The 57,671-nt window shown below is 59.5% G+C and carries 46 protein-coding genes and 1 tRNA gene (2 of these 47 running past the window's edge); 23 read left to right on the forward strand and 24 right to left on the reverse strand.

The window, feature by feature from the left end; translation table 11 throughout:
- The 3 genes from M9Q49_RS30970 to M9Q49_RS30980 form a co-directional block, all read right to left on the reverse strand.
- Nucleotides 1-1,051 carry the start of a BatA domain-containing protein gene (locus M9Q49_RS30970; protein WP_254513177.1) on the reverse strand. 1,358 nt of this gene lie to the left of the window's left edge, so 1,051 of the gene's 2,409 nt are visible here — the first part of the coding sequence; its start codon is at nt 1,049-1,051; its stop codon lies beyond the left edge, outside the window.
- 8 nt (nt 1,052-1,059) lie between these two features.
- Complete coding sequence (locus M9Q49_RS30975) at nt 1,060-1,965, reverse strand: DUF58 domain-containing protein (RefSeq protein WP_254513178.1); 906 nt, start codon at nt 1,963-1,965, stop codon at nt 1,060-1,062.
- A gap of 119 nt (nt 1,966-2,084) precedes the next feature.
- Entirely contained in the window at nt 2,085-3,143 is a 1,059-nt protein-coding gene (locus tag M9Q49_RS30980) for an AAA family ATPase (protein WP_254513179.1), read from the reverse strand.
- Between the two features lie 801 nt (nt 3,144-3,944).
- On the opposite strand from M9Q49_RS30980, the gene M9Q49_RS30985 reads away from it, so the two are divergent.
- From M9Q49_RS30985 to M9Q49_RS31000, 4 genes are all read left to right on the forward strand, one after another.
- Nucleotides 3,945-5,543, forward strand: a complete 1,599-nt coding sequence (locus M9Q49_RS30985; protein WP_254513180.1) for a DnaA/Hda family protein — start codon at nt 3,945-3,947, stop codon at nt 5,541-5,543.
- A gap of 44 nt (nt 5,544-5,587) precedes the next feature.
- Nucleotides 5,588-5,788 carry a hypothetical protein gene (locus M9Q49_RS30990; protein WP_254513181.1) on the forward strand — a complete coding sequence of 67 codons (201 nt, stop codon included), beginning with the start codon at nt 5,588-5,590 and terminating at the stop codon, nt 5,786-5,788.
- A gap of 314 nt (nt 5,789-6,102) precedes the next feature.
- Nucleotides 6,103-7,008, forward strand: a complete 906-nt coding sequence (locus M9Q49_RS30995; RefSeq protein WP_254513182.1) for a DUF1559 domain-containing protein — start codon at nt 6,103-6,105, stop codon at nt 7,006-7,008.
- 30 nt (nt 7,009-7,038) lie between these two features.
- Complete coding sequence (locus tag M9Q49_RS31000) at nt 7,039-7,218, forward strand: hypothetical protein (RefSeq protein WP_254513183.1); 180 nt, start codon at nt 7,039-7,041, stop codon at nt 7,216-7,218.
- Between the two features lie 9 nt (nt 7,219-7,227).
- Here M9Q49_RS31000 and M9Q49_RS31005 read toward each other — a convergent pair whose 3' ends face one another.
- Together M9Q49_RS31005 and M9Q49_RS31010 are read right to left on the reverse strand one after the other, a co-directional pair.
- Complete coding sequence (locus M9Q49_RS31005; protein WP_254513184.1) at nt 7,228-7,887, reverse strand: DNA-3-methyladenine glycosylase family protein; 660 nt, start codon at nt 7,885-7,887, stop codon at nt 7,228-7,230.
- Nucleotides 7,888-7,925: 38 nt separating this feature from the next.
- Nucleotides 7,926-10,106 carry a hypothetical protein gene (locus tag M9Q49_RS31010; protein ID WP_254513185.1) on the reverse strand — a complete coding sequence of 727 codons (2,181 nt, stop codon included), beginning with the start codon at nt 10,104-10,106 and terminating at the stop codon, nt 7,926-7,928.
- A 554-nt stretch (nt 10,107-10,660) separates the two neighbouring features.
- Here M9Q49_RS31010 and M9Q49_RS31015 point away from each other — a divergent pair.
- The 3 genes from M9Q49_RS31015 to M9Q49_RS35855 all read left to right on the forward strand — a co-directional run bounded on the left by M9Q49_RS31015 (nt 10,661) and on the right by M9Q49_RS35855 (nt 14,683).
- Nucleotides 10,661-11,245 carry a helix-turn-helix domain-containing protein gene (locus M9Q49_RS31015; RefSeq protein WP_254507121.1) on the forward strand — a complete coding sequence of 195 codons (585 nt, stop codon included), beginning with the start codon at nt 10,661-10,663 and terminating at the stop codon, nt 11,243-11,245.
- Nucleotides 11,246-11,264: 19 nt separating this feature from the next.
- Nucleotides 11,265-11,873, forward strand: a complete 609-nt coding sequence (locus M9Q49_RS31020) for a hypothetical protein (RefSeq protein ID WP_254507120.1) — start codon at nt 11,265-11,267, stop codon at nt 11,871-11,873.
- Between the two features lie 962 nt (nt 11,874-12,835).
- On the forward strand, nt 12,836-14,683 hold the full coding sequence (locus M9Q49_RS35855; protein WP_315861213.1) for a DEAD/DEAH box helicase: 1,848 nt from the start codon (nt 12,836-12,838) through the stop codon (nt 14,681-14,683).
- Nucleotides 14,684-14,901: 218 nt separating this feature from the next.
- Here the strand turns inward: M9Q49_RS35855 and M9Q49_RS31035 are convergent, their stop codons facing one another.
- The 3 genes from M9Q49_RS31035 to uvrA form a co-directional block, all read right to left on the reverse strand.
- Nucleotides 14,902-15,417 (reverse strand): REP-associated tyrosine transposase, encoded by a 516-nt coding sequence (locus M9Q49_RS31035; protein WP_254513186.1) that lies wholly within the window; start codon nt 15,415-15,417, stop codon nt 14,902-14,904.
- Between the two features lie 261 nt (nt 15,418-15,678).
- Nucleotides 15,679-16,332 (reverse strand): hypothetical protein, encoded by a 654-nt coding sequence (locus M9Q49_RS31040; RefSeq protein WP_254513188.1) that lies wholly within the window; start codon nt 16,330-16,332, stop codon nt 15,679-15,681.
- Nucleotides 16,329-23,549 carry an excinuclease ABC subunit UvrA gene (gene uvrA, locus M9Q49_RS31045; protein WP_254513189.1) on the reverse strand — a complete coding sequence of 2,407 codons (7,221 nt, stop codon included), beginning with the start codon at nt 23,547-23,549 and terminating at the stop codon, nt 16,329-16,331. Before uvrA ends, M9Q49_RS31040 begins: the two co-directional genes overlap by 4 nt.
- Before the next feature lie 329 nt (nt 23,550-23,878).
- On the opposite strand from uvrA, the gene M9Q49_RS31050 reads away from it, so the two are divergent.
- Together M9Q49_RS31050 and M9Q49_RS31055 are read left to right on the forward strand one after the other, a co-directional pair.
- Entirely contained in the window at nt 23,879-24,490 is a 612-nt protein-coding gene (locus M9Q49_RS31050; RefSeq protein WP_254513190.1) for an HNH endonuclease, read from the forward strand.
- Between the two features lie 334 nt (nt 24,491-24,824).
- A complete protein-coding gene (locus tag M9Q49_RS31055; protein WP_254513191.1) occupies nt 24,825-25,049 on the forward strand; it encodes a hypothetical protein in 225 nt (74 codons plus the stop codon).
- Here M9Q49_RS31055 and M9Q49_RS31060 read toward each other — a convergent pair.
- Complete coding sequence (locus M9Q49_RS31060) at nt 25,046-25,429, reverse strand: hypothetical protein (RefSeq protein WP_254513192.1); 384 nt, start codon at nt 25,427-25,429, stop codon at nt 25,046-25,048. The genes M9Q49_RS31055 and M9Q49_RS31060 overlap by 4 nt on opposite strands.
- Nucleotides 25,430-25,675: 246 nt before the next feature.
- On the opposite strand from M9Q49_RS31060, the gene M9Q49_RS31065 reads away from it, so the two are divergent.
- Nucleotides 25,676-26,770 carry a hypothetical protein gene (locus M9Q49_RS31065; RefSeq protein WP_254513194.1) on the forward strand — a complete coding sequence of 365 codons (1,095 nt, stop codon included), beginning with the start codon at nt 25,676-25,678 and terminating at the stop codon, nt 26,768-26,770.
- 7 nt (nt 26,771-26,777) lie between these two features.
- Here M9Q49_RS31065 and M9Q49_RS31070 read toward each other — a convergent pair whose 3' ends face one another.
- Entirely contained in the window at nt 26,778-27,395 is a 618-nt protein-coding gene (locus M9Q49_RS31070; RefSeq protein ID WP_254513196.1) for a metal-dependent hydrolase, read from the reverse strand.
- Nucleotides 27,396-27,630: 235 nt separating this feature from the next.
- On the opposite strand from M9Q49_RS31070, the gene M9Q49_RS31075 reads away from it, so the two are divergent.
- Entirely contained in the window at nt 27,631-28,323 is a 693-nt protein-coding gene (locus M9Q49_RS31075; protein ID WP_254513197.1) for a hypothetical protein, read from the forward strand.
- A gap of 250 nt (nt 28,324-28,573) precedes the next feature.
- On the forward strand, nt 28,574-30,466 hold the full coding sequence (gene nagB, locus M9Q49_RS31080) for a glucosamine-6-phosphate deaminase (protein ID WP_254513199.1): 1,893 nt from the start codon (nt 28,574-28,576) through the stop codon (nt 30,464-30,466).
- 231 nt (nt 30,467-30,697) lie between these two features.
- Here nagB and M9Q49_RS31085 read toward each other — a convergent pair whose 3' ends face one another.
- The gene (locus M9Q49_RS31085; RefSeq protein WP_254513200.1) at nt 30,698-33,079 is read right to left on the reverse strand and encodes a fused MFS/spermidine synthase; all 2,382 of its coding nucleotides are present in this window, start codon (nt 33,077-33,079) and stop codon (nt 30,698-30,700) included.
- Between the two features lie 256 nt (nt 33,080-33,335).
- On the opposite strand from M9Q49_RS31085, the gene M9Q49_RS31090 reads away from it, so the two are divergent.
- Nucleotides 33,336-34,520, forward strand: coding sequence for a hypothetical protein (locus M9Q49_RS31090; protein WP_254513201.1), 1,185 nt, complete (start codon nt 33,336-33,338; stop codon nt 34,518-34,520).
- A gap of 271 nt (nt 34,521-34,791) precedes the next feature.
- Nucleotides 34,792-35,124, forward strand: a complete 333-nt coding sequence (locus tag M9Q49_RS31095; RefSeq protein WP_254513202.1) for a hypothetical protein — start codon at nt 34,792-34,794, stop codon at nt 35,122-35,124.
- A 23-nt stretch (nt 35,125-35,147) separates the two neighbouring features.
- On the opposite strand, the gene M9Q49_RS31100 is transcribed toward M9Q49_RS31095, so the two are convergent.
- Nucleotides 35,148-35,390 carry a hypothetical protein gene (locus M9Q49_RS31100; RefSeq protein WP_254513203.1) on the reverse strand — a complete coding sequence of 81 codons (243 nt, stop codon included), beginning with the start codon at nt 35,388-35,390 and terminating at the stop codon, nt 35,148-35,150.
- A 578-nt stretch (nt 35,391-35,968) separates the two neighbouring features.
- Here M9Q49_RS31100 and tkt point away from each other — a divergent pair.
- Entirely contained in the window at nt 35,969-38,035 is a 2,067-nt protein-coding gene (gene tkt, locus M9Q49_RS31105; RefSeq protein ID WP_254513204.1) for a transketolase, read from the forward strand.
- A 133-nt stretch (nt 38,036-38,168) separates the two neighbouring features.
- Here the strand turns inward: tkt and M9Q49_RS31110 are convergent, their stop codons facing one another.
- Together M9Q49_RS31110 and M9Q49_RS31115 are read right to left on the reverse strand one after the other, a co-directional pair.
- A complete protein-coding gene (locus tag M9Q49_RS31110; protein ID WP_254513205.1) occupies nt 38,169-38,504 on the reverse strand; it encodes a hypothetical protein in 336 nt (111 codons plus the stop codon).
- Between the two features lie 10 nt (nt 38,505-38,514).
- The gene (locus M9Q49_RS31115; RefSeq protein ID WP_254513206.1) at nt 38,515-41,493 is read right to left on the reverse strand and encodes a DUF1553 domain-containing protein; all 2,979 of its coding nucleotides are present in this window, start codon (nt 41,491-41,493) and stop codon (nt 38,515-38,517) included.
- Nucleotides 41,494-41,556: 63 nt separating this feature from the next.
- Between M9Q49_RS31115 and M9Q49_RS31120 the strand changes: the two genes are divergently transcribed.
- Nucleotides 41,557-41,961, forward strand: coding sequence for a hypothetical protein (locus M9Q49_RS31120; protein WP_254513207.1), 405 nt, complete (start codon nt 41,557-41,559; stop codon nt 41,959-41,961).
- Nucleotides 41,962-42,180: 219 nt separating this feature from the next.
- Nucleotides 42,181-42,438: a hypothetical protein gene (locus M9Q49_RS31125; RefSeq protein ID WP_254513208.1), complete on the forward strand. Its 258-nt coding sequence runs from the start codon at nt 42,181-42,183 to the stop codon at nt 42,436-42,438.
- Nucleotides 42,439-42,913: 475 nt separating this feature from the next.
- Here M9Q49_RS31125 and M9Q49_RS31130 read toward each other — a convergent pair whose 3' ends face one another.
- From M9Q49_RS31130 to M9Q49_RS31145, 4 genes are all read right to left on the reverse strand, one after another.
- Nucleotides 42,914-44,230: a hypothetical protein gene (locus M9Q49_RS31130; protein ID WP_254513209.1), complete on the reverse strand. Its 1,317-nt coding sequence runs from the start codon at nt 44,228-44,230 to the stop codon at nt 42,914-42,916.
- Nucleotides 44,231-44,262: 32 nt separating this feature from the next.
- A complete protein-coding gene (locus M9Q49_RS31135) occupies nt 44,263-44,763 on the reverse strand; it encodes a DUF1877 family protein (RefSeq protein WP_254513210.1) in 501 nt (166 codons plus the stop codon).
- Nucleotides 44,764-44,846: 83 nt separating this feature from the next.
- Entirely contained in the window at nt 44,847-45,647 is an 801-nt protein-coding gene (gene ispD / locus M9Q49_RS31140; protein ID WP_254513211.1) for a 2-C-methyl-D-erythritol 4-phosphate cytidylyltransferase, read from the reverse strand.
- Nucleotides 45,648-45,715: 68 nt separating this feature from the next.
- Nucleotides 45,716-46,030: a hypothetical protein gene (locus M9Q49_RS31145; RefSeq protein ID WP_254513212.1), complete on the reverse strand. Its 315-nt coding sequence runs from the start codon at nt 46,028-46,030 to the stop codon at nt 45,716-45,718.
- Nucleotides 46,031-46,202: 172 nt separating this feature from the next.
- On the opposite strand from M9Q49_RS31145, the gene nrdR reads away from it, so the two are divergent.
- From nrdR to M9Q49_RS31160, 3 genes are read left to right on the forward strand one after another with little or no spacing between them, the layout of a single operon-like run.
- The gene (gene nrdR, locus M9Q49_RS31150; protein ID WP_254513213.1) at nt 46,203-46,697 is read left to right on the forward strand and encodes a transcriptional regulator NrdR; all 495 of its coding nucleotides are present in this window, start codon (nt 46,203-46,205) and stop codon (nt 46,695-46,697) included.
- 49 nt (nt 46,698-46,746) lie between these two features.
- A complete protein-coding gene (locus M9Q49_RS31155; protein ID WP_254513214.1) occupies nt 46,747-47,184 on the forward strand; it encodes a hypothetical protein in 438 nt (145 codons plus the stop codon).
- Entirely contained in the window at nt 47,181-47,606 is a 426-nt protein-coding gene (locus tag M9Q49_RS31160) for a HEPN domain-containing protein (RefSeq protein WP_254513215.1), read from the forward strand. The genes M9Q49_RS31155 and M9Q49_RS31160 overlap by 4 nt, the downstream gene beginning before the upstream one ends.
- A gap of 14 nt (nt 47,607-47,620) precedes the next feature.
- Here M9Q49_RS31160 and M9Q49_RS31165 read toward each other — a convergent pair whose 3' ends face one another.
- Entirely contained in the window at nt 47,621-48,706 is a 1,086-nt protein-coding gene (locus M9Q49_RS31165) for a CAP domain-containing protein (protein WP_254513216.1), read from the reverse strand.
- An 89-nt stretch (nt 48,707-48,795) separates the two neighbouring features.
- Nucleotides 48,796-49,788, reverse strand: coding sequence for a GTPase (locus M9Q49_RS31170; RefSeq protein ID WP_254513217.1), 993 nt, complete (start codon nt 49,786-49,788; stop codon nt 48,796-48,798).
- Nucleotides 49,789-50,103: 315 nt separating this feature from the next.
- Here M9Q49_RS31170 and M9Q49_RS31175 point away from each other — a divergent pair, with 315 nt between their 5' ends.
- Nucleotides 50,104-50,898: an alpha/beta fold hydrolase gene (locus M9Q49_RS31175; protein ID WP_254513219.1), complete on the forward strand. Its 795-nt coding sequence runs from the start codon at nt 50,104-50,106 to the stop codon at nt 50,896-50,898.
- On the forward strand, nt 50,891-53,167 hold the full coding sequence (locus tag M9Q49_RS31180) for an efflux RND transporter permease subunit (protein ID WP_254513220.1): 2,277 nt from the start codon (nt 50,891-50,893) through the stop codon (nt 53,165-53,167). The genes M9Q49_RS31175 and M9Q49_RS31180 overlap by 8 nt, the downstream gene beginning before the upstream one ends.
- Before the next feature lie 17 nt (nt 53,168-53,184).
- Here M9Q49_RS31180 and M9Q49_RS31185 read toward each other — a convergent pair whose 3' ends face one another.
- The 4 genes from M9Q49_RS31185 to M9Q49_RS31200 form a co-directional block, all read right to left on the reverse strand.
- A complete protein-coding gene (locus M9Q49_RS31185) occupies nt 53,185-53,619 on the reverse strand; it encodes a transposase (RefSeq protein ID WP_254513221.1) in 435 nt (144 codons plus the stop codon).
- 268 nt (nt 53,620-53,887) lie between these two features.
- A tRNA-Arg gene (locus M9Q49_RS31190) sits at nt 53,888-53,961 on the reverse strand.
- 121 nt (nt 53,962-54,082) lie between these two features.
- Nucleotides 54,083-55,411, reverse strand: a complete 1,329-nt coding sequence (locus tag M9Q49_RS31195; RefSeq protein ID WP_254513222.1) for a DUF1501 domain-containing protein — start codon at nt 55,409-55,411, stop codon at nt 54,083-54,085.
- Between the two features lie 178 nt (nt 55,412-55,589).
- Nucleotides 55,590-57,293, reverse strand: coding sequence for a DUF1553 domain-containing protein (locus tag M9Q49_RS31200; protein WP_254513223.1), 1,704 nt, complete (start codon nt 57,291-57,293; stop codon nt 55,590-55,592).
- 183 nt (nt 57,294-57,476) lie between these two features.
- On the opposite strand from M9Q49_RS31200, the gene M9Q49_RS31205 reads away from it, so the two are divergent.
- Nucleotides 57,477-57,671: the start of a DUF4013 domain-containing protein gene (locus M9Q49_RS31205; protein WP_254513224.1), read on the forward strand. It continues 1,212 nt past the right edge of the window; only the first 195 of its 1,407 coding nucleotides appear in the window; it begins with the start codon at nt 57,477-57,479; the stop codon falls past the right edge of the window.

Consider the following 57,671-nt stretch of genomic DNA (forward strand, 5'->3'; position numbering starts at 1 on the left):
GTTGTCCTGGACCAGCAGCGCCATCGGTCTCCTCATCGCCGGTAAAGGCAAACGCAAAGCTGGTGTTCACTGTTTCGCCGGGGCCGATCTTGTCGATTTCGTTTTGCAGCGGCAAAGCTTCGCCAGCGACGAACTTCACGCGCACGTCTTTGGCTTCGGTGCTGCCGAAGTTGGAAACGGAAACATCGAACCGCGACGACACGCCTTCGACGAGCGTTCCTTCCGGCTTGACGGCGGTGATCGCCAGATTGCGATCTTCGGTGTCGCCCACGTCGACGATGTAGCTGGCCGAGGCCAACTTGCTGATGCGCGTCATCATCTTGGCCGGCGACTCAGGCGTTTCATCATTGGCCCGCCAATCGTGCTGCCGCAAGTCCGAAACGATGTAGACCACGCGATTGATGTTCGCCGGTTGCGACGACAGGTATTGTTCGAGTTCCTTGAGTGCCGCAGGGAGGCCGGCCGGTTGATCGCTGGCTTCGAGCTTGCCGAGCAGATCGTTGATCTCGGTAACGCTTTCGCGCGACAAGTGCGCGCCGTTGTAAACCGGCTTGTCGGGGCGCGACGTGAGGAGAAGCGTCAGCGAGTTGTCTTGCGAACCATCGGAGAGGGAGTTCGTCAGATCGACGACCCGCTTCCGCGTCAGGTCCCAGATCGAATCGTTTCCTTGCCGCGTTTGCATGCTCAGCGAGTCATCGAGCAGGATGATCCGTTCAAACTGCTGGGCATCGATCAATCCCGCCGTCATCGCCGTCGGAAAGAACGGCCGGGCGAGCAGCAAGCCGAGCAAAAAGATCGCCAGGCAGCGGAGGAGCAGCAGGATCAGATTTTCGAGCCGTACGCGTCGGCGGTTCTTCTTTTCTGCATCGAGCAGAAATTCCATCGCCGCCCAATCGACGATTTTGAATTGTCGCTTGTTCAGCAAATGGATGATGATCGGCACCGAAATGGCTGCCAGACCGATGCCGGCTAGCAGCGGGTTCGTCAAGAACGTGCCGGCCCAGCTGCTCAAGCCGCCGAGCGCTTCGAATTGACCGATGAGGAAGGGCATGGTGGGCATCAGTGGCGCAGCGCCTGACGGCGGACTTTTTGACGGAAGGTAAGGTAAGTGCCGAGGACCGCGTCGAGCGGATCCTTGGTATTCATCAGCACGTAATCGATGCCGGCCGAGGCGCAGGTCTTGCGAACTTCCTCGAGAAACTTCTGGACGTTCTCGAGATAGCTCTTACGCAGCGACCGCGGTTCGGTGTGCAACTGCACGTTCATTTCCAGGCCGCGAAAGAGCGTGTTGTCCTGGAAAGGAAACGTCAACTCGTCGTCGTGCATGACCTGAAAGACGATCACTTCATGCCGCCGCAGCCGGAACTGCCGCAAGGCTTCCGACAGCGTGGGAATGTCCGTGAAGAGATCCGAAAAGAGCACCACCATGCCACGGCGGCGAATCTGCTGGGCGAGTTCCGGAAACACGCGCGAGACATCGGTCTGCTCATCGACCTGCAACTGCTCGAGCTCGTGCATCAACAGCTTCAGGTGATTGGGGTGCGAGCTCGCCGGCAAATACTTTTGAACCTTGGTATTGAAGGCAACCAGGCCGACGGCGTCTTGCTGTTGTTGCAGCAGATAGGCGAGGCTGGCGGCGCCGGTCGCGGCATAGTCGAACTTCGACCAAGGCGCCGTGTACCGCATGCTCTTGCTGCAATCGACGAGGATGGTGCAGCGCAGATTGGTTTCTTCTTCGTATTCCTTGATGTAATGCCGGTCCGTCTTCGACCAGACTTTCCAGTCGATGTGCCGGATGTCATCACCGGGGGCGTATTCGCGGTGCGTGGCAAATTCCACCGCATAGCCGTGATACGGACTGCGGTGCTGGCCCGAAATAAAACCCTCGACGACCAGGCGGGCCCGCACATCGAGCCGCTTGATGCGATCCAGGGTTTTCGGATCGAGATAAGTGGGTAAGGACATGAGCAGTTTCTTTGTAGGCCGGAACAAGCTGTACTCAACGCAGTTCCGGCAGATGTGCACTTCATGCCGGAACTGCGCGTTGCTTGTTCCGGCCTACGCCATCGAACTTCAAACTTGCTTTAGCCGAACGCCCGCTTCAGCTCCGGCGCCACATCGTCGCCCTGTCGGCGAGCCGGGATTTCGGCCAGCAGCTTGTCGATCACCTTATCAGGCGTGATCCCAGCCGATTCGGCGTTGAAATTGGTGATGACGCGATGGCGGAGCACCGGATAGGCGACGGCCTTGATGTCGTCGGTGTTCACAAAGAACCGGCCGTTGAGCATCGCACGGGCCTTGCCGCCGAGCAGGAGGAATTGCATACCGCGCGGGCCCGAACCCCAGCTGACCCAATCCTTGATAAAGCCTGGCGCATCGGCTTCCATCACGCGAGTGGCGCGAACCAATCGCAAGGCATAGTGCAGCACGTGCGGAGCGGCCGGCACGCGGCGAACGAGCTGTTGCAGGCGGATGATCTCTTCGCCGGAGAGGACTTCCTTGACCGTGGCCACGATGTTCGAAGTCGTGCTCTCGGCAATCCGATATTCTTCGTCGTAGCTGGGATACTTCACGAAGACCTTGAACATGAAGCGGTCCTGCTGCGCTTCGGGCAGCGGGTAGGTACCTTCTTGTTCGATCGGGTTCTGCGTGGCGAGCACAAAGAACGGCCCTGGCAGAGTGTGCCGCTTGCCGCCGATGGTCACCTGGCGTTCTTGCATCGCTTCGAGCAGCGCGGCCTGGGTCTTCGGCGGCGTACGGTTGATTTCGTCCGCCAGAATGATGTTGGCAAAAATCGGCCCGCTGATGAAGCGGAAGCCACGTTCGCCGGTTTCCTTGTTTTCCTGAATCACTTCCGTGCCGGTAATGTCCGACGGCATCAAGTCGGGAGTGAACTGAATGCGGTTAAAGGCCAGGTGCAGCGAGCGGGCCAGCGTGCTGACCATCAAGGTTTTGGCGAGGCCCGGCACACCTTCGAGCAGGACGTGACCTTGGGCAAAGATCGCGATCAGAATCTGTTCGACCACTTCCTCTTGGCCGACGATCACTTTCGCCAGTTCGCTGCGGACGGCCTGATAGACGGATTTCAGGTTCTCCAAGGCCTTCAGGTCTTCGGGACTGGCGGCATCGGCGGGATTACCCATGGAAGCAATTCCTTCAGGAAGAAAAATACTGCGAGGAAAACAGAGGGGAAAAACAAGGAAGAGTACGAAACGCGACCGCGGAGATCCGGCGGGTTCTGAGCCGCGTTGCTCGCCACGCGCCCTCGCGGTCATTCTCTGAAACCGCAAGTGCGCACCGAGCGCCATTCCCTAAGTGCCATTTGCCAGCACAAAAGTTCAACTTCTCGAAACCGGCAATGAATACCCAGACAGAACCGCCCGCGCGACCAGCACGCCCCATTCTAAATGCCCCACGGGTCAATACCAGCGCTGGCCGCTCGGGCGCTGCGGATTTCCGTTCTGCGTTTCACTTCCAAGCGACGACTCCACAACGCGCCGAGCTCACCTCACGGCAAATCCATTTTCTGAAAAGCACGGCCTGCCAACGACTTCCGCCTCGCTCTGGCAAACTTGCGCCGACTCGGCGACAAGATTTCCACGATCATCTGGAGCCCGATCGCGCGCTCTCGAATCAGCTCGCTCACGGTTTTTTGCCAGTTTCACTGCAGGATGAAGAGCCCATGAAGTTTTTCCGCTAGCGACCTCCCTCTGTCGGTTTGACACCCTAGCTAGCACGGCTACAATCGCCGACGTCGTAACGGGCAATCAACGAGAGTTGGCAATTGAATGCTGACTCTCTTTCCTTTCAGGACTCGTGCTGCAATCGCCGGCAGCCACCGTACGGTTTCACCTTGGGAATGAATCCCCTCGGCCGAAAACCGCCGGTGCAGTTCCCCCCTCGGAATTTCGGCGCTAGCGGTGCGCGCGTAGGATGCGATCAGCGTGACCAGGGACGATATGGAGATCGTGTCAGCCGTGCAAACCGCATTGGCTGGCAAGGTCGGAACTCAACTAGTCGCGATGTGGGCCAGCGCCTCCTTTTCGTGGAAACGGGAAGGAGAACGCCTGATCCTCACCGCTCCCGATTCCTTCCGGCTCGATCGGCTGCGACGGTTCAAGGGCGAGCTGCAGGCTGCCGCAGTCGATGTCATCGGTCCACAAGCGATCGTTGATCTGAGAGTCGCCGAGCAGTCGAAAACGGCTGTGGTTGGCGGCCGCGTCACGCCGATAAAAGGCGGACCGGTACAACGGGAATTTCCCGGCTTGGTTGCTGTTGATCCGGCCCCAGTCGAATCTGCCGCCGCCGTACCGTCCTCTCCCCCCGCTGCCCCCAGCACGATTCACCCGCCCTTGCTCCCATCTGATACTATTGAGCAGTCGCCTCCTCCGGCCGCGGCAACGATTTTTCGTTTGCCCAGCGTGCCAGCTGCAAGCCACAATGCTTCCTCCCCGGACGATTCGTCTGATCAAACTCCTGCTCAACAACCTCACCGCATGGCGCGTCGTAACTTTGCATCGCTCGACGCCTTTGTAGTAGGAGAGGGGAATCGTCTCGCGCACGCTGCAGTCAAAAACCTGCTGAGCCAGCTCGGCCGTTACTCGCCGCTGTTCCTTTCGGGACCACCCGGCAGCGGCAAGACGCACCTGCTCGAAGGTTGCTGGCGCTATGCCCGCCAAGTCGCGCCGCAGCGCCGCACTATTTATCTGTCTGCCGAACAGTTCACCACACAGTTCGTCGAAGCCCTGCGCGGCTCCGGGTTGCCCAGCTTTCGTCGCAAGTATCGCGATGTCGAATTGCTGCTGATCGACGACTTGCAATTCTTCGCCGGTAAACCGTCGACCCTCACCGAATTGCAGCACACCGTCGATACGCTCCTCCGCGCCGGCCGCCAGGTTGTCTTCGCCGCTGATCGCAGCTTGCCCGAGCTGAAGAACCTCGGCAGCGAGCTCGTCGGCCGTATCGGCGGCGGCTTGGTTTGTGCAATCGATGCCGCCGATCTGCAAACTCGGCTCGGCATTCTCGAACAACTCGCTGGTTCGCATCAAACGCCCACGCCGAAGACCGTGCTTGAGTGGCTCGCCACGCAACTCGACGGCGATGCCCGCCAACTCGCCGGCGCGCTCAATCGTTTGCATGCCACCAGCGAAGCCCTGCACTGCCGCATCGACCTGCCGTTCGCGCAGCGGGCGCTCGCCGATCTGGTTCGCGTCAACCGCAAGGCAGTCCGCCTCGCCGACATCTCAAACACGATCTGCGAAATGTTCGGCATCGACGAGCAGTCGCTCCAATCCGAAAGCAAGTCGCCGGTCGTCAGTCATCCTCGCATGCTCGCCATGTGGCTGGCCCGCAAATACACCCGCGCCGCCCTCTCCGAAATCGGCAAGCACTTCGGCCGCAAGAGCCACACCACCGTCATCTCGGCCGAAGACAAAGTCAGCGAATGGCTCGTCAGCGGCAAGAAGAGCCTCCTCCTCCCCGAAGGGGACTGCCGTCTCGAAGACGTCGTCAAACGGGTTGAATCTCAATTGCGCCTGGCATAGCACTTGCGGGTGCTTTGGCAATTTACTCACCCGGAGAAATTGCCATGGCGAAGAAAAAAGCCGCCGCCAAAAAGAACTCGCTTGTGAATAACATCAACAAGCGAAAGCAGGCCGGTAAGAGTCGCAGCAAAAAGAAGAGCACCATCAGCCAAGAAGCCTACAGCGACATGCAAAAAGGCTGGCCGAAGAAAAAGACTGCGAAGAAGAAAACGGCCAAGAAGAAGACTGCCAAAAAGAAAATGTAGGCCGACGCGTAAATGGCAGGTGTCGGCAAGAAAATCAGGCTCTGCCGCTTCTGATCTTTAGTGGTGTAGTCGCAAATTCTCAGATTGAAGCGGCAGACCGAGATGAGCGCCGCTTTGTCACTGCGGACCACCGCCAATTGCGCGAAGGTTTCATCAAATTATCGGGCTGTATTTGCAGTTCTTGTGAATAGTTTGTGAAGTGTAGCCCTTCTGAGCGGAGACCCCGTTCTGTCCTCGCACGACTGATTTCTATAGTCGAAGCAGGCCTGCCAGAGACAGGTTTGCTAATCAGTTTTGCGGAACGGAGGAACAGGATGAATCGGAAATGGACCATGGCGCGAGTGTCGCGCCGGCGCGGATCTTGGGGATTTACGCTTGTCGAATTGCTGGTCGTGATTGCCATCATTGGAGTGCTCGTAGCGCTCCTCTTGCCAGCCGTGCAAGCGGCCCGCGAAGCAGCGCGGCGGATGCAATGTCAGAACAATTTGAAGCAGATGGCGCTCGCCGCGCACAATCATCACGACACCTATCTGTACTTTCCCAACGCCGGCTCCGATGGTCCCACGCGGACTTGCTGCAATGCAGATGATCGCCGCGGCTGGAGTTGGGCGTTTCAATTGTTGCCGTTTATCGAACAGCAGAATGTCTTCGATCAAACGTCCGACGCGGTCGTCAATCTCGCTGCGATCAAGAGTCACTATTGCCCCACGCGCCGTCCGCCGGCGAAATACGGCAGCTCGGCGAAAAACGATTATGCAGCCAACGGCGGCAACGTCATCGGCGAATACGGCAAGGAAGGTTGCTTCATTCGCCAGTGGGCGACGGTGAGCACCACCACACCGCTCAGCACGCCTGTCGATCAGCAGCGCCGCATGGCCGACCTGCTCGATGGCACGAGTCAGACGTTGATGATCGGCGAGAAGCAAGTCCATCCCACCACGTGGGGCACGGCAGGAGGCGACAACGAACCGTGGAACAATGCGGGTTGGGACGAGTGCATCGTTCGCTTCGGTTCCGAGACGCCGCAGCCCGATCATCTTCATCCGGATAGCACGCAACCCACGTTTTGGTCGCGCCGCTTCGGCAGCACGCATCCGGGCGGCGTGAACGTTGCCCGCGCCGATGGATCGGTCATCAACGTCACTTTCAGCGTCGACGCAACGGTGTGGAAAAACTTCTGCACGATCCGCGACGGCAACATTCTCAACGGCCCATTTTAATTGAATCTCGGAATTCACGAAGGAACACACATGACTCGTTACACGTGCGCTTGGCTGGCCATCGGCCTGTGCGTTTTATCCGCCGTGGGCTGTTCGCAAAGCAAAAGTCAGTTGCCGACATCGGCCACCGATGCCGAAGTGCAGCAGATGAAAGCCGACGAACAGCGCGTCGCAGCCGAAGAATCAGCCCGCGAGAAACAAGGGCTGTAGTTGGTTGAATTAGGGCGTCGTCTTCGCCAGATCGCACGCCCGCCACAAGTACCACGCCGCTGCCGATCGAAAGGGTTGCCAGCGGCGGCCTTGTTTGGTGATCGCATCCATCTCGGCAAGATCTTCGGTCGCGCCCTTCTTCGCATACGTCAGCGCAAAGCCTTTGCGAATTCCGAGGTCAGCAACCGGCAGCACGTCGAGCCGGCCGAGCGTGAACATCAAAATCATCTCCGCCGTCCAGCGGCCCACGCCACGAACTTCGGTCAGACTTTCGATGATGGCTTCGTCGTCCATCTTCACGAGTTGCTTGCGCTCGGGGACGAGTCCTTCGGAACTACGCGCCGCCAGGTCGCGAATCGACAGCAACTTGTTGCGCGACAGCCCCGCGCCACGAAGCGTTTCATCCGACAACGTCGCAATCGCGGCAGCGTGCTCGGTCGGCTTCTTCGGCAACAACGCAATCACCCGGCCGTGAATCGTTCCGGCCGCTTTGCCTGAGAGCTGCTGATAAACAATCGCTTTCAGCAGCCCGGAAAAAATCGTCCCGTTCGCCGGCAACAACCGAAACGGCCCCGCCTGCTCAATCAGCCCCGCGAGCTTCTTATCCGCAGCAGACAGATGCGCGATGATCTCCTCAGACCTCGGATGATGGCCGTTGCTATCGCTCATTCTGCCTTCTGCCTTCTGCCTTCTTCGTTCTGCGTTCGTTAATCCATTCCTGGCAACCACAACTTGCTCTTGGGTTCGGCTGAGGCGGCGGGAGCGCTGGGGGTCCACACACCGGCTGCGGCGGGCGCGGGGGCGGCTCCCATGCCGGGCATTCCTGCCATGGCGCCGGGCATTCCTGGCATGCCACCAGGGCCTGGCATACCGCCGGGGCCGCCTTGCGGGCGGATCAAACCGAGCTGCGCGAGCATCATGTATAAGCCTTGGGCGATGCCTGGTTCGTTCATGTGCTTCGAGCGAAGCGTGTCCATGATGCGCGTGAACTCGGCTTGTTCGCCGCGGAGCAAACGGAGCGGAATCTCTTGCAACATGAACCGCGCCGGCGAACGGCCGCGAGCAGCCGCCCATTCCTGCGCCTTCAAGAGCAGGTCGAGCGTCTCGCCCGGGTCGCCCGATTGGCGCGACAGTATCTCGAAGACGTCTTCTTTATTTGCGACCTTGTCGAGTGACGGTCGAGCGACAATTTCGCGCCCCACCTTCAGCACGATCCGCTTGCACGAGACAAGCGTGCCGCGCGTGAAGGCTTGCATCAGCTCATCGTCATTCAGCTTTGTCGCGTCGACGCGGCAGAGTTGCGCGAGCGAAGCCCGTTGAATGTTCTTGCCCGAAACTTCGAACTCACCGAGCTCCGGCAAGCCGAGCGCCTTGCGCAGTTCGTTGAAGATCGGTTCTTCTTGCGGCTGCGCGAGGTCCATCAGCAGGATGGTCGCGAGGGCTTTGTTTTGCAGCGCGGGATCGGCGGCGCCTTCGCGGAGCGACTTCCCTTCGAGGCTGGCTTGCGGCGAATCGGGCAACGTATTCAGCAGCAAATGCCGCCGTTGCGCGAGAATGAGATCTTTCCGCAGATCGGCCGGCGTATCGTCGGGGAACCGCCAGTTCACGGCGAGGATGGCCGCGTTGCGATTGTTAAAACCAACGGCTTCTTCGGTCGGTTCACCTTGGGCATGCGAACCGATGAGCGACTTCACCACGGCCACGCGGTCGGCGAAATCGTCGAGCTTGGGCGCCGTGAATTCAACGCGAGCATCGCGATCGGTTTGCTTGCCGTAGAACAGGACTTCGCCCAGGACCCGCGGAATCGCTTCGCGGGTAATGTCGATACCCGTTGCGGGAACGGCGCGATCGAGCACAAAGAACGCAGCCAGCGGCGGCGGTTCGCCTTCGGCCAGATCGAGTTCGTTGGGGTTGAGATTGATCGACTGCAGTTGCTTGTTCGAGATCCAGGCTTCCTTCAGCGTCGGCGCATCGTTGACGATGAACGTAGCCGTCACTTCTTGCACTTGATATTCCTCACCATTCATGGCGAGGAACTGCGCGAGGCCTTCGGCTTCGATGGCTTCGTCGCGGGGCACGGCGGCGAACGAAGCGTACTTCTGGAAGATGGCTGCGGCGATGTCGTCTTCGGCGAGCGTGACGAGCAGCGCACCGAGGTTGCGCCAGATCGACGGTTCGTTCGGTTCGCTGGCCGCGATGGCTTCGAACTTCTTCGCTGCTGCTTGAAAACAACCGAACTGCGCATCTTTCAAAGCGCTGCCGAACTCCGCGAGACCGGCCGCCGTCAGCGAGCCTTCCATCGGCGGCGGCACGAGATCGGCAAAGGTGTGGGCGACGAGCGGCACCTGGCCGCTGGCGTCGAGGTCCATCATCGCGCCGAAGGCTTGCTCGTCCTTGCCTTGCGTGACGCGAACTTGATAGGTGAGATGGCCGCGGGCCGCGAGAACTTCGCCCGTGGCAAACAGTGCGCGACCGACCGTACCAATGGCTTGATACACCAAGTGGTGGATCTTGCCCGGGTTCTTTTCGAGAGCTTCTTGCACCTCGCCGATGGCTTCCAGCACCTTGCCGTCCTGGCAGTCGAGCACCGCGGCCAGGCCGAGGCCGGCGGGGTTAGCCGGGGCTGCTTCACGCAGTTTGTCGGTCGATTGGCGGGCCTGATCGAGTTCGCCAAGGCTGAGCTCGACGATGGCTTTGTACATGAGGGCCGATGGCAACTTGGGATGCGTGGCCAGCAGCTTGTTGATGTGATCGAGGGCAGCCATCCGCTGTTCGCCTTCGATGGCGAGCTGGATTTTTTCGAGCTCATTGCTGACGTCGGCGCCGCAGCAGAACTTGAGCTTCTTTTCGCTGCCGCAGGGGCACGGTTGATAGGGATCGAGGGCCATTGCGTTACTTTCGCGCTTGTTGGGCTGCCGGAAACTGCCACGTGCGTGCAGGCAGTGGCGTCTCGACGGCGGGCCTGTGAATTTTCCGTAAATTGTTACGCCGCAAGCCCTGCAATGTAGCAAAGCCCGGCACGGGGCGGGAGAAGGGCCTTTGGCCCGAACACATCGCGACCGTGGGTGATAGCACTGGAGCAATTACCCTCGCTCTAGATTTCGAACGAGCGAAAACTCAAGCGAACTCCTTGCCAGACCGCATTCCGATTTTCCAACCTCGCAGCATTCGCCTGATCTTTTGGTAACCGTTCACGCTGGCGCTGATTTCGGGAGGGCGAGGCTCCCGCCGAGCCGCGCCGGTCGAAAACAGTCGCCGATGGCCTTCGCAATTCCACCCCGGCGGCTCGGCGGGAGCCTGTCACGCGACATAAAGTTATGCCGTTAATCGCGACACATAGTTTTGCCGTTAATCGCGACATAAAGTTTTGCCGGGTTGTGGGATTCGGTAGCATGAGTTCGTCTCGGGCGTCTGGTGAATTCGTTGCTGCGGAGATTCGATCATGCCTCGTGCTTTGGCTTTGGCGGTTCGGCGGGCGATTTGGCGACGATCTAAGAATGGGCAGTCGGTGGCGCTCATCGCCCAGGAGTTGGAGTTGTGCGAGCGGACGGTGAGGAGCTTTTTGCAGCGGTTGCGGGCGCGGGGCGAGGCTGCGTTGGCGGCCAATTATCAGGCGTGCGGCAGAGAGCGTTCGCAGGATGCGGAAGTGGTGCGGCGGCGAACATTGCGATTGCGTGAGCAGCATCGGCGCTGGGGCGCTGAGCGTTTGCGAATTGAATTAACGCGGTGGTTTGTTGCGGCTCAACTTCCCAGCACGCGCACATTGCAGCGCTGGTTGCGGACCACGCGGCCTGCGCCGAGTGGTCGTCGCCAGGGCACGCGCGTGACGCGAGCAGAGCAGCCGCACCACGTTTGGCAGATTGATGCTGCGGAGCAGAAGCGACTGGCCAGCGGCGCGCCGGTGTCGTGGTTGCGCGTGGCCGATGAGTGCAGCGGCGCGGTGCTAATGTCGTTTGTTTTTTCCCCTCGGTCACTTCACGCAGGTTCCCGTGGTTCGCGTGCAGGCCTGTTTGCGGCAGGTTTTTAGCGAATATGGAAGGCCGCACGTGATGCGTGTCGACAACGGCGCACCGTGGGGTTCGTGGAGCGATCTCCCCACCGCGCTCGCGCTATGGCTCATCGGCTTGGGTATTGAGATGCACTGGAACACGCCGCGCCGACCGCAGGAGAACGGCGTGATCGAACGAAGTCAGAGCCTGGTGAATACTTGGGCGGAACCGCGGCAGTGCCGAACTGTGCGTCAGTTTCAATCGCGACTGCGGCATGAAGATCGCTTGCAACGCGAAGTTTATCCCGCAATTCACAAGCAGCCGCGAGTCGTGGCGTTCCCCGAGCTGAAGCATTCGGGGCGCACCTACACGGCAGGTTGGGAACGACGTCACTGGAACTGGGACCGCGTGCTTGAGCATCTCAGCACCTATTGCGTGCCCCGTCGTGTCGATCAGTCGGGCAAGATCGGGCCGTATCACCGCAAGCTGTTTATCGGCGCCCGACACGCCGGCCGCGACGTGTACCTGAGCTTCGACCCCGATCGCTTGGAATGGCTGGTGACCGATGAACCAGGCAACCAACTGCGAGCGATATACGCCTCCGACTGGACTCCACACGCCGTGCGCACTCTCCAAGTGCCAGGGCCGGCGCAGCGTCGCAAATGAAAACACTGGCGTAGACAAGTGAACATGAAAGCTAGCTAGATCGGCAAAACTTTATGTCGCTATTAACGCGGCAAAACTTTGTGTCGCGTGACAGAGCCTCGCCCTCCCGTCGTTCGCTACGACAGCGTCGCTGGCGTGAATGGCTGCATTTTTTGCAAACATATGACCTAAGTTGTCGTCACATTCGCATTTAATTGGCGGTTGATCTTTCTCAATTAGGTCGATGTTTTTGAAAACGACAGTTGTCGTCGCGCTACCGGTGCGCGCTGAGAACGGCCCTCTTTATTTGGCTGCGTGGTAGGTGAAACGAGCAGGCGTTATCTGGACCTGTTCAAAATGCGTTGCGACCGCTCCGTTTGATGGTGATAAAGTGTGATATTGGAGCCTCGATATTCCGGCCCGTTTTGTTCTTAAGTCTGGCCTGGCAATGACTTGTGGATGAAATGATCTTTTGCATCACCTGTTATATTCTGGGGGTATGAAAGGGGGGCGGGTTGTTTTAAAAATTGCTGGCCACTCCACCGCGCGGCTCGGAATAGGCGCGCTTGGGAGGTGTTATAAAAGGTTATGCGGCGGAGTCGATGACTTGTCGCAAGTGACTAGAATGGAATGACTTGCAGCGAAAACAAAACTGCATTACCTGTTATATTTTCCATCGTCCGAAAGAGTGGTTTGGGGCAGCGGCGGACTGGGGATTTGCCCGGCGCGAGCCCGAGCTGCGGGAGAGCGGTAGAGTATTTGGTTATTTGAGATTTCGCGGCGATTTGCGATATTTCTCCCCTGGACCGTTCGGCGGGCAGCGTGTTAGAACGGAAGACGGATTGATCCTTGAGGTGAATGTTGCCCATTGGATTTCCGCCAGGTCCAATGGTTTTTTCGCTGCCGCCTGTTTGTTGCGGTCGCTGCTTTTTGGTCCTGGGACGCTCCCAGAAGAGAGACTTGATCTCTCTAGAGACCCTCTGATGTCATTTGAATCGCTAGAACTAGCGCCAGAGATTCTGCGCGCCGTGTTGGCCGAAGGCTACACGAACCCCACCCCGATCCAGGCCCAGTCGATCCCGCATCTGCTGGCCGGCATGGATCTGCTCGGCTGTGCCCAGACCGGCACGGGTAAGACGGCTGCGTTTGCGCTGCCGATTTTGACGAAGCTGCTCACCACCGAACCGCAACCAGCCCCGCAGGCCGAGCACAACTCGGTGGCGACGCATGGCCGGTTTCATGAGGATGAGCAAGGCCACGCTCACATGCTGAAGGCGTTTTCGCGCACTCGGCATGCTCCCAAGTATCGCCGGCCGACGCGGGCGCTCATTCTCTCGCCGACGCGCGAACTGGCTTCGCAAATCGCCGATAGCTTTCGCACGTATGGCAAGGGCACTCGGCTGCGCGACGTCGTGGTGTATGGCGGTGTGAGCCAGAACCCGCAAGTTCGCCTGCTGCAGCAGGGTGTGGATCTGATCATTGCCACGCCCGGTCGCCTCGTCGATCTGACGCAGCAAGGCTGGGTCGATCTGAGCACGATCGAAATGTTTGTGCTCGACGAAGCCGACCGCATGCTCGATATGGGTTTCATGCCCGACATTCGCCGCATCATCAATTTCCTGCCGCGCGAACGGCAGACGCTATTGTTCTCGGCGACCATGCCTGGTCCGATCAAGCAACTGGCCGAACAGATTCTGTCGAACCCGGCGATCGTGACCATCGCTCCCGAGAAGCTGACGACGGAACTGATCGATCAACACGTCTATCACGTGACGAAGGCTCAGAAAGCCGATCTGCTGACGGGACTCGTGCAACGGCCCGGGTTCTCGCGGACGATTGTCTTCACGCAAACCAAGCACGGCGCCGATCGCGTTTGCAAGCAACTCGAGCGCGTCGGTGTTCGCTGCGAAGCGATCCACGGCAACAAGAGCCAGAATGCTCGCCAACGTGCGCTGAATGCGTTCAAGGCCAGCCAGATCCAAGTGCTCGTCGCCACCGACGTCGCGGCTCGCGGCATCGATGTCGACAACATCACGCACGTCATTCAATATGACCTGCCGGGTGAGCCAGAGACCTACGTGCATCGCATCGGCCGCACCGGCCGGGCTGGACAATCGGGTCTGGCGATTTCGTTCTGCGATCCGGAACAACGGATCGAACTGCGCGACATCGAACGACTGATCAATCGCAAGCTGGACGTGCAAAAGGATCACCCGGAAGGGATCGAAGTCCTGAATGTCGCGCCGGCTCCGCAACGAGCTGCTCCTCCGCCGGGCAAGTTCCGCTTCGGCGGTGCTGTTCGTGGCAAGCGGTTCGACGGTCCACGCAATGGCGGCGGTGGCAATCGTCCGCCTCGTGCTGAACGGGGCGAACGCTCGTTCGGCGGCCCGCGGAATGATCGTCCTCGCGAAGATCGCTCGTTTGGCGGCCCACGCAACGATCGTCCCGCTGCTGATCGGCCTCGCGCTGAACGGCCACATGGTGATCGTCCTCGCGGCGATCGGCCGCATGGTGATCGGCCCTTCGGCGACCGCCCACGTGGCGATCGTCCGCACGGTGACCGACCCCACGGCGAACGTCGTGGTGAAGGACGCGGCGAGTTTCGTGGCGAAAGTCGTCCGTTCCGCGGCGATCGACCCGCGCGGGGCGAAGGCCGTCCTTTCGGTGATCGTCCGGCCCGCGGCGAAGGGCGCCCCTTTGGCGATCGTCCCGACCGTGCTGAACGTCCCGCTCGCGGCGCCAACGTGCCTCGTCCTGCCAACGCCAAGAACTACGGCGGCAGCGGCAAGTTCAAGTTCAAAGCCAACCGTCGCCCAACCCAGGCCAAGTAGGTTTTGAAGAAACGTTAGATAGCCTCGATTGCTGAAGCAATCGAGGCCGCGCAGCGGCAAGAGGCATCGCTGTCTCCTGTCATCTTCCATGGGGCGTTGAACATCGAAATTTTCGTTCGACGCGTAGCAGCCGTTTCTCGCAGCATTCGCGTCAATCGCGATGCCTCTTTTCGCTGGCGCGACATCAATTGCTGAAGCAATCGATGCTATCCGAGGTGCTAGAAATCGACCCACTCAATTGGGACACCGACAGTCCGCCTCGCCAGATACCACCGCGCCGAACTCCACTTCCAATCCACCGCTCGCTGCACCAGCTGTGAGCGAGTTGGATTGAGATGCATGTAATCGAGTATCTCTTCAGCCTTCTCGCGCGACTCGATTTCAAACGGATAGTACTTCGGCTGCCAGAATCGGCGCCCCATTCCGAACTCACGAAAGTAGTTCGCGGCCTTCGCCGTGTACCAGGTGCGAATCAGCAAACTCGACCGGCGCTTCCACTCGTGCATCACGAAGCTCAGCGATTGCCCGGCTGGAATCCAGAGCAGCGCATGCACATGATTCGGCATGATCACAAAGCCGATGCACTTCAGACCGGCTTGCAGACGCAATGCTTCCAAGACTCCGAGAATGATCCGCTTGGGTTGATCAAGATCGAGCAAACGGCGACGACGATAGACGTTGAAGGTAATGAAGAAAACCTTCGGCCGATTGAGGATATCACCGTAATTCCGCATCGCGGGATTGTGGTCGATGCACGCGGACGAATCAAACAAAAAGTGCCGAACCGGATAGCATCGATTGCTTCAGCAATCGATGTCGCGCCAGCGAAAAGAGGCATAGCTGTTGAGGCGGATGCTACGAGCAGCGGTCGTGTACTTTACGCCCCGGATCGAGCCGATGGCTGACGCCCGTTGTGGATGACTAGAGACACGATGCCTCTTGCCGCTGCGCGGCCTCGATTGCTCAAGCAATCGAGGCTATCCAAGGACCGGTGCTCACTTCGACAAGTTGAGCGTGCCCCACAAACTCGGGTCTTCCGCAAACGGGAATTCCTGGCCGACGGTGAAGCATTGCGGGCCCAGTTCGCGATCCAGCACGGCGTAGGTGAAGCCGATGGCGGGTTGCTCGGTGGGATTGAAACCCGTCAGAGTCGCGGCGGGTAGAAACGCTTGCAGTACGTAGCCGTCGTGTTTGCGTTCGCACTTGATCTGCAGTTGCCGCGGATCGATCTCGCGCGGGCTTTCTTTCGCCCGATTGATGGCGAGGAGCGAGATCAACGGCTCGTCGAGCTTGCGGCCGTTGCCGAGGGGCAACAAGGCCAGCCGATGACAAAAGCGGCCCGCGCGGTGGATGTTCTGCGTGTTGCGCGTGTCGATCCAGATCTGCACGCCGTCGCTATCGTCAATGCGCGAATCGCGGCACCAGGGCGCTTGCGTCTTTCCCTTGATGTGAAAAACAAAGGCCAGGCCGGCTTCGCTCCAGCCGGCGCGGACCTCGGTGTGAATGCGTTTGCCTTCGAGCTCGCCGAAGCAAGGGAGAATGTGCTTCGGCGTGAGGTTGGCGCCTTTCGCCGACCAGATGTCTTGCGCGTACAAGCAGGGCGCGGCGAAACGGAAAAGGAATGTGGGAGCAACGAGTCGTTCACTCACGAGGCAATCTCCTTCAGGCTGCCACCGAGCGAGGCGAGGTGCTGCGTGAGGAATGTTCGCAGCTCCGGCTGATGGACTTGCTCGATGTTCGCAAAATGCAACTTGATGATGTCCCGCTCCTTGCTCAAATCATCGAACTCCCGCGCGGAGCCCAGATTGGTGATGCCGCCGAGTGCAAACTTCCCCTTCGGGCCGTTCAGTACGAGCAGCAGCGACTGCGGCCGCTTGGTGTAGATGGTGGCCCATGGTTCGCGCTGCTGCGGCACGAGGATTCGCACCAGCTGTTGGTTGCTCCAGAGGAACTCCGCGTCGGGCGCGATTTCCTTGAGCAGTTCGCACAGCTCTTCCAGCGTCTCCGCTTTCCATTCGACCGTGCGACCTGGCGGAAAACCTTTCCGCAGCAAGTGCCACTTTTGGCCGAGGATTTTCCACGGCGAAACGTCTTCGGGAGCGACCGTCGCTTTCTCGGTGTACTTGAAGAAGCCCGCGACCGCGTCGTTGACAAACTGCCAGAACTCCGGCGTGTCGACTTCTTCGAACGTGTGGACGCGAATCTCGATTTCCTGCCACGGCCCTTGCAGCGTCTTCACTTTCACCCGCGGCTCGTTGCCATAAATGGGCAGATCGGAGAGCTCGTTGAGGGTCTTCAGTTGAATCCGCTCCTGCAGTGCTTCTCGCTTAAACGTTCCCTTGTAAACGCGGAACTTGAGCTTCAGCAGCCAGGTCTCGCCGGTAATCGCGTGGAAGAACCAGCCGTCGCTCTTCTTGGCGGCGGCGATCTCGACGACACTGCGCTCGCTCCAGTCCGTCTCGCTGAACTCGCCGAGCTCGTGAATCTTGTCGACGACTTCGGCCAAGATGCGGCCGTCCCATTTGCAGGGTTCGCCGGTGCGGCCAACGCGGCTTTCGGTGTGCCACTTGCGGCCGTCGACTTCCCACGGCATCTTCACCGTCTTGCCGACTTCGGTGATGTCGAGATCGCCTTGCTTCTCTTGATCGAGTTGCTGCGGATCGTACTTCTGCCGATCGGCAAAGGGGCCCGCGAGCAAGACCGGCGCGAGGGCGGCGGCCGTGTGCGAGTAGAGTCCGCTGTCGTTCGCATCGATGACGGCAGGCGACGGCGCGGGCGTTTTCTTTTTCGCCGTTTTCTTGCCGGTCGCTTGCGAACCGCCAGTCATCGCCAAGTGCCGCGCGACGACCTCGTCGGGCGTGCCGCTGCAGACCACCTGGCCGCCGCCTTCGCCGGCGTCGGGGCCCATGTCGATCATCCAGTCACAGCTCTTGATGATGTCGAGATTGTGCTCGATCAGCACGACCGTGTTACCCAGATCGACGAGCCGCTGCAGCACTTCGAGCAGCTTGGCGAGATCGTCGAAGTGGAGACCGGTCGTCGGTTCATCGAGCAGATAGAGCGTGCGGCCGGTGTCGGGCCGCGAGAGCTCGGCAGCGAGTTTCACGCGCTGAGCTTCACCGCCCGAGAGGGTCGGCGCTGGCTGACCGAGCGTGAGGTAATCGAGACCCACGTCGCAGAGCGTTTGCATGATGCGGCGGATCTTCGGAATGTTCTCGAAGAGCTTGAGGGCGTCGCCGCAAGTCATGTCGAGCACATCGCTGATCGAATGGCCATGGAACATGACCGCCAGTGTCTCAGGGTTGTAACGCTTGCCGCGGCAGACATCGCACTCGACCCACACGTCGGGCAGGAAGTGCATTTCGATCCGCTTTTGGCCGTTTCCTTCGCAGGCTTCGCAGCGACCGCCGGGAACATTGAAGCTGAACCGCCGGCCTGAATAGCCGCGGACCTTGGCTTCGGGGAGTTGCGAAAACAGCGTGCGGATCAGCTCGAAGCAACCGGTGTACGTCGCGGGGTTCGACGTCGGCGAATTGCCCAGCGGCTGTTGATCGACGCGGATGATCTTGTTGACGTGCTCGAGGCCGGTGATCTTGTCGTGCTGGCCGGGAATGATGGCAGCGCGATGGAGCAACCGGGCCGCGGCAGCGTAGAGCACGTCTTCGATGAGCGTACTTTTGCCACTGCCGCTGGGGCCGGTGATGGCCGTCAGCGTGCCGAGCGGAATCTTTACGTTGACGTTGCGGAGATTGTTGTGCCGCGCGCCCAGAACTTCGATGTACGCCGTCGGTGCTGCGACTTCAGGCTTCGGCTTGTCGGCTTCGCTGGTTGTCTTCGGCGCTGCCTTCTTCTTTTTCTTCGGCGCGGTCGCATCCCAATCTTCCAGCGGATCGGCGAGCGTCGCTGCCGTTAGCGGCTGACCCGTGCGGCGCGTGATCGGCACGGCCAGCGCCTTGCGGCCGCTGAGATAAGGACCGGTAACCGAACGCGGCTGCGAATCGAGCTCCGTGGGATGAGCGTTCGCGACAATCTCACCGCCGAGTCGTCCTGCCCGTGGGCCGAAGTCGAGAAGGTGATCGCAATGCTCGATCACTTCGCGGTCGTGTTCGACCACGATCAGCGTGTTGCCGAGATCGCGGAGCTTGTGGAGCGCGCCGAGGAGCCGAGTGTTGTCGCGCGGGTGCAAACCGATGGTCGGTTCGTCGAGCACATACAGCACGCCGCACAGGCCGCTGCCGAGCTGACTGGCCAGGCGGATGCGCTGGGCTTCGCCGTTCGAGAGTGTTGCCGCGGGACGCGAGAGAGACAGATAGTCGAGACCGACATCGAGGAGGAACTGCAACCGCCCCATGATTTCGCGGAGCAATTCGCCGGCGATCTTTCGTTCGCGCTCGCTGAGGTTCCACTCGTTGATCGTCTTCTGCAATTGTCCCAGCGGCATGCGGCCGATGTCACCGATCGTCTGATTGCGAAAGCGGACGGCGGAGGCGTCGTCGCGCAAGCGGCTGCCACCGCAGGTCGAGCACTCGACATCGGCAACGAGTTGCTCGAGGCGAATGCGGAGGAGCGGCGACAGTTTCGATGCTTCTTCGAGGGCTGGATACAAACCCTTGAATTGAAAGCGGAACAGCGGCTTGGCTTTTTTCGCCGTCGAACCAGGCGGGAGCACATCGAACCATTGCTCTTCCGCGCCGTAGAGAATCGTCCGCCGCTGTTTGTGCGGTAACTGATCGAAGGGCACATCCAGCGGCACGCCGGTGCCGGCGCTCAGCGCTTCGAGCATCGCGGTGGCATGCGGCTTGGTGAGATCGGGCCAGAGGGCGAGTGCGCCTTGAGCCAGCGTGAGCTTGGGATCGGAGAGGAGCGCGGCGGGATTGGCGCCAGTTTGCACGCCGAGGCCTTCGCACGATGGGCACCAACCGAGCGGGCTGTTGAACGAAAAGCTGTGCGGCGTGAGAGGCTCGAAGCTGCGATTGCACTCGCGGCAGGCGAGATGCTGGCTGTGCGGCACGACCTTCCATTTGTTCTCGGGCACGTCGTCTTGAGCGTAGGCCACATGCATCACACCCTTGCCGAGGGCGAGGGCTTGTTCGACGCTGCCGGCGATGCGCGAGCGGGCTTCTTCCTTGACGATCACGCGGTCGAGAACAACTTCCACCTTGTGCTTGCGACGGCGATCGATTTCGGGCACGGCACCGAGTTCGTGCGACACACCGTTCACGCGGACGCGGTTGTAACCCTTCGCGCGGAGGCTTTCCCATAATGTGGCATACTGCTGGCCGACCTCGATCTCCATCGGCGCCATTAGGAACAGCTTGGCTCCGGGCGTTTCGGCCAGGATCGTATCGACGACCTGATCGGCCGATTGCGTGCCGACGGGAATATCGCAATCGGGGCAATACAGCTGACCGAGACGGGCGATCATGATCCGCAGGTAATCGTAAATCTCCGTCACCGTGCCGACGGTCGAGCGCGGTGTGTGGCCGAGGTTCTTCTGCTCGATGGCGATGGCTGGCGACAAGCCGTCGATGTGATCGACGATCGGCTTTTGCATTTGGGCAACGAACTGCCGGGCGTAGCTCGACAGGCTCTCGACATATCGCCGTTGGCCTTCGGCGTAGATGGTGTCCATCGCGAGCGAGCTTTTGCCGCTGCCGCTGGGACCGCAGAAGACCGTCATCTTGTCGCGCTCGATTCGCGCGCTGACGTCCTTCAAGTTGTGCTGCTTCGCACCGCGAACGACGATGTGCGTCGCCAGTTCCGGCGGGCCTTGCGTGACGACTTCGGGTTTGTCGTTTTTGGGTTTCTTCTTCCCGTTTTTCTTTTCTTCGACGGGTGTGAGCGCAGCGTAGGCCTTTTCGCGAGCCTCTTTCGCGGCGGAGCCGTCGAGGATCTTCTTCAGCGCGCGGCCCGTGTAGGACTCTTCGCACTTCACGATGTCTTCGGGCGTGCCGGCCGCGAGCAACCGGCCACCGGCAGCGCCACCTTCGGGGCCCATGTCGATGATCCAGTCCGCCGTTTTGATCACATCGAGATTGTGCTCGACGACGAGGACGGTGTTGCCGGCTTCGACGAAGTTGTGCAGCACCTTCAAGAGCAACTGAATGTCGGCGAAGTGGAGGCCGGTCGTCGGTTCGTCGAGCAAGTACAACGTCTTGCCGGTGCTCTTCTTCACCAGTTCGCGGGCCAGCTTGATGCGTTGGGCTTCGCCACCGCTGAGGGTCGGCGACGGCTGACCGAGCTTGATGTAGTCGAGGCCGACGTCGTGCAGTGTTTGCAGCCGATGATGAATGTTCGGCACATTGGCGAAGACATCGAGCAACTGCTGCACGTCCATGTCGAGCACATCGGCGATCGACTTGTCCTTGAAGCGGACCTGCAATGTTTCACGGCTGAAGCGTTTTCCTTCGCAGACGGGGCACATGACCCACACGTCGGCGAGGAAGTCCATTTCGAGCTTCGTGCTGCCGTTCCCTTCGCAGGCTTCGCAGCGGCCCCCTTCGACATTGAAGCTGAAGCGGCCCGGCTTGAAGCCGCGGCGTTTGGCTTCGGGCAACTGCGTGAAGAGATCGCGGATTTCGTCGAACAGTTTGATGTACGTACCGGGATTGCTCCGCGGCGTGCGGCCGATGGGCGTTTGATCGATGGCGATGAGCTTGTCGAGATGCTCCATCCCTTCGATGGCGCGATGCTTGCCGGGGTTGCCTTCGCCCTTGTTCAGGTCGCGATGGAGCGTCTCGACCAGAATGTCGCTGACGAGTGAGCTCTTGCCGCTGCCGGAAACGCCGGTGACGCACACGAACGCGCCGAGCGGAATATCGACGTCGACGTTTTTCAGATTGTTCTGTTCGGCGCCGAGGATTCGCAAAAAGTTGCCGGTGAGCGGCCGGCGAGTCTTCGGCACGGCGATTTCGCGTTCGCCCGACAGAAACTGCCCCGTGACACTCCGCTCCGTCCGCAGCACTTCGCCGGGTTTGCCTTGGGCAACAAGTTCACCGCCGCGCACGCCGGGGCCTGGACCGAAATCGAGAATCTGATCGGCGGCCCAGATGGTGTCCTCGTCGTGCTCGACGACGATCACGGTGTTGCCCATGTCGCGCAAACGGCGGAGCGTGGCGAGCAAGCGATCGTTGTCGCGCGGATGGAGACCGATCGACGGTTCGTCGAGAATGTAGAGCACGCCGACGAGGCCGCTGCCGATCTGGCCGGCGAGGCGGATCCGCTGCGATTCACCGCCGGAAAGGGTCGGGGCCGTGCGATCGAGCGACAAATAATCGAGGCCGACGTCGATCAAGAAGCCGAGCCGGGTGCGGATTTCCTTGAGCACTTCGGCAGCGATGATCTGCTGAGTGTCGGTCAGTTGCAGCCCGGCGAAAAACGCCGAAGCGTCGCTGACCGCGAGATTGCAGATCTGCGGCAGTGTACGGACGGGATTTTCTTCAAAACCCGGCGCCGACGTCGTGATGCGCACCGCGCGAGCTTGCGGCACGAGTCGCTCGCCATGGCAGGTCGGGCAGCCGACCATGCTCATGTATTTTTCGAGCTGCTTGAGCTGCATCTTGCTTTTGCTGGTTTTGTGCTTGCCGGCAAATTCGGGAATGATCCCTTCGAATTTGCCGCCGTACATCATCGGCGCTTGCCCACCCCGCCAAGTGAACGTGATGTGCTCTTTGTCGGTGCCATACAGCCAGACGCGCTGTTGCTCGACGGTCAACTTGTTCCAGGGCGATTCCAGCAGCGTGCCGTCTTCCCACTTGTGCTTGCGCTCGAGCGTATCGGCCACGCCTTGATAAATGTGCCGCCGCCAACGACCCAGCTCGTGCCAGGGCCCGATGAGTTCGATAGCTCCTTCTTTGAACGACAATTTCGGATTCGGAATGAGTAACTCGGGCGACAGCGAATACATCACGCCGAGGCCGTCGCAATCGGCGCACATCCCTTGCGGGCTATTGAAGCTGAAGAGCTGCGGGCTCGGCGGTTCGAACGACAAGCCGCACGTCGTGCAGGCGTAGTCGGACGAAAACAGCATATCGCCGGCGCGAGCCGCGCGGCGCTTCTGCTTCGCGCCCTTGGCAGTTACTTCTTCCTCGGCTGCTTCAGCTTCTTCGTTCTCCGGAACGGGCACTGATTTCTTCGCTGCCGCTTCGTCATCGAGCGCGACAATTAGATTGCCGCCGCCCATTTTCAGCGCGGTTTCGACGGCTTCGCTCAAGCGCGGGCGAATATCGGGGCGCAGAACCAGCCGATCGACAACCACTTCGATATCGTGCCGCATCTGCCGATCGAGCGATTGGCTGGCGTTCAGCTGCACGACGGTGCCGTCGACACGAGCGCGCACGAAGCCCTGCTTCAGCAAGTCTTCGAACAGATCTTTGTATTCACCCTTCTGCTGCCGAATCAGCGGCGCGAGGATGTTCAGCTTGCTCCCCTCGGGCAGCTGCTGAATGCGGGCGAGGATTTCTTCGCGCGATTGCGCGGTGATCGGCTGGCCGCACTTCGGGCAGTGTCCCTGGCCGACGCGGGCGTAGAGGACGCGCAGGTAGTCGTAGATTTCGGTGATCGTGCCGACGGTCGAGCGCGGATTGTTGCCGCTGGACTTTTGGCTGATGCTGATCGACGGGCTCAAGCCGCCGATGTAATCGACGTCGGGCTTGGGCATTTGACCCAAGAAATGCCGGGCGTAGCTCGACAGGCTTTCGACATAGCGACGCTGCCCTTCGGCATACAGCGTGTCAAAGGCCAGGCTGCTTTTGCCGCTGCCCGAGACGCCGGTGAGACAGATGAGTTGATTGCGAGGAAGGACGAGCGACACATCGCGCAGGTTATGCTCGCGAGCCCCTTTGATGACGATGTCCGATGCTGGCATGAGCCCCTGTATTCCTGTTCAGATTCCTCCGTGCCGAATCCTGTCATTGTAGGAGTTTAGGGGCCCGAGCGGACAGGGGGAGAATTACGAATCGGCGGGTCTCCTCACTGGGTTCAGGGATGTGATGAGTTCACGTCCGCCCGCTGCGCGACACCTCCCTTTCCCTCTTTCCCGCCGCTTGACGCACTGAGTAGAATGGAATGTGTTCAGTGCCCCTTGTTCTACATCGACGAGCCGGGTTCCTCGACAGGCTGGGTTCCTTGAGAGGATCATGCCCTCGCCGATTTGCGGAGGGATTCTGCGTGATCGAAGCGGACTCAGACCGAATCTTGAGTTCTAGCGTCTTGGTGCTGAATCGTTTCTATTCCCCCGTGCATGTTGTCTCTGTTCGCCGGGCCTTCATTCTCCTCTATCGAGAATGTGCCGAGATCATCCATCTCGAGGATGGCCAGTTTTGCAATTACGACTTCTCGGGCTGGTGCGAAATGAGCGCCTTTCGCTCGTCCGACAAGCAGCCTCATGAAGATTGGATTCAGAGCGTGCGCTTCGAAGTGCAAGTGCCGCGCGTCGTCCGGCTGCTCGAATACGATCGGCCGCAACGGAGTACCCTCCGCTTCAATCGCCGCAACCTCTTTGCCCGCGACGGCCATCGCTGCCAATACTGCGGCCGGTCCTTCCCGTCGCATCAGCTCAGCCTCGATCACGTCATGCCTCGTAGCCGCGGCGGCGAGACGAGCTGGCAAAACGTCGTCTGCTCGTGCGTCGGTTGTAATACCAAAAAGGGAAGCAAGACGCCGCAAGAAGCGAATATGCTGCTGAAGACCCCGCCGGCCGAGCCCAAAGCCAATCCGCTGCTGTTGCAGAAATTGACGAATCCGAAATATGCGTCCTGGCGGACATTCTTGCCGCATTTGGTTTCGCATTTGAGTGAAGCGAATTAGGTGCCTTGGTGTGCCACTGGCCAGAGCCAGTGTTGATGGGCGAGGGGCGGCGGCGTTCGGCTCGCGGTGGACACTGGCCATTGTGGCAAGAGGTTGCGCTGCGATTCATTGGTTGTTTTGGTAACGGCCAATTTTCTGACAGTCCAACTCGTGCCAGAAGTCGCGAAGTTGCCTTGGCCTGCATTTCAATCTCCCATTGCCGATCGGCACTGGTTGAGTCCAGTGGCACACGAAAAAGCACAAACGCCATGCAGCGCAATTGCGTTCGCGGCGGGGAATCTTTACGGTGGAACATTAACCCGTTCGTTCGCCGTTTCTTTTCGCCAGTCCTCTCATGCAAGACATTCTCGTTGGGGCCGTGACCTGCCTCGTGGGACTCGTGTTCATCTTCGGCGCAGCCACGAACAATCAGTTCTTGCTCGACCTGCAAAAATCGCGCTGGCTCAGCCAATTCGCGGGGCGCACCGGGGCGCGCGTCATGCTGGCTCTATTGGGGCTCGGCTTGGTCGTGCTCGGCGGCGCGATCATCCGCGGTTGGCGGTTGCCGCTGTTTGGTTAAATGGCGTCGCTGCCACGGTTTTGTTCTTCGCGTTCCTTTTGCTTCAGGGCGAAGAGATGCTGCAGGAAGTAGCCAACTTCACTGGGGCAGACGCCGGCGCCTTGAGCGATGCGATACTGACGAGCAAAACTGATAATCTCCGGCCACTCCCGTTCCCATGGCGTCATAGCGTCGATGATGCCAATGTGCTGATTCATTCTTCTCCTCGCCTGACTCACCTGTTTTCTCGATTCGCGAGAATCCCAACCGTTGGACCGGCAGAATATCCAAAAGAAGAAACGAAAGAGGAAAGTGGGACGTTCCACCCCTTCCAGCGCACGAACGGTCCACGCATATTGCTCCCGCAAGTCGCTGATCGTATGTCGCTGGTCGCCCGGCATTGGGAGTCTCCTCTAGGTCGCGGCCAATCACGTTTGATTCTAACCGCGCTTAAAAAAGCCCCGCCAGAGTGAAGTGGCGGTTGCCATAATTTGGTTCGGGTACTCTTTGCTACCCATTTTTTCTGCTTGCTTACTACCCCACCGGTCGATACCATACAAAACATCGCAGGGGCTCTGCTGGCAACAATTCGCGCAATTCTCTTCGTGCCGTTGCTGGCTGTCGGAACAGAAGTCTTAGGTGCCCCGATGTCTTGCTTCTTTGCTGCCTGGCGGTCGCGTCGTCTGTTTCTTGTCCTGGCTGCGGTTGCGTTCGCAGCCCCCTGCGTTCAACCGACCTTTGCGGCTACTCCCGAGCCCGCTCCCGATACGGTCGATGTGTTTGCCGCCGTCAAAGCCGGCGATCTGGAAGTGGGTGTCGTGCCGCAGAACGAGCGGCGGGTCACCATTCAACTGAAGAACAAAACCGAACGGCCCCTCACGATTCAGCTGCCGCCCGCACTCGCTGCCGTGCCGGTGCTCGCGCAGCAGCCGGGCGGCTTGTTCAATGGCTTTCCGAATGCCGGCGGCAATCGCAACAACCAGCAGCAAGCGCCGCAGCAGTTGGGCCTCGGCATGAACGGCGGCAATCAGCAGCGGGGCAATCAGCAAGGTGGCAACTTGTTCAACGCCGGCATCTTCAACATTCCCGCCGGTCGGGCGATCAAAATCAAAGCCGAGTCGGTCTGTCTCGAGTACGGCAAGCCGAGCCCCGATGCCCGGATGAAGTACGAACTGCAACCGCTCGAGAGTGTGAGCGACAAGCCGGAGCTCGCCGCCGTGCTCACGTCGCTGGGCACCGAGCAGATCGATCAGCGCGCCGCCCAAGCCGCGGCCTGGCATGTGGCGAATGATATTGGTTGGGATGAACTGACGAACCTCGTTGCGCGCAAAGTGGGCGGCACCAAGGAAATGCAATTCTCGACGCGCGATGTCGCCGCCGCGAAGAAGTTTCTCGACAACGTCGCGAGTGAAAAGCGTTCGTCGACGATGAACGCCAACGAAACCAGTTCCAACCGATCGCCCGCACAATCGCCATTCAGCGGCAACTCGGCCGCTGCATTTGCCGGCGGCTCGGCGAGTGGCTTTGCGTTTGGCCAGGGAGGCTTTGGCGGCAGCGGCGGAACGGTGACCGGCGGCGTGGGTGTGAGCGTTGGCGGCGTCTTCGGCGGCCCGGGCAATGCGAACAACGGCACACAAAGCTTCGGCGATGGCAGCGGCGGCTTCGGTCCAGGCGCGATGGCGGGTGGCTTTGCCGGTGGGAGCGCAGGTGGCGGAGTTCGTGCGCAGGGAAAGGCGAAGTAGTTGAGCCTTATCGCCAATAGCCTCGCACCACTAGATAGGCGACTAAGACGAAGAGCGTCAGCAGCGCGATCAGCGAAGTGTTCGCTGGTCGCTTGGCGAGTACGATTGCGCCAGCCATCAGAATGACAGTGGGTCCGACATCGCCCCACGGAATCAGCGGGAAGACGTAGCCCGCCTTCGAGAACGGCCAGAAGGGCCGGACCAGCCAATCGGTTAGCCCTTCGCCGCCGGAGACCACCATGTCGCACGGCAGATGCACCAGCTGCGCGACGAAGGCAATCAGCGTGAAGACCAGCAGCGTGCTGAGGAGCGGCCGACTGGCTTGCGCTTCACTCGCCGGTGAAAAGTATCGCCGCACGCGGTCGCCGATTCGTTCGATCCAGCGAAACTGCGCCTGCGACCAGCCCAGCACGAGCGCGGCGAACAGGATGGCCAGCAGATTGTGCCCCCACACGCGATGGCCTGCTTCGAACCGCTGCATATCGATCAGCATCGGCAGACCATCCCAGTCAGGCACATTTGAAGCAATCCCCGCCATCGCCACGGCCGGCCAACCCCAATAACGATGGCAACCCGCCGCGAGCGCGAGATGAATGCCAACGAGGGTGTGTTCGGGAGTGGTCATAAGGAAGCCCGACGCGTGAGCGAGGGTTTGGGCACGAGGACGTCGTTCGCGGCAACGTGCGATAGCACCACTCGCGGCGGCGGTTGTTGCCGCAGGTAAGTTTATCCCGCTCCCATTGGTGCTGTCGCACGTTGGTCGACCGAAAGCCCACGCGCCCAAACCCTCGCTCACGCGTCGGGCTACCTATTCGCGGCGAGAACTCATCTTCGTTAGTGTTATAGAGAAGAGAAAACCAATGTATCCTCGCAAACTCAGCCGCCGCGAATTCATTCCGCTCGCGAGTGGATTGGTGCTCGTTGGTGGAGGTTGTATGCACGGCGAATCGAGCAGACCAGTGAATGAAGTCAAGGTTACTGTTGATCTCCCGTTGTTCGACGAGTTGTGGAAGCTCGACGGTGAAATCAAACAGCAGTTCGCCAGTAAACGGAATAACGGGATTGAGGCACTGGGAGTGACTTTCCGGAATCCTGACCAGTTGACGCATGGTGGATATTCATGCACGCCAACGAATACCGTCGCTTTCGCGTCAACGGGGGGCGATGGAGTCCATTTCAGCTTTCTCGTGCGCGATGATCGGGTTGGCGTTAATTCCCCCGTCGTGCTGACAGCACCGTCCAATTTTGGCAATGAGAATTGCATCTTGGCCGAAAACTTTCGCACGTTTTTGCGCATGGGTCTGCGACGTGGATATTTCGCGATGGAGCAACTCTCCTACAGCCCCACAGAGGCACTGCACGTTTACGGCACGCCAGATTGGAAACCGAGTTCAAAATCGGATCACTCGAAGGGGTATGTGCTAGATGATCGCGAAGTGCGTGTTTTACAGTTTGTTGCCAAGCGATTGCAGTTGGAACCTTTCAGTTGCACCCCCGAGGATTTTCAGGCTATGCAAGATCGATACATGCAAGTGCTGAAAATCCAGAGCTGATCAGGCCCGCGGTTATCTCGCTCCCATTGGTGCTGCCGCACGTTGGTCGACCGAAAGTCCACGCGCCCAAACCCTCGCTCACGCGTCGGGCTACCTAGGCAGGGCTCTTCCCCCACCTCTCGTCTCTCGCCTCCCACCTCCCGCCCTTTTCCCGCGCCCCTCGCCTCTTCGCTCCCTCCGTGGCATACTAGAGGCTCCTCTTGGCCCGCCCGTTTGTCTGCGTGTTCGCACGCACCATCTTTTGAGAATCATGGCTACTGGCACTGCAGCTGCAACCAAGGCTCGCCGCGCGGCGGGCACGCATCTTCCCGCGTATGTCTTTGAAACGGGCGAAGATCTCGCCCGGCATGTCGCCCGCATCGTCGCCGGCATCATTCGCGAACGGAACGCCCTCGGCCAAAGCGCCGTGCTCGGCTTGCCGACCGGCAGCACGCCGGTGGGCGTGTATCGCGAGCTGGCCCGCATGCATCGCGAGGAAGGGCTCGACCTGTCGGCCGTGATCACGTTCAATCTCGACGAATATTACGGCGTGACCCCCGATCAGCTGCAAAGCTATCACCGCTGGATGCACGAGCAGTTTTTCTCGAAGGTGAACGTCAAGCCGGAGAACATTCACATTCCCCGCGGCGACGTGCCGCTGGCGAATATCGACGCCTATTGCCGCGAATACGAAAGCGAAATCGAACGGGCCGGCGGCATCGATCTGATGATCCTCGGCATCGGCGGCAACGGCCACATTGGTTTCAACGAACCCTTCAGCGTGCGCAACAGCCGCACGCGGTTGTGCACGCTCGATCCGGTCACGCGTCGCGCCGCCGCGAGCGATTTCTTCGGCGAATGGAACGTGCCAACGCAAGCGATCACGATGGGCCTCGGTTCGATCTTCGACGCGCGAAAGATTCTGCTCCTCGCGCTCGGCGAACACAAAGCGCCGATCATCAAGGAGGTCGCCGAAGGATCGGTCACGCCGCGCGTGCCCGCTTCGTACCTGCAAGAGCACAGCGATGCGACGGTCCTCGTCGATACTGCCGCCGCGAGCAAACTGACCAGCAGCGAAACGCCCTGGGCCCTCGGCAACGTCGAATTCAACGAAGCCCTCATCAAGCGGGCGATGATCTGGCTGTGCGACAAAACCGGCAAGAGCCTGCTGAAGCTGACCGACGATGATCTGCGGCAACACGGCTTGCATCAGCTGCTGCGGCATCACGGCCCGGCCCCGAAGATCGCGCATGCGGTCTTCAGCCATCTGATGCACACCATCGAATATCACCCAGCCGGCAAAGAAAAGAAAAAGGTCATCTGCTTCAGCCCACACCCCGACGACGACGTGATCAGCATGGGTGGCACGCTCATCCGCCTGGTCGAGGATGGCCATGAAGTGCACATTGCCTACATGACCAGCGGCAACATCGCGGTCTTCGATCACGACGCCCAGCGGATCGCCGACCTGGTGACCGAATACAACCGCATGTTCGGCATCGATACCGAGCGGAGCCTGCTCGTCGAAAGCACAGTGCACGAAGCCCTCGACCGCAAGATTCCCGGCGGCTGCGACATCGATGCCGTGCAAAAAATCAAAGCCCTCATCCGCTGGGGCGAAGCCAAGGCCGGCGCCTACAAGGTCGGTGCGAAGGAAGAGCATCTCCACAATCTCGACCTGCCTTTCTATCGCACCGGCACGATCGCCAAGAAGCCGATCAGCGATGAAGACGTGCAGATCATCAAGAAGTTGATCGAAGACGTGAAGCCCGATCAGGTCTACGTCGCCGGCGACCTCTCGGATCCGCACGGCACGCATCGCGTCTGTGCGCAAGCCATTTTCCGTGCTCTCGAACAGATCGAAAACGAACAAGGCTCCCGGCCCGAGGCGCTGCTCTATCGCGGCGCTTGGCAGGAATATGAACTGCACGAAATCGAAATCGCCGTGCCGCTCAGCCCCGGCGACATTCTGCAGAAGCGCAAGGCGATCTTCATGCACCAAAGTCAAAAGGACGAAGCCCTCTTCCCCGGCAGCGACCCGCGGGAATTCTGGCAACGGGCCGAAGACCGCAACACCGGCACGGCCGCCCGCTACAACCAGGTCGGCTTGCCTGAATACTTTGCGATGGAAGCCTTCACCCGCTGGAACGGCGTGCCGATTTAGGGCGTCCGCGTCAGATAGATAGCCTGGATTGCTTCAGCAATCCAGGTCGCGCCAGCGACATGAGGCATCCTTGGAATCGTGGTGGCGAAAACGAAGACCGCCATCCTCGCGCCATTTCGGCTGAGTCGAGTCAACCTTCGTTTGCAGCCTGACGCGTACAGCAAGGCCTCTTTTCGCTGGCGCGACATCGATTGCTGACGCAATCGATGCTATCCGCGCGAAAGACCGCCTCTACTTCTTCCACCACTTGCGCATCTTTACGACCCAGTCCGATTTCAGGATCGGCAGCAAGCTGCTGTGTTGGTCGGTCCAGAGAACTTCGTCTTGTTGCTCGACGGCAAGGGATCTCGAAACGGCGAGGACGATGTCTTGCGTTAGGAACTCGGTGTTCTGAGTTAGCAGCACCCAATCGCTGCCGGTGAAGGCATCGGAGTCGATGTCGCTCCCCTCAACGGAGATGTTGATCGGCGTTAGTTCGTACTTCCGCGCGAGAGCAGCACAGACCGGGGCCAGATTGAGGTGCCGGTTGCTGATGTGAATCGCCAGAATGCCCTGAATGTTGCCGAGCTCGTCTTTGCGGAGGTGCCGCATGTAGAGCTTCATCGATTCGACGGTCAGCAAGTGCGCGGGAATCGCATCGCCGCTGAAGGCATCGAGCGCGATCACGTCATAGTTCTGATCCTTTTCTTGTTCCATCTGAATGCGAGCGTCACCCTGCACCACTTCGCACTTCGCGCCGCGATCGATGGCATCCTTGCGGAACGTGAAGTACTTGTCGCTGATCGCGATCACCTTGGGATCGATTTCGTAAAAGCGATAGACATCGTCCCGCTTGGCATGAGCGGCCATCGTCCCCGCGCCGAGACCAACCACGCCGACGCGAATGCCGTTGTCTTTGCCCTGAGCGTCTTTCGTGCGCGGGTAATGCCCCACTGCAATACCGGCGCCGCTGTCGTAGACGTAGTACGTCGTCGGTTCGCCGCGCTGCTCGGTGAATTGAAAGCCGTGCAAAATGCCGCCGTGCACCAGGCTGAAGGCATCGCGATCATCGCGGCCGTCACCATCGTTGTCGTCGCCGCCGAGACGTTCCTTCACGGTTAGCGTGCCGTAGAAATTGCGAACAATATCGACCGTGTTGTCGGCGACTTTTTCATACGTGCTGCCAATGACAAGCACCGCGCCGCCCATGATCACAAACGCCGAAATCCACTGCAGCCATTGTCGATTGAGGAGCCAGCTGTTGCGACCGTCGTTGGCCAGCGCAATCCAGGCGACGACGTAACCAAAGACGATGCCCATCGAGAGCTCGAACGACAACTTGAAAATGTGCGGGCAGATCAACGCGACAAACAAACCGCCGAGCGCGCCGCCGACCGAAATCAGCAGGTAATAAAGCGTGAGATTCTCAGGCCGCGGCTTGAGCTTGGTGAGTTCGCCGTGGCAGAGCATGCAGACGATAAAGAGGACCGCGACGTAAACAACACCTTGAAAGGCGAGGTTGTTGTGAAATTCTTCGGCCCACGGCGATGCCGATTGATTAATCCAACCGGTTACGTGATGGGCGACATACTTGACCGGAAAGAGAGCCTTTTCGGCTACTGTTTTTGATTCGCCGGGGAGCGCCGTTTGTTTCCAGCCCGCACCCTTGATGAGCACGCAGAGCAACAAAATGCTGACGACACCCAGCGGCCCCCAGAACTTGCGCTGATACCAAATATCGCTATCGAAGCAGAGGATGAACGAAATCAAATAGAGGGCCAGTGGCACGACGAGCAACACCGGCACCACGGCGATGTCCTGGCACAGGTGATTGGTCGTGGCGAGGAGCAGCATCGAGGCGAGCGCCGGCAGCAAGATCCAGCCCAGCATCAAGCTGCCGCTTGGCTGCGCACCGGTTGCTGCTGGCAAACTTCCTTCAGCGACTTCGCATTCGACAATCTCGCGATTCGGCGCTTCGGGATCGAGCGTCTTCATTTCGAGCAACTTGCTCACGCGCCAGCCGAGCAAACCGGCGAGCAACGCAAAGCCGAGGAACACACTGCTCCACATCCAACCTTGCGTGGTCGTGGTCAGCAGCGGCTCGAAGCAGAGCGGATACGAAAGCAACGCGAGCAGCGAGCCGACGTTGGAGAGGGCATACAAACGATAGGGCGAAGTCCGCGGATAAGCCCGCGCAAACCAGGCTTGCACCAGCGGCCCGCTCGACGACATCAGGAAGTACGGCAAGCCGACCTTCACCGCGAGGAGCAACAGAATGCGCAGCGCCGGCAAGCTGCCATCATGCGGCTTCCACCATTCGGTAGGCGTGATCGGCAGCGTGAAGATCGCCAGGGCCAGCAACAATCCATGCACCACGCCTTGGCGCGACGGCGGCACGAAACGGATCAGCGCGTGAGCGTAGGCATAACCGGCGAGCAACACGAGCTGAAAGAACAACACGCAGGTGGTCCACACGGCAGGGCTGCCGCCGAACCACGGCAAAATCATCTTGCTGATGATCGGCTGCACTTGAAACAGCAAAAACGCGCTGACGAAGATTGTCGCCGCCGCCCACCAGGCCAGCGCCGGGCCGCGGACCGGTTTCGTCTCCACACTTTCCGTAGTCATCGACATGCAAAACGTCCTAAGCCGACTGGCGAGTGAAACCTGTGTCATCAGCGTATCGAATGCAAAGAGGTTTAGGGACTGCCCGGCAATCGACGGCAGCACCTGTTGGCAAGAATAGGGCGAGAAATGCGCAGCTGCGGCGAAAGGTGCGATCGCAAGGGTTGTCGCGGATTTGCGGCGACGTGCGCGCGTGAAATCCCCTACGAATCGCGGTAGACTGAGGCGCGGGATTCAGTTCCGTGCTCTCCCGAGAGTAAGCATGATGGCTCGCATACTGACGTTGATTTTGGTTTCGATAGCCGTGGCGTTGGCGATCAAACCAGCGCACGCGGAGCCTAAAATCTCAGCACTCGTTCCGCGAGCAGGTGATGACTTTGGGGCAGTCAACACGCACCATTGGGCGCTGGAGCGCGATCCGGATCGAATCGTGCTGCAAAGCCCTGCCGAGATTTCACTGCTTGCCAGGGTTGAAGGTAAGTTACAAAAAACCGGTGAAGGGCTCGTGGCGAAGGGCCATTCTTACGACAACATCGGAAACTTAGGCAACTCCCGCTTTTGGCTTCCAGGCACTGGTGGAAACGCGGTGGAGATTTTCGAAGCCAAGCGCGATCCAAAGCCCCACCTCGAGCGCCTCAAGGACCTGCGATTTACACGGAACTTTCGAATCAGCAATGGACTTGGGTACAACGGAGGCGACATCGTACTCTCACTTCCCTCCGGTCCCATGGCGGCCTTGCTGAGGCGTGATGCGTTTTCTGTGGTGCAATGGAACTCGAAGACCGGAACGCTCGATTCCGGCGGCAAGCCTTGGGACGGCGATCAAAATTGGCACACCTGCCCCCTCCCACGGTTGACCGCAGCCTGCGTGTTGGGTGATGGCGAGGCGCTCATTGCGACACAGGGACTAGACGACACCGGAACCGGTTATTTGACCGTCTTCCAAGCCTTTCCCGATACGCTCAAGCCGCTCAGCGTGACGACAGAAAATTTGAACGACCCGCTAGTTCGCAATGGGGTTTTGTCGGCGAGAAAGGTCGCATCGTCCCGCGATGGAAAACTGGTCGTGGCTTGCGGAGCAAGAGAGGCGACTCTCTTTGAATGCAATGAGAAGAAGGAGTTGATTCATCTCGGGCTGTATTGCGCTGCCGATGATGAAGAGGTGCACATCTCCGCAACCCGCATTGATGGTTTGATTCCACCGCGGTTGTGCGCGGCCGGCGATACTCGGGAAAGCATCGCATTTGTGGCTGAACACGACGGCGGTGTCTCCCTCTGTCGATATGACGCGACTACCAAAAAATTGGTCGTGCTGCAGACCGTTGATCTGAACAAGTTATTGGCGGACAACGCGGGGGCTCCACTCGCTGTCACGTTTGCCGGACGATATCTCCGAATTGCCACCACACGCTATGCCCTGATCGAACTCGATTTTGAAAAAGGGAAGTGAACGCTTGTCTCGCATCTTTTGGCAGATCCTTGCCAAGCCAGAGTTGTCCGCGCTGCCGTGTCTTTCTTGAGCTGGACGGTCAGTCGGCAGGCGCGGCCGCCAGAAAGTGAGTATGCCAAGGAAGTAGCGAAGAATGGGACGATTTTGAGGCAGCGGTTCAGCCGGGCGATGAGCTTTGGGAGGACCTGTAGAGACCTTGAATCTTGGGACAGAGGCAGAGGGTTGCGCCTGCTGAAATTACAAAAAAACGGCGAGGTCGTGATAGGCCCCAATGAAACGAGAATCCCGTGCACCCCTGGTCGTCGCTATCGTGCTGACGCTCCTGCCGGTGCTGTACGTGGGGAGCTATTTCGCGCTGGTCGTGCCCGAGGGGACCATTGAAACGCGATGGTATCGCGATGTGAGCGGCAGCTCCTACATTGCAGACGACGACTTTGATCTCTTTCCCAGTAACTACCGAGCAATTCATAGGCTCGCGCCGGTGGCCTACTGGCCTCTGGAGCAGATCGACAGGAAGGTCAGGCCGGGAGCGTGGGAGGTGGACATAGATCAATTCCGCATGCCACATTCGGGGCCCGCTGAAATTTATACACCGCCGAATTAAGGGAAAAGTTCCAAAGTTCCACCTCAATGGGCCAGCGACTCCTTGGCTTCGGCAAGCCAGGAATTCGGCCGCACTCGGCGGTCGGCCTGTTCCAGTGGCCAGAATACACGCTCGGCATATTCGCCGCCCATCCGGTACGGATGCCCACCGACCGATGAGTAGAAAGCAGTGGGTCGGACCAGCGCCAAATAGCTCACCACGTATAGCACCGGCAGGAGGAGCAGCACGATAGCGAAGATCAGGGGTGCGCGGGATTCGCGTTTCATTCTGGCGACTCCCGTTTAGTCAGATCCACTTCGTTGGCCTTTGAGCACGCGGCGCAGGATGGCTCGGCCATTTGCCAAATTCTAGCTAACCGTTGCGCCGCTCGCGCCAAGTTCTTTTGGCAGATCATCGCCAGACCAGAGTTGTCCGCGCTGCCGTGTCTTTGTTGGGCCGGATGGTCGGTCGGCAGGTGCGCCCAAGTCTGACGCGGAAGTGATGCCAAGCAGGTTTTGGCAGCCTGTTCAAGCTCGCCTGCGACCACCCGGTTTGGTGGCAATAAAGTGCGATATTCGCAGCGCGTTATTGCCGTCGTTTTGTGGTCTTAAGTGTTCTGCAAAAAGGACTTACGGAACAAATCAAATTTTGCATCACCTGCAATATTCTAGGAGTATGAAAGGGGGGTGTTCGGGTGATTGGATATGGAACGTCGACGGGCGGTTGAACAGCGTCGTTGTGGCGGCGGCTCGCAGTTCCAAGGCGTTGACGATCTTGCGGGGCGACCGGTACAGTAACAGGCTTGTTTTTCAAAGTTTCAGCTGGGATTTTCCCCTTCAAGAGCCCTGTGGGCAGCGTACGAAATATGGCAACGGCAGAGCTTTCCGTCGATATCGAACAACTGGCAATCAACACCATCCGCACCCTGGCGATGGACGCCGTCCAAAAGGCCAACAGCGGCCACCCCGGCACGCCGATGGCCCTCGCGCCGGTCGCCTATCAGATTTGGAACAACAACCTGCGGCTCGACCCAGCCAATCCTCTTTGGCCCTGCCGTGATCGCTTTGTGCTGTCGTGCGGCCATGCGTCGATGTTGCTGTACTCGATGATTCACCTTGCCGGCCTGAAGAAGGTCGACAAGAAGGGCGTGCAGCACGACGAGCCGGCGCTGTCGCTCGACGATCTGAAGAACTTCCGCCAACTCGGCAGCCCCTGCGCTGGCCATCCCGAATACGGTGATGCGACCGGCATCGAAATGACCACCGGCCCGCTCGGCCAAGGGTGCGGCAGCAGCGTCGGCATGGCCATGGGCGCGAAGTGGTTCGCCGCCAAGTACAACAAGCCGGGCTTCGACATTTTCGAAAACCGCGTCTACGTCCTCTGCAGCGATGGCGACATCATGGAAGGCGTGGCCTGCGAAGCCGCTTCGCTCGCTGGCCATCTGCAACTCGATAACCTGATCTGGATCTACGACGACAACAACATCACCATCGAAGGCGAAACCGAACTGGCCTTCAGTGAAGATGTCGCCACGCGGTTCCAAGGTCTCGGCTGGAACACGCTCGTCGTCGAAGACGCCAACGACCTCGGCGCCATTCAATCGGCGATCGACAATTTCAAAGGCACCAAGCACAAGCCGACGCTGGTGGTGCTCCGCAGCATCATCGGTTGGGGTTCGCCGAACAAAGCCAACACCCACAATGCGCACGGCGCCCCGCTGGGCGAAGACGAAATCGTGCTGACGAAGCGGGCCTACGGCTGGCCGGAAACCGAGAAGTTCCTCGTTCCTGGCGAAGTTCGCAAGCACTTCGAAAAGGGGATCGGCACCCGTGGCGGCAAGGCTCACAGCGAATGGGCTGCCAAGTTTGCCGAATATAAGAAGGTGCATGCCAAGGAAGCTGCCGAGCTCGAAACCATTTGGGCCGGCAAGCTGCCGGAAGGTTTCGACCAAGGCATTCCGGTGTTCCCCGCCGATGCCAAGGGCATGGCCACCCGCATTTCGTCGGGCAAGGTTTTGAACGGCCTGGCCAAGCATTATCCGTGGCTCATCGGCGGCTCGGCCGACCTGGCGCCGTCGACGATGACCATGCTCGAGTTCCCCGAAGCGGGCCACTTCGGCCACGAAAACTACGGCGGCCGCAACCTGCACTTCGGCATTCGCGAGCACGGCATGGCCGCGATTTGCAACGGCTTGTCGCTGACCGGCATTCGTCCGTACTGCGCCACGTTCTTCGTCTTCACCGATTACCTGCGTCCGAGCCTCCGTCTGTCGAGCATCATGCATCGCCCGGTAACGTACGTCCTCACGCACGATTCGATCGGCCTCGGCGAAGACGGCCCGACGCATCAGCCCGTCGAACATCTCGCCGCCGCCCGCGCCATTCCTGGTCTGTCGGTGGTTCGCCCCGGCGATGCCAACGAAGTGGCCGAGTGCTACCGCGTGCTGATGAATCGGCTTAACCATCCCGCCGCCGTTGTCCTCACGCGCCAAAACGTGCCGACGATCGACCGCACGAAGTTTGCCCCAGCCGCGAACGTCGCCAAGGGTGGCTACATTCTGGCCGAAGCCAAGAGCGGCAAGCCCGACGCGATCATCATCGCCACCGGCAGCGAGCTCGACATCGGCATGAAGGCCTGGGAACAGCTGACGGCCGACGGCGTGAATGTGCGCCTCGTCAGCATGCCGTGCTGCGAATGGTTCGAAGAACAACCGCAGCAATACCGCGACGAAGTCCTGCCGCCGACGGTCACTGCCCGAGTGGCAGTCGAAGCCGGCATCCGCCAAAGCTGGGACCGCTACCTGGGTTTCCAAGGTCGCTTCGTCGGCATGAACAGCTTCGGCGCGAGCGGGCCTTTCAACCTGCTCTACAAGCACTTCGGCATCACCAGCGAAAACGTCGCCACGCAAGTGAAGTCGATGCTGCAGAAGTAGTTCTCTGGCGAGGCGCAGCCTCCGTTATTTTCCCTCGCCCCTGTACTCAGGGGAGAGGGATAGGGTGAGGGGCCGGCAGCTTAGCGAGACGTGGATTAGAGCTCATCTAATCCACACCCACTTTCGGCCGCTACTACGAAAAGTCCCGCAAAAACTCGCCGTAAAACTCCAGCATTTCCTCGCGCGGTTCGTCCTCCGCCTCCTCTTCGGCGATCAGTCCTTGCAGCGTGCTCTTCAAGCGACTTTTTTCTTCTTTTGTCGCGCCGCGCAGTTCGTAAGTCATGTCTTCCAAGCGGCTGAGAGCGCTGTCTGGATCCACGGTCTCGTCGTCGGCGAGTTCCAAGAATGCGGCGAGATGAATGAGCGCCGCTTCTACCGCATAGATCGTGTGTTTTGACTTCTTCGCCGCGGACTTGGCCTTTGGTTTCGCTTTGGACTTGGGCTTGGTCGCCGATTTCTTCTTGGCCATCGAGTTGTCTCTAGTTCTTGTGGAGCGTTTCATCGAGATTGAGCAGCACGCGCATCACAGAAGTGTAGGCGGCCTGCAGATTGCCGGGGTGCAGTTCTCGTTGCTTCTTCAGCGACTGCAGCAAGATGCCGATGTCTTGATAGGTCGGTTGCCGCGATGTGCAGGACTGGAATGCCCACACCAGGCGAGCGCCGTCGTCTTCGTCGCGCCGCAATGCAGCGCGGGCTAGTTCTTCGGCTGCGGTCGAAAACGTCGTTTCATTGAGGAGTGTGAGGGCTTGCAACGGAGTATTGGTGCGCGAAGTGCGGACGGTGCAATACTCGCGACTCGGTGCGTCCAGGGCGATCATGTTTGGCGGCGCGATGGTCCGTTTCCAGAAGGTGTACAAGCTGCGGCGAACTAGGTCCGCGCCGCTACCCGGTTCGTAATCGACAGCGCCGGTCAGTTCTTTCCACAAGCCGGGCGGCTGAAGTGGTTTGACCGATGGGCCGCCGATTTGTTCGACGAGCAAACCACTGGCCAGCAAGGCTTGATCGCGAATTTGCTCGGCAGATAAGCGTTGTCGTGGTCCGCGAGCGAGCAGCCGGTTTTCGGGATCGTGCTCGAGTTGCGCTGGCGAGGTGCGCGACGATTGGCGATATGTGCTGCTGGTCAGCAGTTGTCGCTGCAGCCATTTCACGTCCCAGCCGTGCGCGGGGAACTCCATGGCGAGGTAATCGAGCAACTCGGGGTGACTCGGCCATTCGCCCTGCGAACCAAAGTCTTCCGCCGTCTTCACCAGACCGGTGCCGAAATGCAGTTGCCATACGCGGTTGACCTGCACGCGCGAGGTCAGCGGATGATCCTTCGCCACGAGCCACTGCGCCAAGCCAAGTCGATTCGGCGGCGCATTTTGGGGATAGATTGAGAGCGAGGCCGGCACGCCGCTGGTCACACGCTCGCCCGGTTGATCGTATTGTCCCCGCAGCAAGATGTGCGTCTCGCGCGGCTCCTTCATTTCTTCCATCACCATGACGGTCGGCAGCGTTTCTTCAAACGCGGCAATTTTGTCACTGGCGGCGTTCAGCTCTTGGTAGGCTTTGCGCACGAAGTCGTTCGCGCCGTGCGCGAGAAAATACGCTTCGAGTTTGCGTGCTTGCCCTGGGGTGCGATCGTCTCGGTGGATCCGGCGAATTTCGGCCAGCGACTCGGCGGTTGCCAGCCAGCTGATTTCTTCCACGGTCAGGCAGGCGTTGTCGACTCGCACATTTTTCAATCCGCCACGAAATCTCGCTGCAGGACCGCCACCACCACCGATGCGCAGCGGCTGCTTGGTGTTGATCGGTTGATTGAGTTCGTCAAGCAGCACTTCCGGACGACTAAGGTTGCCATCGACATAGAGCTGAATGCCCGCTGCCGTGCGCGAGCCGTCATACGTCGCAGCGACGTGCAACCACCGCCCGCGCGGCAGCGATTCCGCCGTTTGCACGCGCGTCGAATCGTCGAGCCAGCGTTTCACCAGATTCAACTGCAGCTTGCCGCCGACGATGGCCAGTTGGTAGCCATCTCCTTCGGGTACATCGGTCATGCGCGAGACGATCGTGCCGCCACTCTTCTCGTCCGCGAGTTTGACCCAAGCCGACAGCGTGAACTTGTCGAGGTAACTAAAATCGGCGAGGTCGCCAGCATCGATCACACGATCGCCGGCAAACGGCTTGTCATCCAGGGGCCAATGTTTGACGAGCGATCGATCCGGCGTAAATGAATCGGGAAGCTGAATCTCTGTTTTCGCTTCCCATTCCGCTTGTGCTTGTCCGCGCGCGCGTCGAAACGACCGCCAGTCGCGCCAGAGAGCTAGAAACTTTTTCTGCAATGCGAGCAGCTGCGCTTGCTGCTCCACCGTCGGCGCCGCGATGAACGGCGGGCTGTTGCCGAACTTCACCGCGCGGCCCTTTTCCGGCACGTTGTTGAAGAATGCCGACAGCTGATAGAACTCGCGCATCGTCAGCGGATCGAATTTGTGATCGTGACAGCGCGAGCAACCGATCGTCAGACCGAGCCAAACCGTGCCGGTTGTCTCGACGCGATCGGCGACGTACTCGGCGGCGTATTCCTCGGGGATGATGCCCCCTTCGGCATTGCCGCGATGGTTGCGATGAAAACCAGTCGCGATCTTTTGATCGAGAGTCGCATTCGGCAGCAGATCGCCGGCGAGTTGCTCGATCGTGAACTGATCGAAGGGGAGGTTGCGGTTGTAAGCGTCGATCACCCAATCGCGCCACCGCCACATGAAGCGTTCGCCGTCGCTTTGATAGCCGCTGGTGTCGGCATAGCGAGCCGCGTCGAGCCACGGGCCGGCCATTCGTTCGCCGTAGCGCGGCGATGCCAAGAGGCGATCGAGCGCTTGCTCATAGGCGTCCGGCGCGCGGTTGCTTAAGAACTCATTTATCTCAGGCATCGTCGGCGGCAAGCCCGTGAGATCGAACGAGGCGCGGCGGAGCAACGTCGCTGCTTCGGCTGGCGGCGAGGGCTGTAGTTTTTCTTTTTCCAACCGCGCGAGCACAAACGAATCGAGCGGTTGATTTTGTGCGGGTGAATTTGGAACCGCAGGAATCAATGGCCGCGCTGGCGGAATGAGGGACCAATGCTTCTCCCACTTCGCACCACCGGCGATCCAGGAGCGGAGCAATTCGATTTCGCGCGGCGAGAGCGCGTGACCACTGCCGGGAGGAGGCATCTGCTCATCAGGGTCGCGACTCGTCACGCGGCGGATCAGTTCGCTTTGTTTTGGTTCGCGGGGAACAATCGCTCGCCGGCCATCGCTCGCGGCGAGGGCTGATTCCGGCAGATCGAAACGCAGATCGGCTTGCCGGTTCTTGGCATCGGGGCCATGGCAAGGAAAGCAGGCATCGGACAGAATCGGACGGATGTCGCGATTGAACTGAACTTCGTCGGCCGCAACAGGCGCGGCCAGGAACAGCGCGACGAGGATGGAGAGACAACAACGCATGATTCGCCCGTGGTTGGTTTGCGTCTCAGAATATCGTCTCGGCCTGGGCGTTGCGAGTTTTTCATGCCGATCTTGAAGTGCGAAATTTCGCTCCACACCCAGCCGCCTGATTCCGCGCGCAACGACCGCGGCGAACTCGAGCTGCCGACCAACTGGGCCACCGCGCCGTGGGGCCGAACCTTCGATGATGCCCTCGCCGCCATTAGCGAGCTACCCGGCCTGTACACCGAACTCGACGGCTCACTGGCCTGGAATTCCCTTCCCGGCGAAGCACGCTGGCAACTCTTCGGCTGCCTGTACGACCGCGGCGCGGAGCTGGCTTACGTCGATCTTTTCGGCACCTGCGATCGTGATTCGCTGGCTCGCTTATTCGCCTGCGTTCGCGGGTCGATCGCACCGCTGATGGTGCAAGATCGCGGACGCGGAGTGTTTTTTGATGAGAGTGATTTTCTTGTAGGGCAGAAGTAGAAGAGATCGGCAGAGATACGTCATTATGCAGTTCGCGCCCGCTATGCGATTCACCACTAGCGACTTACTTCGACTCATGGCAATTGTTGCGCTCCTGTCCGCTGCCGTCGGCGCAGTGATCCGGCAGCAGTCGTTTCGAGTATGGAAGTCACGCCGTACTGGCAATGTGGCTGTCCCGGTACGTCTGTTGTCCATTCCACCGAGCCCGAATGAGCAGCCATGAAACGCGAATCCTATGCACCCTTGGTCGTCGCGATTGCGCTGATGCTTATTCCGGTGCTGTATGTGGGGAGTTACTTGGCGCTGGTCAATCCAAGTGGCTATGCATTTGCCACCGAAGACAATCGTATTAGGCCGTGCAATTACCGATTAGGCGGTGAGTTCTCCGCATGGGCATACCTGCCGCTTGAAACAATCGATCGCTATTTGCGACCCCATCGTTGGGATCAAAGCGATCCGACATTTATTGATTTCTGACAGGTCCAAGTTCCAATCGAAAACAGCCTCATCCAGGTGGCCGGTGCGGCATGGCATCAACTTGACAACTTGTGTACAATTGAATACAATGCAGGGTGCTTCGAATCCTGATCATTGACAATTTGGTTATCGACTGAGATCGCCGGCCGGTTGGCGATCGGTGACTGTTGTTTTGCTGGCGCTCGGGCTGGTGGAATCGTTGTGAAACTGTTGTATTTGTGACGAAAGTGTTGTGGTAATTTTGGGGCTATTCAGCGCAACATATTGACAATGTTCTGGTTGTGAATTTCAGAAATCCGCAACAAGTGTTGTGAATGTCGACCTTGGAGGTGGGGATTGTCACATGGTCGCCGATTTCTTCGAAGTCGGTGAATGGACGTGAATCAACCGCGCGCCGCCGAAAGAGCCCCGCGACTTTCGGCTGTTTGGCGAGTGAAGGTCGCGATGGCGAGTCTGTGTTTGACGTGAGCAGTCATCACTCGATAGACCGGATGGACCAATCGGCTACGTCGTGTGGGCGAAGCCGTTCGATCTCTGCTGACAGATGGCGGACATCGAGCAGCCAGCCGTAGGTAAGCAGCAGCGCGACAGCGAGTGCAGCATAGCCGCGCCAATCGGCAAACCGCTGTAATGGTGCCTCCGGTGTAGCTTGTTGTCGCAGTCGTTGAAAGAAGGAGAAAATGAGCGATGCGGCAATAATCGCGAGCACGATAAGCACCGAATACACTGCGAAGTACTCACGCGGCCGAGGCACGCGGTTTTCCACCCAAACGGAAATTGGCTCTGAGTGGCACAGCGTTAGACCGTCCAAGTTGCGCTCGCCTGCGATAAGCTTGTTGCTGAAAACAACGTGTAATTTGTATTGACCAGTAGCTGGCGGTGCGAGGTACTTGCGAATGTCGACTATGAACGGCGCGGCATTTCTTTCGCCGGGTTGAATGCGAGATGGATAACGGACCTTGGTGCCAAATTTGAGCATGGGATAGGTCACATCGAAATTGGAAAGAGGCTGCCGCTTCCCTGCATCGTCAGTGAGGTAAACTTGCAGTTGCTCTTCCCGGTCGTGGTTCTGAATTCCATTTTCAGTAAACACGACTGGTAGTTGATCCACGTTCTGGATCGTCACGGTTATCTGTGGCCGAGCGTCCGCCGTGGTGGGAGCTTCGACCAGAATTCTCAGCGGATCGGGCTGCTGCTCGCTGCGTCGCCAAGCCGTGAGTACTGGCCAGGTTTCAAAGGTGCCGAATGTACGACGCGAGGTTTCATACATCCGCGTATGCTGTTCCTGCAACGCTGCGCTGTTGCGACGGCGCAATAACTCTGCCAGGCAGCCGTTGAATTCATCGTCTCCCCACCAGTTGGCTTCCTGCCGCAATCGCACCTGCAACTCAGCATCTGTCAATGTCCGCAAGTGCTTGTAGATCGCCTCACGCTTGACCGTTGCGGGATCCGGAGTTTTGTGGTGGTAATAATACCGTTGATAACCCTTTGAAGATGTCATCTCATGCATCAGCGGCCAGCGCTCGACGCCCCATCCAATTGCAATCGCCGCAAGCAGCGTCAGCCAGAATAAATCTCGCAAGCTTAGGCGTGGTTTTGCAGGTTTCAGCAATCCGCAGCCGAATGCTAGGCAGACCAAAAAGATAATCATGCCCAGCAGTTGGAAGACAAGCGCCAACAAGGGGAGCTTCAGCCGGAAGAAAATCGGCTGCACGCCAAACAAAGAAACCATCTGCACCAACGCGCCCGCAAACAACCACGCCCTGCGTCGCGGATCGATCTCTGGGGGCATGACTTGCTTCCGAGCGCAGATGCCATGAGCCGTCAGCTGTACTTCACCGTAAACACCACTGCTTCCAGGTTCTCTGCCGCGGCGTCGAAGAAGGTGCGGAGTTGGGTGATGGCGAGCCAGAGTTCGACGAACTCCTTGTCCCCGCGGGGCTTGCTGTAAGACGCCGGCAGGTTTTGGAATTTTTCGCGGACTTCGGCTTGCTTCAGTTCGTTGAGCGTTTCGGAAACGAAGGCCACGATGTCGGGGCGGATCAGGATGGTGCTGAAGTCCGTGCCGTGGTGGAGTTGTTTGCCGCCGAGGACGACATGGTTGCCGGGGAAATCGCCGCCGCCGGGATCGAGCTCGCCGTCGGTTGCGATGCGATGGAGTGCGTCCCACGCGCCGCCGACGTCGAGCAGGCGGCCGCTCTTCTTCATATCGGGCGCGCTCTTGAGCTCGTCCATATAAGCGGCGAGGGGGGCGTCTTCTTTAATACCGAACAAACGTTTGGCTTGTTCGCGAGCCAGCGCGAGGTAATAGCCTCGTCCTAACACGACAGCACCTGGGGTAAGCGGGAACGAACGAAGGGGTAATGCGGGGAGGGTACGCAGCAGAGTTGGAAAATGAATTGCATGGTTCACCGCCACAAATGGTCATCGGCAAAGGGATGGGCCGGCGGATTGAGCAACTTCGGCTTGGGGAGCGCTTTTAAAATGGCGCTGGCCAGGCGGAGGTCGTCCTTGCTAGTGATTTTGATGTTCATCGCCGAGCATTGCACCACGGCGACCGGATGCGGCAGACGTTCGACGAGCTGAGCATCGTCGGTGGCCGTGAAGTCGCCGCGATGGGCGTAGGCATCGAGGAGCAACTGACGGCGAAAGACCTGCGGTGTTTGCGCTTCCCACAAACTCTCGCGCGACACGGTCTCTTGGATGTTCTTATCCGGGCCGACGCGCTTGAGCGTGGCAGCGACGGGCACGGCCAGCATGGCAGCGCCGGTTTGTTCGGCCCGCTCGAAAACTTTGTCGATCCACTCGTCGGTCAGGCAAGGCCGGGCCGCGTCGTGCACGGCGACGAAGTCGATCTCGGGTTTGATGCGGGCCAGCGCGGCTTGTACGGAGTCGCTGCGCTCGGCGCCACCGGCGACGATCTCGATGCCAAGCATCGCGCAGTTGCCGCCGAACTTTTCGGTGAAGTCGTCGAGGTCTTCGCGCGAGATGACGATCAGCGTTTGCTTGACGTCCGGGCGGTTGACGAACTTATCGGCCGCATGCATCCAGACGGGCCGGTTCTCGAGCGGCGCGAACGGCTTTTTGAAAAAGATGTCGCCGACCTGGGTACTCCCAGTTGAGAACCGGCTGCTTTTGCCGGCGGCGGGCAGAATGACCGCGAACTTAGCCACAGTGATATCGAAGTATTTGGTGGGACGGACCCGCATAACAGGAAAAGTCGAACAACGGGCGCATTTTTGTTCGTTTTTTGCGGCGCGTCAAGTTTCGAAATGGTTCACTTTGTTTCCACGTCGCCCGCCGCGGGCTTTTGTATCGCGGCAGACTCGGAGGCAGTCTCGGCCACGCTCGGGTTAGTGCTTTGTTCGTCGTGTGCCGACTCGTCAGCCGCGAGGTTCTCGTCACGCAGTAGTTGGTCCAGCTCTTCTGGCTTCATTGCCTTAATTTTTGCTTCTACCTTGCGACTGTAGTGTCGATCGTTCGGATCGCCATTGGCCTGCCGCTTGCGCGTGTATTGGCGGAGAAAGCTCCCCACATCCGCTTCCGACGGCTTGCGGTTTTTTCGCCGTTTCTTCGGCTCTGGTTCGTCCATACCCGAATTCTACCACAGGCTGTTAGTCGACGAATTTTGAAAGTGTGCCGCTATCAATCGCTAACTGGCCCAGGTAAGTGGTAGCCCAGTTGCCAGACTCGTATATATTGAACGAACCTGCTTGCCGCCCCTCGCTCTTGTGCGTGCGCTCCACCTCTCAGAAACGTCATCCATGCGTTGCCCCTATTGCCGCGTTGACAACGACCGCGTGATCGATTCGCGCGTCAGCCAGGACGGCTTTGCGATCCGGCGGCGACGGGAATGCCTGCATTGCAAGAAGCGGTTTACCACCTACGAACGCCTGGAAGAAATGGGCATCAAGGTGGTGAAGAAGAACGCCATCCGCGAGCCCTTTGACCGCGAAAAGATCCGCGCCGGCCTGGCCAAGGCATGCTGGAAACGGCCGGTCAGCGACGAACAAATCGAGCAGATCGTGTCGCAAGTCGAAAGCGACATGTACGCCACCGGCGAAGGCGAAATCGACAGCAACCTGCTCGGCGAAATGGTGATGAACCGCCTGGCCGCGGTCGATCAGGTGGCCTTTGTGCGGTTTGCGAGTGTGTATCGGCGGTTTCAGGACGTGCGCGATTTTGTGGATGAACTGCAGCCGATACTGCGGAAGAACGCGGGAACGGGACAGGGGCCGGCGAGTAAGGATCAGCCCTGAATCGCGGCAAGTATAATGAAGAGGGAAACTCCCGCCCTTGAGGTCTATCATGAGTACTGCGGCCACAAATCAAACCGGTCCTGCATCTACTTCTGCAGTGGCAGTTCCGTTGCCGGAAGCGATCGCACCGGCGGTGCAGGCGGAACTCACCTCCTTAAGGAATGAGTTGGCCGCAACCAATGCGCGGCTGGCTTGGCTGGAGAATTCGGTAACGGTGCTGCCGACAACTCGCCAACTCGTGGCGCCAAACTCGTCTGAAATTAGGACTGCTTTGGAACTGACGGCTGAGGTCTTTCCCGGTTCCGAAACCGAAATAGAAACCGAATGCGATCCCGCGGAACCCGGCTGGCCTTGGTATTCCCTGACTATTTATTGGAACGGCGCAAGTGAGGAAGTGATCGACAGGCAATTACTTCTGCATCGTCGATTGGCTGAAGCCCATCCGGATCTGCGCGATCAAGTTCGCTTGTGCATTTGTCAGCGATGAATCCAACAGAATTTACAGCCTTTGCCGAAAAGCTCGCGGCTCAAGCAGCAACTACGCCTGCAAGTACTCGCTCCGCAACGAGCCGCGCCTACTATGGAGCGTTCCATCTCGTACGCGCGTATTTGCAAGGAATCGGCTTTCACCCCGGCGCGCAACACAATCTGCAACTTTGGTTTGTCGATTGCGCTGAGCCAACTGCGCAAGAAATCGGCAGGTTGCTGGGCGACCTGCAGGCGAATCGCATCAAGGCAGATTACCGCCTTGAGCTATTGCTGCCAGAATTGCCGGATTTTGCACGAAGATCGGTGGAACTCGCCCGGCGAATCGAGAGTTTTATTTCCGCGTGCAGCGCGGAACCACTTCGTTCAACAATTGTTGAACAGCTGAAGCAAAACCAAAGCAAACGAAAATCTGCCGAGTGAGTCGCACTTGGTGTTTACCTTCCAAACATCTCAGTCCAATGCCGATCAAGGCGACCGACGCCCACGCGCTTGTGATCGCCGAGCATGTTTTTGTGATGGCCGGGGCTGTGCCACCACATGATGTTGGCTTTGATGCCGTCGGTGGTGCCCATGGCGATGTTTTCGCCGGAGGCTTCGGTGCCGAAGAGCTTCGCTCGGTCCCAGGGAGTCTTTTTGTCCTTCACCGGCGATTCGTGGGCGAAGAAATCGAGCTTGATCATGTCGTTCGAATGGTCGCGCGCGGTCAGCACTAATTTGGGATCGATCGCCAAACTATTGAGGCCGAGCAGCACGCGAGTGAGGTTGAGGGCCATGATGCAGCGATACTCTTCGGGCTCCATCTTGCTTTCGAAACTGGCATTAGTGGCGAAGTTGACGCGAGTCTCGTCCGACATCGGCATCGCCAAGCCGACGATTTGCTCTTCGTCGGCGGCTAGATAAGCAGCGAAGGTCGGAGCGATGGCGGCTTCACTTGAGCCCCCTTCTTTTTTCGGTGCGGCATTGGCGAGCATCGTTTGCATCTCGCGAACGCGCTGCCAACGTTCGCCGAGTGGGGCCAGCGTGTCGCGCAGTTTGATCAGCGTGGGATTCTTTTCGACAACCAGCGTCCGATCGATCAGCAAAATCTCGCGCAGCCGCAGCAACGCAGGATCGCTATTGTCGACGATCATTTCCTTGGTCAGCTCTTTTTCGCCGCGGGCCTGGTCCAGCACTTTCTTCCGCAGCTCTTCGATCTCGGGCAAAGCCTTTTGGTCGAGTCGCTTGGCATACGCAGCCGTCGCGGCCTGGGCTACTTGTTTGCGATAACGCTCCAGGCCGGCGTTCAGCTCTTTCGAAACAATTTCATCGATCGCATTCAGCGCGGCCGGGCTGATTTCGGCGGCTGTGGTGATTTGCCGCAGCTTGGCCGGCTGGGCTTTGGCGGCACGATAGCCGGCGACCACGCCATCGATCCGTTTTCGTTCGAGCGAGGAGAGAGCGGGCGGTTCATTCTCGGCAGCAGCGAGCCAGGTAGCCGTTCCGCTCACGAACAACAGCAAGCCAATTAGAGTGCGGTACATTGCGGAATTCGTCCTGCAGAAATCGAAGAGGAGAAGTAATCCGCGATTATACCCGCTTTCGCCAAATACTGACGGTTTTGGCGTGGGAGTTACGAGTTAATCTCGAGCACGTCCTTATCGCTCACTACATAATCCCCCTTCACGATGCTGGCCGGATTGATGTTCGTCCCCCAAATGCGGGCGTGTTTGAAATTCTCTGCCACGTCGTGATGAATGAGCTCGGCGACATCCATCACCGTGCCGCCGCGGCGGAGCGTGAAGGGCTTGTCGTAATCGGCTTCCTTTTTGTGCGGCAGCTTGGTGTAGACCCGTACGAAGTCGAGCGCTTTGGCGACGGCGTTCTTCAGTCCATCGACGCCGGTGCCAGCTTCGGCTGAGATCTGGTGCTCTTCGAAATCGAGCTGAATGAACTCCCGCATCAGCGCAATGCGATCGGCCGCGGCGGGGTCATCGATCTTGTTGAGGACCAGGATTGTTTTCGTAAACGACAAGCCGATGTCTTCTTCGTCGAGGTACGACTCTTTGGCGAGTCGCGTTTTCGAGCCTTGCAGCTGATCGAGCACGGCTTGCAGTTGCTCGGTCCCTTCGTCGGCGCCAAGGTCGACCATCAACAGCACGAGGTCGCTGCCGCGGATCAAACCGAGCAGCGTGGAATCAAACACATCGGCCGTGATCGGCGGCGTATCGACCATTTGCACGCTGATGTCTTCCCAGGGCATCATGCCGAGCTGCGGCTCGCGGGTGGTGAAGGGATAGGGCGCGATCTCGGGCGTGGCCCGCGTTACGGCTTTTAGCAGCGAACTCTTGCCGGCGTTCGGTCCGCCGAGCAGCACCACGCGGCCGGCGCCTTGTCGCGGCAGCTTCAAGCTAGGGCCGCTCTTTTTGGTTTTCTTCGCGGTCTCGACATCGGCTTTAGCCCGGCTGATTTTGGCTTTCAGCTCGGCTTGCAGTTTGTCGGTTCCCTTGTGCTTGGGAATCTCGCGCAGCATCACTTCCAGGCAGCGGAGCTCATCCTCGGGGGTTTGAGCGCGGCGATATTCTTCTTCGGCTTTGTGATATTGCGGTGTGAGGTTCGCGGGCATGGCGGGGAGGCATTTGGGGGACACGGAGGAAAACAGCTGTTGCCATTGTCCACCTAACCCAGCAAATTCGCGAGGGGCTGATCAATCCGTGAAGAAACTGCGTCCAGCACCGGAAACGGGCATTAAAGATTCGTCACATCCGGCAAGGTCGCACGCTTAACTGAGTAACTTCCTCAAATCCCACCGTAGACGATTTGACCCCGCCCCGGAGTGGGCAATGTTTATTCGCGGATTCCATCCAATGTTTGGGATAGTCTGCCAGCAACGAAATAGCAGTTTCGCGATGAATGGTTGGCACGCAGTGCCGGTTCCCCCATGTATCAAACGATTCGCAACATCTTGGGCTGGCCAGCCGCCGACGGTTATCGTCGCTCGTCGCCGTTGATTCTCGTCAACGGCTTGGCCGAGCAAGGCGAGAGTTGGTACCCGAACCACCGTGTTTGGCAACAGCAATTCGATGTGCACGCTCCGGGCGTGATCGTGTATGGCGGACAGGTGATGCAAGATCGCCTGAAGACCCGTGAGCCAATCGATATCAACTTTCTGACCGATCGCCTCACTCAGTATCTCGATCAATACGTGCAAGCGCCGCCATACAACCTGGTGGCGAGCAGCTTGGGTGGTCAGCTGTCGATTGAATACGCGGCACGCTATCCCGAAAAGGTCGACAAGATCGTGCTCCTCTGCCCGTCGGGCTTCGGCACTGAAGAAAAGCTGCCGATCACCGAAGGAGCGCGACACAAGAATTATCAGGGCCTGGTCGAAAGCACCTTTCACAATCGCCGTTTGGCCAGCCCGCGAATCGTCGAGTACTACGCCGAAAAATTCGCCAACAAGCCATGGCGGAAGGCCTTCTTCGAAACCGTGCGCGGCACGAAGAGTCATTCGGTGAAAGATAAGTTGTCGCTCGTGAAGTGCCCAACGCTGGTGATTTGCGGCCGCGAAGATCGCATCGTCGATCCGCTCGCCGTCGAAGAAGCAGTCAAGGACCTGCCGAACTATCAGTTCGTCATGGTGCCCAACTGCGGTCACGCTCCGCAGCTGGAATTTTCCGGACTCATCAATCGCATGGTGAGCAACTTCTTGCGAGTTGGGGTGGGCGGTGTCTAATCCCGCCCCCACTGCCTTTGGCATCCGTCGCTGGGCCGTTGCGATCTTGCTGGCGATTGGGCTGCTCCTTCCGGTCACCGCCTTTGCCGTTCGCGCTGCCATTCGCAGCAATGCGAACGACGTGCGTGATTGGTTGCCGGCCCACTTTCCTGAGACCGTACAATACCGCTCGTTCCGCGAGCAGTTTGGCAGCGAGGAGTTCGTTGTCGTCAGCTGGCCCGGTTGCGATCTGAGTGATCCGCGACTCGAACAACTTTCCGAAAAACTGAGCGAGCGCTCGGCCCAAAGCGAAGCTGCTGGTCGCGGCAAACTGTTCGTCCGCTCGACGACAGGCCGGCAGATGCTCGCTGAGCTGATGACACGCTTCAGTCTGAAAAAAGACCAAGCCATTTCGCGCTTGAAGGGGACGTTCATCGGCCCCGACGATAAACAAACCTGTGCCATCGTTACGCTCAGCGAAGAATCGCGTCGGCGGTTGAAGGGTGTGCTGCTGGAGATTCGCGCCGCTGCCGTCGACGTCGGTGTGGCCGCAAAGGACGTGCATCTCGGCGGCCCTTCGGTGGTCAACGATGCCATCGACCAATCGAGCTCGCAATCGCTCGTTCGTCTCGCGGCGCTCGCCGGAGTCGTCGGCCTTGTCGTGGCCTGGCTTTGCTTTCGCGAAGTTCGCCTGACACTGATCGTGTTTTTCATCGCCGGTTATAGCGCGGCCTTGAGCCTCGCCGTCGTGCCGTTGTGCGGCGTGCCGCTCAACGCGATTTTGATTACCATGGTGCCGCTCGTTTATGTCACCGCGATGTCGGGCGCGATTCACCTATCGAATTACTACCGCGAGAGCCTGCAGCGACTCGGCTCCGATGCTGCCATTGTCGATGCCATTCGTCACGCAGCGCTACCGCTCGGCCTGGCGACGACCACCACGGCCATCGGACTCGTTTCGCTTTGGTATAGCGATCTCGCGCCGATTCGGTTGTTCGGCGTGTTCTCTGCCATCGGCGTGCTGATTGCGCTGGCAATGCAATTGATCGTCCTGCCGGCCTTGATCACGGTTTGGCCGAAACCGCCTGCCGTTTCGTCGGCCAGCCATCGAACCAGCGACGAAGAAGCCCTGGAGATCGAGCCGCTATCGCCCGCCTGGCAACGATACGTTTCGTTCATCACCGGCTATCACCGCTGGCTCACACTGCTGTTCGTCCTCTGCCTTGGCGGCGCCGCAACGGGGCTGATGTGGACGACGACGTCCATTCAAATCATGCGGCTGTTTGCGCCGTCGACGCCGATCATTGCCAGTTACGATTGGCTCGAGAAAAACCTCGGCGCCATGGTGCCGCTGGAAGTGGTCGTGCGGTTCGATGCTCAAAATCAACAAACGCCGCGCGAGCGACTCGAACTCGTGCGCGAATTGCACGATGCCATTTCGCAGACCAAAGGCGTGAGTGGCTGTCTCTCGGCCGCGACGTTCACGGTGAAGACAGAAGTCCGCGGCAAGTCGGTGATGAACGCGCTGAGCAGCGTGCGGTTGAAGCACACGCAGGCCCATCTAAAAGATGCCGGATATCTCGCCAGTAGCGAGAAGGAAGAGTCCTGGCGAATCAGCGTGCGTGTGACTGCTGGCGAAGATCTCGACTACGGCCTGTTTCAACAACAACTGCGGGCCGAGGTAGATCCGCTGCTGGCCCGCGAGCAAGCGGCCGGCGCACATGGCATCTCGGCGATTTATACCGGCGCCGTGCCGATTGTTTACAAGGCCCGCCGTTCGCTGCTCGATGGTTTGATGCTGGGCTTCGGCACCGATGTGTTGCTCGTGGTCATCTCTGTCCTGCTGCTTCTTCGCAACTCCAGCGGCGGCGTGTTGTTGTTTCTGACCAGCATCTTTCCGATCACAATCGTCTTTGGCTTGATGGGTTGGTTCGGCTGGGTGATCGACATCGGCTCGGTGATGGCCCCCTGCGTCGCGCTCGGCGTGAGCATCGACGATGCGATCCACTTCCTCCTTCGCTTCCGCCAAGCCATGGACCGCGGTCTATCACAAAGACAAGCCGTGCAAGTTGCCTACGCCGGCTGCGGCCAAGCCATGATCCAAAGCTGGGGCGTGATCGCCCTCGGCCTATCGGTCTTCGCCCTCAGCCAATTCATCCCCACGTTCCGCTTCGGGGCGCTGACGTTCGCGTTGCTCACGGCCTCGACGCTGTGCAACTTAATCTTTTTGCCAGCTTTGCTCTCCGGCCCTTTGGGCTGGTGGTTAGGGCGACGTAGCACGAACCCCTAGGTTCGTGCGAGTCGGTTTTACGCAACCTGCGTGAAATTCCAACCGGCTTTTATCCAGTCAGGACAAACCCAGCGGCGTGACTGCTGTGGACCGAGCCCAGCGCGTCGAGGATTATCGCCGATGTACTGCAGGCACTTCCACAGATGCTCTTCGTCACGAACGATCCGGTCATAAGACTCGCGCTGCCATAACTGCCCTTGGCTGGATTGTGCGGCATTAATCTCACGCGCAGATAGTCCCTTCCAGGTTTGCTCGATCGTTTCTAGTGAATGTTCCGCGGAAAAAGGACGGACCAGTGCATGCACATGGTTAGGCATGATCACAAATGCACCAAGCTCGTACTGAACCCCATCGAAGTGCCGCAGCTTTGCTTCGAGAATGTCAGCGGCAAACGCCTGTTGCAGGATGCAGCTACCCGCGCCACTGTCTAGCCAATGTTCGACGTGCGCCAAAGTCGTGCGGGCTAGTGCCTGCCATTGGTCATCGGAACGGGGCGGCGGATTGGCTTTTTCCCAAGCTTGCCGTAAGTTGCCCCCGCTTGTCGCCAATGGGGCATACTCCGCTGGTACATCGAAAGCGGACCAGTTGGATCAAGCCCGCGAAACCTGGGTGGAGCAGGCAAGTTCCACATCGGGGCGATCCTTAGAATCGCGTTGGCGCTCGACTCGCACGAACCTAGGGGTTCGTGCTACGTCGCTTGTGAAGCCAAGCAAAGAAAAGTATTCCGGGCGGGGGTCGAACCCACAACCTTCGGCTTCGGAGGCCGACGCTCTATCCAATTGAGCTACCGGAACGGGAGCCTCTCAGTATATCCGCCTGAGGGGCAATTGCTCAAGCCGGATGGATTGCCGCGAAAAGAGCCTGTCAGCGTAGTCCTCATGCTCCGCGTGGGGCGCGCCACACGGAGTGTGGCGGCTACACTAACAGCTCGCGGATCGGTTTTCCCTGACTGAGCGCCATCGGCCTGCCGATGGGGGTTTGGATTTCTTTTTGCCGGTCGATGCCGAAGGCGGTGAGGATGGTGGCGTGGACGTCTTCGACCGCGCGCGGGTCGGCGACGTCTTGCAGGCGGTTCTTTTCGTCGAGCTTCGGCTCGGGCGAGGTCTCGCCGATCACGCGGCCGCCAGCGATGCCGCCGCCAGCGACGGCCATGCTGAATCCGTGCGGCCAATGGTCGCGGCCGCCGAGGCCGTTGATCCGCGGGGTGCGGCCGAATTCTCCGGCCCAGAGAATCATCGTGCGATCGAGCAGTTTGCGCTCGCGCAGATGCTTGATGAGCGAAGCAAAGGCCGGATCGAGCGTGGTGTTGAGTTGGCGGCAGAACTCGTGGTTGTTGGCGTGCGAGTCCCAGCTGTCGAGACGAATCTCGACGCAGCGGACACCGACCTCGACGAGCTGCAGCGCTGCGAGGCAACAACGTCCAAACGAAGTGTCGCCGAATTCCTTTCGCAGAGCTTCGGGCGATTTGCTCACGTCGAACGCCGCGAGCTGCTCGCTCGACATCATCTTGCGGGCCGCTTCCACACTGCTGCGATGCAGCGTGCGGCCTTCGTCGAGATTTTTCAAGCGGCCGCGAGCAAAGGCGCCTTCCACGACCGACAAATCTTTGATCCGCTGCTCGAAGCGCGGCTCCGGCACGCGGGCGCGCACATCCGGCACCGGGCCGAGCGGATCTTGCGACTTGAAGGCATCGAACTGATCGCCCAGGTAACCACCGCGGGCCGCCCAGGTATTCGGCAACAACGAAACGTGTCGCGGGATCTCCAGGTTGTCTTGCGTCTGATGACAGATGATCGCGCCGAGCGAAGGATGGACCAGCGTCGGGTCGGGCCGATAACCGTTCTTCACGTAGTAGGTGGCCCGCTCGTGATCACCTTCCTTGCTGACGATCGAGCGAACGAGCGAAATCGATTCCATCTGCTCGGCGACCAGCGGCAGGTTCTCGCTGATATGTACACCCTTCACGGCAGTCTCGATGCTCTTGCTGCCATCTTTGCTACCGCCCGCGATCTCGGTATCGGGATGCGGATCAAACGTCTCGAGCTGACTCGGGCCCCCTTGCATCCACAGCACGATAAGCGAATGCGGCTGCGTCCCCTTCGGTTCGCTCTCGGCAGCGCGAGCCAGTTGTTCCGCCAGCGGCGTGAGGAAGGAAATGCCGGAGAGGCCCATGGCTTGCATGAGGCCGCGACGAGAGAAGTGGGAGGGCGAGTTGCAGGAGCCAGGCGATGTGAAGGTAGACATTTCGATCCTCAATCTTGCCGAGCGTAGCGAGGCTTTTCTCCCTCTCCTCGGTACTCCGGGGAGAGGGCCGGGGTGAGGGGAACTATTGGTACCAACGCGAGTACCCGCTTCAATCCCCTCACCCTAACCCTCTCCCCGGCGTACCGAGGAGAGGGAACGGTCGCTACGCGACTTCAATTCAATGGTTCCACGAGAACTCGGTGCTGTTGACCAGCACCCAATACAAATCTTCAAGCACAACGCGGCGGTCGGCGCGACGGGCGGCGGCTAGCCGCGGGACAAATACTTCGCGCTCTTCTGCCGTGGGCCGACGAGTGAGCACCGCGAGGTACGCCGCGTCGATGGCAGCTTCGGCGCTCGGTGTGACGACGACGATCCGCGTGGCCGCGTTGGCGATCAGGTTTTGCGTCGTTCGCTCCTGCACCAGTTCGCCGTTCATCAGCAACAGTCGCTGCGGAATGGTGCCGCCGCGGTCGGTGAATTCGTCCTCGCCCAAGTCACCGTAGCGCTGCACGAATTGCTGCGTCTGCTGACTCTTGGCGAGAAGCCAAATGATGTGAGCGTTCTTTTCGTCGAGCGTGTTGAGCGATGAGGATTGAATCATCGCGCCGGCCATCTGCTGCGGCTGCAAACGCGAGAGGGGAAAGGCAGCCCAACCCTTTTCGTGCTGCTGCGTGATTTCGAAATCCGCCGTGCTGCTCCGCAAAAACGGCTCGCTGGCGGAGATGAGCCGAATGAGTCGCTGCAGGTCGTGACCGTGCGCAACGAAATCCTCGGCGAGAATCTCCATGCCCGGCGGATAAGGACCGTGCAGCGGAATTTCATCGATCGGCTCGACGAGTGGCCGGCCGCAAACGATGGCCCACATGCGATTGACGATCGCGCGGGCGAACGGCTTATTCCCAGCGTGCGTGGTCCAGCGCGCCAGTTGCTGACGACGGCTGCCGCCGGGCGACATCAGATCGTCGCCGTAGGGAACCTTGGCGGGCACGAGCTCTTCTTTTTCGCCCCGCAGGTACTTGAAGTTGTATTCGTCTTTCGATTCTTGAATGCCCGTCAAACCAACTTTCGCTGGCGCGAAGAAGGCGGCGAGCTGATGAAAGTCTTGCTGCTTGCTCTCGCGCGGAGCGCCGTCGTCGCCGAGGTGATTGGTGCCCAGGTTGTCGTCGTGACATTGCAGGCAATCGATTCGCAGGGCGAGAAATGCCCGCACCGTGCGCGCGGCGAGCCGCACTTCATCGGGCTGTTCCTTGTTGGCTTCGGTGGTGGTGACGGTGATGAAATTCAGCGCCGGGTTGTTCGTCCACAGGCCGTTGCTGCCGATCATTTCCTGGGCCATCTCGTCGTAAGGGCGATGGGCCAGCAGTTGATCGCTGATCCATTCCACAAACCGGCTGCGACGAAAGCGGATGAGCGGCCCATCCTCGGTGCCGACATAAACGCGAGCCAGTCGCTCGCCGACATAGTTGCCGAAGCGGCGATCCTCGAGCAATCGCGACGTCCACCATTCGAGGCGTTGACCTTCCGGCAGTTGTTCGAGCGCGCGGATCTCTTCCAGCGAGGGAATGGTGCCCGTCAAGCCGAGTGACAACCGGCGGGCCAGTGTCAGATCGCCGGCCCGCGGCGTGGTTTGCAGACCTTCGCCGGTCCACTTTGCTTCAAACTCGGCGTTGAGCTTGAGGAGGGTCGCTTGCCAATCGTTTTTCGGTTCCGGTTGTTTGTTGGCAGGAGTCGCCGATGAAGAGACGTTCGTCAAATTGCCAAAACGGCTCGGCTCGAACGAGCGGGGCGTGGGAACGTGGTCGCGCAGCAGAATGTTCGACGCCAGCATTCCGAAGCCGAAGAGGCAAACCACGGCAAAGAGAAGATTGCGTTGCCACATAAGCATTTGCCGGTTGAATTTGTCCGCTGGTGAAACGAAACCCGTTTTCGGCTGGTATTTCTGTGTGGAACTGATTGTTGCTGCGAGTACGCAGATTTATCGTGACAGTTAGCCGTGGTGGCGACAACAGCGATACCTGCAGCGGACGGGCAAAGTTTCGGCGAGTTGGTTTTCTGAGGCAGCATGACTAATCCATCCACGTTGCCTGAACCGAACATCCTGATTGCCGAGGCGATTCCGCCGCGGGAGCCTGCGGATCTGATCGTGGCCGAGCCGGTCGAAAAGCCGGCCCCGACCGACGTGCTGGTGGCGGAAATTGTCAACGAATGGTCGAATTTGCCGCCGGCGCAAAGTTGGCCGGCGAAAGTCTGGCGGACG

This window comes from Anatilimnocola floriformis, assembly GCF_024256385.1.
GTDB classification, from domain to species: domain Bacteria; phylum Planctomycetota; class Planctomycetia; order Pirellulales; family Pirellulaceae; genus Anatilimnocola; species Anatilimnocola floriformis.

Coding starts and splice junctions, on each gene's coding strand:
- M9Q49_RS30975 (WP_254513178.1), bottom strand. CDS start 1,965: ATGTCCTTACCCACTTATCTCGATCCGAAAACCCTGGATCGCATCAAG.
- M9Q49_RS30980 (WP_254513179.1), bottom strand. CDS start 3,143: ATGGGTAATCCCGCCGATGCCGCCAGTCCCGAAGACCTGAAGGCCTTG.
- M9Q49_RS30990 (WP_254513181.1), top strand. CDS start 5,588: ATGGCGAAGAAAAAAGCCGCCGCCAAAAAGAACTCGCTTGTGAATAAC.
- M9Q49_RS30995 (WP_254513182.1), top strand. CDS start 6,103: ATGAATCGGAAATGGACCATGGCGCGAGTGTCGCGCCGGCGCGGATCT.
- M9Q49_RS31000 (WP_254513183.1), top strand. CDS start 7,039: ATGACTCGTTACACGTGCGCTTGGCTGGCCATCGGCCTGTGCGTTTTA.
- M9Q49_RS31005 (WP_254513184.1), bottom strand. CDS start 7,887: ATGAGCGATAGCAACGGCCATCATCCGAGGTCTGAGGAGATCATCGCG.
- M9Q49_RS31010 (WP_254513185.1), bottom strand. CDS start 10,106: ATGGCCCTCGATCCCTATCAACCGTGCCCCTGCGGCAGCGAAAAGAAG.
- M9Q49_RS31015 (WP_254507121.1), top strand. CDS start 10,661: ATGCCTCGTGCTTTGGCTTTGGCGGTTCGGCGGGCGATTTGGCGACGA.
- M9Q49_RS35855 (WP_315861213.1), top strand. CDS start 12,836: ATGTCATTTGAATCGCTAGAACTAGCGCCAGAGATTCTGCGCGCCGTG.
- M9Q49_RS31035 (WP_254513186.1), bottom strand. CDS start 15,417: ATGCGGAATTACGGTGATATCCTCAATCGGCCGAAGGTTTTCTTCATT.
- uvrA (WP_254513189.1), bottom strand. CDS start 23,549: ATGCCAGCATCGGACATCGTCATCAAAGGGGCTCGCGAGCATAACCTG.
- M9Q49_RS31055 (WP_254513191.1), top strand. CDS start 24,825: ATGCAAGACATTCTCGTTGGGGCCGTGACCTGCCTCGTGGGACTCGTG.
- M9Q49_RS31060 (WP_254513192.1), bottom strand. CDS start 25,429: ATGCCGGGCGACCAGCGACATACGATCAGCGACTTGCGGGAGCAATAT.
- M9Q49_RS31065 (WP_254513194.1), top strand. CDS start 25,676: ATGTCTTGCTTCTTTGCTGCCTGGCGGTCGCGTCGTCTGTTTCTTGTC.
- M9Q49_RS31070 (WP_254513196.1), bottom strand. CDS start 27,395: ATGACCACTCCCGAACACACCCTCGTTGGCATTCATCTCGCGCTCGCG.
- M9Q49_RS31075 (WP_254513197.1), top strand. CDS start 27,631: ATGTATCCTCGCAAACTCAGCCGCCGCGAATTCATTCCGCTCGCGAGT.
- nagB (WP_254513199.1), top strand. CDS start 28,574: ATGGCTACTGGCACTGCAGCTGCAACCAAGGCTCGCCGCGCGGCGGGC.
- M9Q49_RS31085 (WP_254513200.1), bottom strand. CDS start 33,079: ATGTCGATGACTACGGAAAGTGTGGAGACGAAACCGGTCCGCGGCCCG.
- M9Q49_RS31090 (WP_254513201.1), top strand. CDS start 33,336: ATGGCTCGCATACTGACGTTGATTTTGGTTTCGATAGCCGTGGCGTTG.
- M9Q49_RS31095 (WP_254513202.1), top strand. CDS start 34,792: ATGAAACGAGAATCCCGTGCACCCCTGGTCGTCGCTATCGTGCTGACG.
- M9Q49_RS31100 (WP_254513203.1), bottom strand. CDS start 35,390: ATGAAACGCGAATCCCGCGCACCCCTGATCTTCGCTATCGTGCTGCTC.
- tkt (WP_254513204.1), top strand. CDS start 35,969: ATGGCAACGGCAGAGCTTTCCGTCGATATCGAACAACTGGCAATCAAC.
- M9Q49_RS31110 (WP_254513205.1), bottom strand. CDS start 38,504: ATGGCCAAGAAGAAATCGGCGACCAAGCCCAAGTCCAAAGCGAAACCA.
- M9Q49_RS31115 (WP_254513206.1), bottom strand. CDS start 41,493: ATGCGTTGTTGTCTCTCCATCCTCGTCGCGCTGTTCCTGGCCGCGCCT.
- M9Q49_RS31120 (WP_254513207.1), top strand. CDS start 41,557: ATGCCGATCTTGAAGTGCGAAATTTCGCTCCACACCCAGCCGCCTGAT.
- M9Q49_RS31125 (WP_254513208.1), top strand. CDS start 42,181: ATGAAACGCGAATCCTATGCACCCTTGGTCGTCGCGATTGCGCTGATG.
- M9Q49_RS31130 (WP_254513209.1), bottom strand. CDS start 44,230: ATGCCCCCAGAGATCGATCCGCGACGCAGGGCGTGGTTGTTTGCGGGC.
- ispD (WP_254513211.1), bottom strand. CDS start 45,647: ATGCGGGTCCGTCCCACCAAATACTTCGATATCACTGTGGCTAAGTTC.
- M9Q49_RS31145 (WP_254513212.1), bottom strand. CDS start 46,030: ATGGACGAACCAGAGCCGAAGAAACGGCGAAAAAACCGCAAGCCGTCG.
- nrdR (WP_254513213.1), top strand. CDS start 46,203: ATGCGTTGCCCCTATTGCCGCGTTGACAACGACCGCGTGATCGATTCG.
- M9Q49_RS31155 (WP_254513214.1), top strand. CDS start 46,747: ATGAGTACTGCGGCCACAAATCAAACCGGTCCTGCATCTACTTCTGCA.
- M9Q49_RS31160 (WP_254513215.1), top strand. CDS start 47,181: ATGAATCCAACAGAATTTACAGCCTTTGCCGAAAAGCTCGCGGCTCAA.
- M9Q49_RS31165 (WP_254513216.1), bottom strand. CDS start 48,706: ATGTACCGCACTCTAATTGGCTTGCTGTTGTTCGTGAGCGGAACGGCT.
- M9Q49_RS31170 (WP_254513217.1), bottom strand. CDS start 49,788: ATGCCCGCGAACCTCACACCGCAATATCACAAAGCCGAAGAAGAATAT.
- M9Q49_RS31175 (WP_254513219.1), top strand. CDS start 50,104: ATGTATCAAACGATTCGCAACATCTTGGGCTGGCCAGCCGCCGACGGT.
- M9Q49_RS31195 (WP_254513222.1), bottom strand. CDS start 55,411: ATGTCTACCTTCACATCGCCTGGCTCCTGCAACTCGCCCTCCCACTTC.
- M9Q49_RS31200 (WP_254513223.1), bottom strand. CDS start 57,293: ATGTGGCAACGCAATCTTCTCTTTGCCGTGGTTTGCCTCTTCGGCTTC.